43 protein-coding genes, 2 tRNA genes and 1 rRNA gene are annotated in these 41,711 nt (G+C 39.0%); 23 read left to right on the top strand and 23 right to left on the bottom strand.

The features are described from left to right. Positions 1 to 66 precede the first annotated feature (66 nt). The 5 genes from rrf to nrdG all read left to right on the top strand — a co-directional run bounded on the left by rrf (position 67) and on the right by nrdG (position 3,195). Positions 67 to 182: ribosomal RNA gene (rrf, locus tag ACT2CV_RS05145) — 5S ribosomal RNA — on the top strand. Between the two features lie 12 nt (positions 183 to 194). Next, a tRNA-Asp gene (locus ACT2CV_RS05140) sits at positions 195 to 271 on the top strand. A gap of 17 nt (positions 272 to 288) precedes the next feature. Further along, positions 289 to 364: transfer RNA gene (locus ACT2CV_RS05135), tRNA-Trp, on the top strand. Between the two features lie 221 nt (positions 365 to 585). Next, positions 586 to 2,706: an anaerobic ribonucleoside-triphosphate reductase gene (nrdD, locus tag ACT2CV_RS05130; RefSeq protein WP_464973031.1), complete on the top strand. Its 2,121-nt coding sequence runs from the start codon at positions 586 to 588 to the stop codon at positions 2,704 to 2,706. Between the two features lie 21 nt (positions 2,707 to 2,727). Then, positions 2,728 to 3,195: an anaerobic ribonucleoside-triphosphate reductase-activating protein gene (nrdG, locus tag ACT2CV_RS05125; protein WP_464973030.1), complete on the top strand. Its 468-nt coding sequence runs from the start codon at positions 2,728 to 2,730 to the stop codon at positions 3,193 to 3,195. A gap of 22 nt (positions 3,196 to 3,217) precedes the next feature. Here the strand turns inward: nrdG and ACT2CV_RS05120 are convergent, their stop codons facing one another. Then, positions 3,218 to 4,114, bottom strand: a complete 897-nt coding sequence (locus ACT2CV_RS05120) for an EexN family lipoprotein (protein ID WP_464973029.1) — start codon at positions 4,112 to 4,114, stop codon at positions 3,218 to 3,220. A gap of 25 nt (positions 4,115 to 4,139) precedes the next feature. Then, entirely contained in the window at positions 4,140 to 4,394 is a 255-nt protein-coding gene (locus ACT2CV_RS05115) for a hypothetical protein (protein ID WP_464973028.1), read from the bottom strand. A gap of 74 nt (positions 4,395 to 4,468) precedes the next feature. On the opposite strand from ACT2CV_RS05115, the gene ACT2CV_RS05110 reads away from it, so the two are divergent. After that, complete coding sequence (locus ACT2CV_RS05110) at positions 4,469 to 4,720, top strand: helix-turn-helix domain-containing protein (protein WP_464973027.1); 252 nt, start codon at positions 4,469 to 4,471, stop codon at positions 4,718 to 4,720. 58 nt (positions 4,721 to 4,778) lie between these two features. Here the strand turns inward: ACT2CV_RS05110 and purB are convergent, their stop codons facing one another. Together purB and hflD are read right to left on the bottom strand one after the other, a co-directional pair. After that, positions 4,779 to 6,146: an adenylosuccinate lyase gene (gene purB / locus ACT2CV_RS05105; RefSeq protein WP_464973026.1), complete on the bottom strand. Its 1,368-nt coding sequence runs from the start codon at positions 6,144 to 6,146 to the stop codon at positions 4,779 to 4,781. Between the two features lie 15 nt (positions 6,147 to 6,161). Then, on the bottom strand, positions 6,162 to 6,776 hold the full coding sequence (gene hflD / locus ACT2CV_RS05100; RefSeq protein ID WP_464973025.1) for a high frequency lysogenization protein HflD: 615 nt from the start codon (positions 6,774 to 6,776) through the stop codon (positions 6,162 to 6,164). Positions 6,777 to 7,047: 271 nt separating this feature from the next. On the opposite strand from hflD, the gene ACT2CV_RS05095 reads away from it, so the two are divergent. Genes ACT2CV_RS05095 through ACT2CV_RS05075 form a run of 5 tightly spaced genes read left to right on the top strand, consistent with a single transcriptional unit; the run spans position 7,048 to position 10,102 of the window. After that, a complete protein-coding gene (locus tag ACT2CV_RS05095) occupies positions 7,048 to 7,737 on the top strand; it encodes a DUF4198 domain-containing protein (RefSeq protein ID WP_464973024.1) in 690 nt (229 codons plus the stop codon). Continuing rightward, complete coding sequence (locus tag ACT2CV_RS05090) at positions 7,738 to 8,226, top strand: carboxypeptidase regulatory-like domain-containing protein (protein WP_464973023.1); 489 nt, start codon at positions 7,738 to 7,740, stop codon at positions 8,224 to 8,226. Between the two features lies 1 nt (position 8,227). Beyond that, the gene (gene cbiM, locus ACT2CV_RS05085; protein WP_464973022.1) at positions 8,228 to 8,839 is read left to right on the top strand and encodes a cobalt transporter CbiM; all 612 of its coding nucleotides are present in this window, start codon (positions 8,228 to 8,230) and stop codon (positions 8,837 to 8,839) included. Continuing rightward, the gene (locus tag ACT2CV_RS05080) at positions 8,836 to 9,471 is read left to right on the top strand and encodes an energy-coupling factor transporter transmembrane component T family protein (protein WP_464973021.1); all 636 of its coding nucleotides are present in this window, start codon (positions 8,836 to 8,838) and stop codon (positions 9,469 to 9,471) included. The genes cbiM and ACT2CV_RS05080 overlap by 4 nt, the downstream gene beginning before the upstream one ends. A 1-nt stretch (position 9,472) precedes the next feature. Then, positions 9,473 to 10,102: an energy-coupling factor ABC transporter ATP-binding protein gene (locus tag ACT2CV_RS05075; RefSeq protein ID WP_464974032.1), complete on the top strand. Its 630-nt coding sequence runs from the start codon at positions 9,473 to 9,475 to the stop codon at positions 10,100 to 10,102. A gap of 94 nt (positions 10,103 to 10,196) precedes the next feature. Here ACT2CV_RS05075 and mnmA read toward each other — a convergent pair whose 3' ends face one another. The 11 genes from mnmA to ACT2CV_RS05020 all read right to left on the bottom strand — a co-directional run bounded on the left by mnmA (position 10,197) and on the right by ACT2CV_RS05020 (position 20,153). Then, the gene (mnmA, locus tag ACT2CV_RS05070) at positions 10,197 to 11,348 is read right to left on the bottom strand and encodes a tRNA 2-thiouridine(34) synthase MnmA (protein WP_464973020.1); all 1,152 of its coding nucleotides are present in this window, start codon (positions 11,346 to 11,348) and stop codon (positions 10,197 to 10,199) included. Positions 11,349 to 11,350: 2 nt separating this feature from the next. Continuing rightward, the gene (locus ACT2CV_RS05065; protein WP_464973019.1) at positions 11,351 to 12,307 is read right to left on the bottom strand and encodes an ADP-ribosylglycohydrolase family protein; all 957 of its coding nucleotides are present in this window, start codon (positions 12,305 to 12,307) and stop codon (positions 11,351 to 11,353) included. Between the two features lie 20 nt (positions 12,308 to 12,327). Next, positions 12,328 to 12,582: a (Na+)-NQR maturation NqrM gene (nqrM, locus tag ACT2CV_RS05060; protein ID WP_464973018.1), complete on the bottom strand. Its 255-nt coding sequence runs from the start codon at positions 12,580 to 12,582 to the stop codon at positions 12,328 to 12,330. Between the two features lie 9 nt (positions 12,583 to 12,591). After that, on the bottom strand, positions 12,592 to 13,629 hold the full coding sequence (locus ACT2CV_RS05055; protein WP_464973017.1) for an FAD:protein FMN transferase: 1,038 nt from the start codon (positions 13,627 to 13,629) through the stop codon (positions 12,592 to 12,594). A 145-nt stretch (positions 13,630 to 13,774) separates the two neighbouring features. After that, positions 13,775 to 15,004: an NADH:ubiquinone reductase (Na(+)-transporting) subunit F gene (gene nqrF, locus ACT2CV_RS05050; protein WP_464973016.1), complete on the bottom strand. Its 1,230-nt coding sequence runs from the start codon at positions 15,002 to 15,004 to the stop codon at positions 13,775 to 13,777. A 10-nt stretch (positions 15,005 to 15,014) separates the two neighbouring features. Then, complete coding sequence (gene nqrE / locus ACT2CV_RS05045) at positions 15,015 to 15,611, bottom strand: NADH:ubiquinone reductase (Na(+)-transporting) subunit E (RefSeq protein WP_464973015.1); 597 nt, start codon at positions 15,609 to 15,611, stop codon at positions 15,015 to 15,017. Positions 15,612 to 15,614: 3 nt separating this feature from the next. Further along, the gene (locus tag ACT2CV_RS05040) at positions 15,615 to 16,238 is read right to left on the bottom strand and encodes an NADH:ubiquinone reductase (Na(+)-transporting) subunit D (protein WP_464973014.1); all 624 of its coding nucleotides are present in this window, start codon (positions 16,236 to 16,238) and stop codon (positions 15,615 to 15,617) included. Continuing rightward, positions 16,238 to 17,014, bottom strand: coding sequence for a Na(+)-translocating NADH-quinone reductase subunit C (locus ACT2CV_RS05035; RefSeq protein ID WP_464973013.1), 777 nt, complete (start codon positions 17,012 to 17,014; stop codon positions 16,238 to 16,240). The genes ACT2CV_RS05040 and ACT2CV_RS05035 overlap by 1 nt, the downstream gene beginning before the upstream one ends. Then, positions 17,007 to 18,242: an NADH:ubiquinone reductase (Na(+)-transporting) subunit B gene (locus tag ACT2CV_RS05030; protein ID WP_464973012.1), complete on the bottom strand. Its 1,236-nt coding sequence runs from the start codon at positions 18,240 to 18,242 to the stop codon at positions 17,007 to 17,009. The genes ACT2CV_RS05035 and ACT2CV_RS05030 overlap by 8 nt, the downstream gene beginning before the upstream one ends. Positions 18,243 to 18,244: 2 nt before the next feature. After that, the gene (locus tag ACT2CV_RS05025; RefSeq protein WP_464973011.1) at positions 18,245 to 19,588 is read right to left on the bottom strand and encodes a Na(+)-translocating NADH-quinone reductase subunit A; all 1,344 of its coding nucleotides are present in this window, start codon (positions 19,586 to 19,588) and stop codon (positions 18,245 to 18,247) included. Between the two features lie 253 nt (positions 19,589 to 19,841). Beyond that, the gene (locus tag ACT2CV_RS05020; RefSeq protein ID WP_464973010.1) at positions 19,842 to 20,153 is read right to left on the bottom strand and encodes a BolA family protein; all 312 of its coding nucleotides are present in this window, start codon (positions 20,151 to 20,153) and stop codon (positions 19,842 to 19,844) included. A gap of 98 nt (positions 20,154 to 20,251) precedes the next feature. Here ACT2CV_RS05020 and ACT2CV_RS05015 point away from each other — a divergent pair, with 98 nt between their 5' ends. Further along, on the top strand, positions 20,252 to 20,851 hold the full coding sequence (locus tag ACT2CV_RS05015) for a YajG family lipoprotein (RefSeq protein ID WP_464973009.1): 600 nt from the start codon (positions 20,252 to 20,254) through the stop codon (positions 20,849 to 20,851). 58 nt (positions 20,852 to 20,909) lie between these two features. Here the strand turns inward: ACT2CV_RS05015 and apaH are convergent, their stop codons facing one another. From apaH to pyrR, 4 genes are all read right to left on the bottom strand, one after another. After that, complete coding sequence (apaH, locus tag ACT2CV_RS05010; RefSeq protein WP_464973008.1) at positions 20,910 to 21,737, bottom strand: bis(5'-nucleosyl)-tetraphosphatase (symmetrical) ApaH; 828 nt, start codon at positions 21,735 to 21,737, stop codon at positions 20,910 to 20,912. 2 nt (positions 21,738 to 21,739) lie between these two features. Continuing rightward, positions 21,740 to 22,600 (bottom strand): 16S rRNA (adenine(1518)-N(6)/adenine(1519)-N(6))-dimethyltransferase RsmA, encoded by an 861-nt coding sequence (gene rsmA / locus ACT2CV_RS05005; protein WP_464973007.1) that lies wholly within the window; start codon positions 22,598 to 22,600, stop codon positions 21,740 to 21,742. A gap of 49 nt (positions 22,601 to 22,649) precedes the next feature. After that, positions 22,650 to 23,597, bottom strand: a complete 948-nt coding sequence (locus tag ACT2CV_RS05000) for a peptidylprolyl isomerase (protein WP_464973006.1) — start codon at positions 23,595 to 23,597, stop codon at positions 22,650 to 22,652. Between the two features lie 64 nt (positions 23,598 to 23,661). After that, complete coding sequence (pyrR, locus tag ACT2CV_RS04995) at positions 23,662 to 24,198, bottom strand: bifunctional pyr operon transcriptional regulator/uracil phosphoribosyltransferase PyrR (RefSeq protein ID WP_464973005.1); 537 nt, start codon at positions 24,196 to 24,198, stop codon at positions 23,662 to 23,664. 134 nt (positions 24,199 to 24,332) lie between these two features. Between pyrR and rdgB the strand changes: the two genes are divergently transcribed. The 5 genes from rdgB to serA all read left to right on the top strand — a co-directional run bounded on the left by rdgB (position 24,333) and on the right by serA (position 28,463). Next, complete coding sequence (gene rdgB, locus ACT2CV_RS04990) at positions 24,333 to 24,932, top strand: RdgB/HAM1 family non-canonical purine NTP pyrophosphatase (RefSeq protein WP_464973004.1); 600 nt, start codon at positions 24,333 to 24,335, stop codon at positions 24,930 to 24,932. A 39-nt stretch (positions 24,933 to 24,971) separates the two neighbouring features. Continuing rightward, positions 24,972 to 25,292: a YbjQ family protein gene (locus tag ACT2CV_RS04985; protein WP_464973003.1), complete on the top strand. Its 321-nt coding sequence runs from the start codon at positions 24,972 to 24,974 to the stop codon at positions 25,290 to 25,292. After that, positions 25,292 to 26,446, top strand: coding sequence for a radical SAM family heme chaperone HemW (gene hemW / locus ACT2CV_RS04980; RefSeq protein ID WP_464973002.1), 1,155 nt, complete (start codon positions 25,292 to 25,294; stop codon positions 26,444 to 26,446). The genes ACT2CV_RS04985 and hemW overlap by 1 nt, the downstream gene beginning before the upstream one ends. Before the next feature lie 79 nt (positions 26,447 to 26,525). Next, the gene (rpiA, locus tag ACT2CV_RS04975) at positions 26,526 to 27,185 is read left to right on the top strand and encodes a ribose-5-phosphate isomerase RpiA (RefSeq protein ID WP_464973001.1); all 660 of its coding nucleotides are present in this window, start codon (positions 26,526 to 26,528) and stop codon (positions 27,183 to 27,185) included. A gap of 48 nt (positions 27,186 to 27,233) precedes the next feature. Next, a complete protein-coding gene (serA, locus tag ACT2CV_RS04970; RefSeq protein WP_464973000.1) occupies positions 27,234 to 28,463 on the top strand; it encodes a phosphoglycerate dehydrogenase in 1,230 nt (409 codons plus the stop codon). Positions 28,464 to 28,507: 44 nt separating this feature from the next. Here serA and hda read toward each other — a convergent pair whose 3' ends face one another. The 3 genes from hda to upp form a co-directional block, all read right to left on the bottom strand. Further along, positions 28,508 to 29,200 (bottom strand): DnaA inactivator Hda, encoded by a 693-nt coding sequence (gene hda / locus ACT2CV_RS04965; protein WP_464972999.1) that lies wholly within the window; start codon positions 29,198 to 29,200, stop codon positions 28,508 to 28,510. Positions 29,201 to 29,280: 80 nt separating this feature from the next. Continuing rightward, positions 29,281 to 30,534 (bottom strand): nucleobase:cation symporter-2 family protein, encoded by a 1,254-nt coding sequence (locus ACT2CV_RS04960; protein WP_464972998.1) that lies wholly within the window; start codon positions 30,532 to 30,534, stop codon positions 29,281 to 29,283. Positions 30,535 to 30,643: 109 nt separating this feature from the next. Then, positions 30,644 to 31,270: a uracil phosphoribosyltransferase gene (upp, locus tag ACT2CV_RS04955; protein WP_464972997.1), complete on the bottom strand. Its 627-nt coding sequence runs from the start codon at positions 31,268 to 31,270 to the stop codon at positions 30,644 to 30,646. A gap of 159 nt (positions 31,271 to 31,429) precedes the next feature. Between upp and ACT2CV_RS04950 the strand changes: the two genes are divergently transcribed. Further along, the gene (locus tag ACT2CV_RS04950; RefSeq protein WP_464972996.1) at positions 31,430 to 32,164 is read left to right on the top strand and encodes a response regulator; all 735 of its coding nucleotides are present in this window, start codon (positions 31,430 to 31,432) and stop codon (positions 32,162 to 32,164) included. A gap of 19 nt (positions 32,165 to 32,183) precedes the next feature. After that, positions 32,184 to 33,569 carry an envelope stress sensor histidine kinase CpxA gene (gene cpxA, locus ACT2CV_RS04945; RefSeq protein ID WP_464972995.1) on the top strand — a complete coding sequence of 462 codons (1,386 nt, stop codon included), beginning with the start codon at positions 32,184 to 32,186 and terminating at the stop codon, positions 33,567 to 33,569. 61 nt (positions 33,570 to 33,630) lie between these two features. Here the strand turns inward: cpxA and plsB are convergent, their stop codons facing one another. After that, positions 33,631 to 36,084 carry a glycerol-3-phosphate 1-O-acyltransferase PlsB gene (gene plsB / locus ACT2CV_RS04940; protein WP_464972994.1) on the bottom strand — a complete coding sequence of 818 codons (2,454 nt, stop codon included), beginning with the start codon at positions 36,082 to 36,084 and terminating at the stop codon, positions 33,631 to 33,633. A gap of 161 nt (positions 36,085 to 36,245) precedes the next feature. On the opposite strand from plsB, the gene acnB reads away from it, so the two are divergent. The 4 genes from acnB to rbsK all read left to right on the top strand — a co-directional run bounded on the left by acnB (position 36,246) and on the right by rbsK (position 41,534). After that, positions 36,246 to 38,852 (top strand): bifunctional aconitate hydratase 2/2-methylisocitrate dehydratase, encoded by a 2,607-nt coding sequence (acnB, locus tag ACT2CV_RS04935; RefSeq protein WP_464972993.1) that lies wholly within the window; start codon positions 36,246 to 36,248, stop codon positions 38,850 to 38,852. Between the two features lie 55 nt (positions 38,853 to 38,907). Further along, entirely contained in the window at positions 38,908 to 39,996 is a 1,089-nt protein-coding gene (locus tag ACT2CV_RS04930; protein ID WP_464972992.1) for a metallophosphoesterase, read from the top strand. A 155-nt stretch (positions 39,997 to 40,151) separates the two neighbouring features. Then, positions 40,152 to 40,571 (top strand): D-ribose pyranase, encoded by a 420-nt coding sequence (gene rbsD, locus ACT2CV_RS04925; protein WP_464974031.1) that lies wholly within the window; start codon positions 40,152 to 40,154, stop codon positions 40,569 to 40,571. 39 nt (positions 40,572 to 40,610) lie between these two features. Next, positions 40,611 to 41,534, top strand: coding sequence for a ribokinase (gene rbsK / locus ACT2CV_RS04920; RefSeq protein WP_464972991.1), 924 nt, complete (start codon positions 40,611 to 40,613; stop codon positions 41,532 to 41,534). The last annotated feature ends 177 nt before the right edge of the window (positions 41,535 to 41,711 follow it).

Here is a 41,711-nt window from a genome sequence, read left to right as displayed (position 1 = left end):
TAGGACACCGCCAGGTTTTTATTTAGTTAGTTTATTCAATGAGTAAATTAACTAAATAAAAATTATTTTGGCAGCAACAGTGCAGTAGCACCACCTGATCCCATGCCGAACTCAGAAGTGAAATGCTGTAACGCCGATGGTAGTGTGGGGCTTCCCCATGTGAGAGTAGGACACTGCCAAATATCAAATTTAGCGGAGTGGTAGTTCAGCTGGTTAGAATACCTGCCTGTCACGCAGGGGGTCGCGGGTTCGAGTCCCGTCCATTCCGCCAATCTTTTCCATACCAATAGGGGCGTAGTTCAATTGGTAGAGCACCGGTCTCCAAAACCGGGTGTTGGGAGTTCGAGCCTCTCCGCCCCTGCCATTTAATTCTTTCTTTATCATTTCCCCAAATTTATTTTTTATAAAATTATTCAATTTTACACCGCACTTTTATTATTTTTCTCCTCTATAAATTAAGTAAAAATAACAACTTATTTTTTTACATTGATATATGTCAATTTTATGCCATTTTTTTGCCTTGAATTATTAAAATCATCTATATATAGTGCCTTATCTTTTTAATGATACTATATATGGTGTTTTATGTCCTTTAATGTGATTAAGCGTGATGGCTATAAAGTTTGTTTTGATTTGCAACGAATTATCAATGCGATGAAAAAAGCTGCTCAGGCAGTTGATATTGAAGATGAACGTTATTTTTATTCTCTTGGTCAGCAAATTTGTGAGGTAATTTTTTCTCAACACCAACAAGAGATTGATATTAACCAGATCCAACACATCGTTGAAAATCATTTGATGAAAAGCAAATACCCACAGGTTGCAAGGGCTTATATTGAATATCGTCATGATCGTGATTTAGCAAGGGAAAAACGTAGCCACTTAACTCAAGAAATTGAGGGACTGATAGAACAGAGCAATGTGGCATTACTGAATGAAAATGCAAATAAAGATGCCAAAGTTATACCTACTCAGCGTGACTTATTAGCAGGCATTGTGGCAAAACATTATGCTAAGCGCTATATTTTGCCTAAAGATGTTGTAGAAGCCCATGAAAAAGGCGAAATTCATTATCATGATTTGGATTATGCTCCTTTCTTCCCGATGTTTAATTGCATGTTAGTTGATCTAAAAGGCATGCTAACGCGAGGCTTCAAAATGGGGAATGCGGAGATTGAACCACCTAAATCCATTGGTACTGCAACAGCGGTTACTGCACAAATTATTGCCCAAGTCGCTAGCCATATTTATGGCGGAACAACGATTAATCGTATTGATGAAGTACTTGCTCCTTATGTTCAACTTAGCTATGAGAAACATCTCAAAACTGCACAACAATGGCATATTGCTGCAGTAGAAGATTATGCTCGCGCTTTAACAGAGAAAGATTGCTTTGATGCTTTTCAATCTTTAGAGTATGAAGTGAACACGCTACATACATCTAATGGGCAAACGCCTTTTGTTACTTTTGGTTTTGGTTTAGGGACTTCTTGGCAAGAGCGATTAATTCAACAATCTATTCTTAAAAATCGTATTCGTGGGCTGGGTAAAAACCACAAGACGCCTGTTTTTCCTAAATTAGTGTTTACTCTTAAAAGAGGCGTTAATCAGTCTAAAAGTGATCCAAATTACGATATTAAACAATTAGCGTTAGAATGCGCTTCTAAACGAATGTATCCAGATATTCTCAATTATGATCAAGTTATTCAAGTAACGGGATCCTTTAAAGCCCCAATGGGATGTCGTAGCTTCCTTGGTGCTTATGAAGAAAATGGCGAATTAATACATGATGGGCGCAATAATTTAGGCGTTATTAGCTTAAATCTGCCCCGTATCGCCTTAGAAGCTAAAGGATGTGAAGATAAATTCTATCAATTATTGGATGCCCGTTTAAACATCGCTAAAAAGGCCTTGATGACTCGCATTGCTCGCTTAGAAAATACAAAAGCACGTGTCGCCCCTATTTTATATATGGAAGGCGCTTGCGGTGCACGTCTAAAAGCAGAAGATAATGTCGCCCAAATTTTTAAAAATGGGCGGGCTTCAATTTCTCTTGGATATATTGGCATACATGAAACTATTAATGCGCTATATGGGCAACATATTTATGATAGTGATAACTTACGTCAAAAAGGCATTGATATTGTTCGATATTTAAGTGAAGCCGTACAACGATGGAAGCAAGAAACGGGCTATGCATTTAGCTTATATTCCACACCAAGCGAGAATCTTTGCGATCGTTTTTGTCGTTTAGATACCAAATTATTTGGTGTGATTGAAGGGGTAACTGACAAAGGTTATTACACTAATAGCTATCATTTAGATGTGGAAAAGAAAGTTAATCCTTACGATAAATTGGATTTTGAAATGCCATACCCGTCTTTAGCTAATGGTGGTTTTATTTGTTATGGCGAATATCCAAATATTCAGCACAATCTCAAAGCATTAGAAGATGTATGGGATTATAGCTATGATCGCGTACCTTACTATGGCACCAATACACCGATTGATGAGTGCTATGAATGTGGGTTTACTGGCGAATTTAAATGTACCAGCAAAGGTTTTGTTTGCCCTAAATGCGGTAACCATGATAGTGATAAAGTATCTGTTACAAGACGTGTCTGCGGCTATTTAGGCAGTCCAGACGCACGCCCGTTTAATGCAGGCAAACAAGAAGAAGTGAAACGTCGAGTAAAACATTTATAAAATTAACCGCACTTTAGATAAATGAACTATCTTCAATATTATCCAGTGGATGTTGTGAATGGCGAAGGAACGCGTTGCACCTTGTTTGTGAGTGGCTGCACACATGCTTGCAAAGGTTGCTATAACCAAAAAAGTTGGTCTTTTACAGCTGGTGTTCTTTTTGATCAAGTGATGGAACAACAGATTATTAATGATCTCAAGGATACGCGGATTAAGCGTCAAGGCTTAACCCTAACAGGAGGTGATCCGCTTCATCCACAGAATCTTGAAATGCTTTTACCTTTTGTTCAACGCGTTAAAGCTGAATGTCCAGATAAAGATATTTGGGTTTGGACAGGCTATAAATTATCGGAGTTAGATGATTTCCAACAAAAAATTCTACCTTACATTGATGTGCTTATTGATGGTAAATTTGAACAAGAAAAAGCCGATCCAAGCTTAATTTGGCGAGGATCGGCGAATCAGGTGATTTATCGACTAAAAGAGTAAAACTGTTAGTTCAAAGTGCGGTTTATTCCATTAATGTTTTGAAATTATCATAAGGTAACCCCAATTGACTGCGAGCATCTCTCGCTTGTGGACAAGGGTAATAATTTGAAACCGCCTCTCTTTCTTTATATTTCTTCCAGTTATCGCCGATTTCAGCTAAACGTTTTACGCATTGATTATAATCTTGCTTTAAGCCATCATAATTTTGTACATAAGCGTTAATAATCTCTTTTCCTTTTTGCTTTTTTACTTTTTCAAAAATATGACATGCGGCTAATCTTCGACCATCATAAACACAAAATTTATCGTTTATTTTCTCTAGCTCTTGGAAAGGAATTGCATCGAAATGTGATTTACCCACTTCTGTGATCGCTTCTTCCCACACTGAGCAAGCGGAGAATTTACGTTGATCTCGCCCACAGTATTGTTTTTCTTGCCCAAGCAAGTCTGCAAACGTCAATTTTGTTAATTCCGCTTTAGCTTTTGACGTTTTTTCATCGTAGATCGATTTTAATGCACGACAAGGATAGTCGTCCTCACGAATATAATTTGTCGCACATTGAGTATTAACAAATTGACGAGTAAATTCTTGCCAATCTAACTGCCCAAATTCTTGATCTAATTTTTGTCTTGCTTCCTCAATAGCGGCTTTTTCTTTCGCTTCTTTCTCTAAACGTTCTTGTTCTTCCTTTTGCTTACGCAATTCTATGATTGCTTCTCTGCTTGCTTTACATTCAGGATCCTTCTCCGTTTTTTCAAAAGAGGATTTATCATTGCTCATAAAAGCATTGTCCATTGCTTTTCTACATTGCTGCCATTTTTGTTCAGCTTTATCTGGATTAGCTAAATAGTATTCTTTGTTCTTTTCTGAACAAGCAACCACTCCAAAGCATAAAATAAAGAGTATGATTTTTTTCATTTTTTATTCCTTTTAAATTATTGTGCTAAGCCATACTACCTAAACCAATCGCTGCCAATAGAATTGGAGAAGTAAATAAACCGACGAGAATTAAAACCCATGCCAAAATATTGACACCAATGCCTGCTAAGTTTTTATTTTTAAAAGCAATGATAGATCCTATTAATGCAGTGATCGCAGCAAGTGGGACAAATACAATGCCTAGGAATAAGATACCAAGTACCGCGAGAACACAAGCAATGATGCCTGCGACCATACCTGATTTAGCGTTGTTTTCCATTTTATTTTCTCCTCTGTATATTGTTGGCAAACCTAAAACAGGTTCAATTATATCTTGCACCTAAAATAGGTGCAATGACAAATTTAAGACTATCCATTCATTCAGAGCAACATATTTGGTTAAGGCAGCGCTTAATTAACCGACGTGTCGAGCTTAATCTTTCTCAACGTGCATTGTGTGAAAAAATGGGCGTGGTATCTTCTTTTGTAGGAAAAGTTGAAACTGGCGATCGGCGTTTGGATTTATTTGAATTTGTGGCTTATTGCAAGGGATTGGAACTTGATCCGATAGCGATTTTACGCGAAATCGAGCAGAGATTTGGTTAAAACATGAAAAAAATCCACCGCACTTGTAGAAAAAAGTGCGGTGGATTTTTGTTGAGTTTTAGAGTTTTTCGACTAATTGAACCGCGGCACCAATGTAGGTTGCAGGGGTTAATTGTTGTAAACGTACTTTTTCCTCTGCAGGAATATCTAGTTTTTCGATAAACTCACGCATTGCTTGTTCATCTACACGTTTACCACGCGTTAACTCTTTTAATTTTTCGTATGGTTTTTCAATGCCATAGCGACGCATTACGGTTTGAATTGGTTCAGCCAACACTTCCCAGTTTTGATTTAATTCATCACGTAAATGTTGCTCATTGACTTCTAATTTGCTGATACCTTTACGGGTTGCTGCATAGGCGATTAAGCAATAACCTAAACCAACGCCGAGGTTACGTAATACGGTTGAGTCGGTTAAATCACGTTGCCAGCGAGAAATTGGTAATTTTTGACCTAAATGTGTCATCACTGCATTCGCAACGCCTAAGTTACCTTCTGAATTTTCGAAGTCGATTGGGTTAACTTTATGGGGCATTGTGCTTGAGCCAATTTCCCCTGCAATTGTGCGTTGTTTGAAATGGTTTAACGCAATGTAGCCCCATAAATCGCGGTCAAAATCAATAATGATTGTATTGAAACGTACTACGCAATCAAAGAACTCTGCAATATAGTCGTGTGGTTCAATTTGAGTGGTGTATGGGTTCCAGGTGACGCCTAATGAAGTCACGAATTCTTGGCTGAATTTGTGCCAGTCGAGATCGGGATAGGCTGATAAGTGTGCGTTATAGTTACCCACTGCACCATTGATTTTACCAAGAATATCAATCTGTTGTAATTGTTTGTATTGGCGACGTAAACGATAGACCACGTTCGCCATTTCTTTACCCATTGTGGTCGGCGAAGCGGGTTGACCATGAGTACGAGAAAGGAGCGGAATTTCTTTATATTCGTTTGCCAGGCGAGTAATTTCATCAATTAATTTTTGCCATTCAGGTAAAATCACTTCTTCGCGTGCTGTTTTGAGCATTAAAGCATGGGATAAATTGTTGATGTCTTCTGAAGTACAAGCAAAGTGAATAAATTCACTGACAGCTTCAAGCTCAGGAAGTGCGGTGCTTTTTTCCTTTAAAAAATATTCTACAGCTTTTACGTCGTGGTTTGTGGTGCGCTCAATTTCTTTAATACGCTCCGCATCTGCCAAGCTGAAATTGGCAACGATTTGGTCGAGGTAATCGTTTGCTTCTTTTGATAAAGCTTTGACTTCTTCAATTTGTGTAGTTGCTGCTAATTTTTGTAACCAACGAACTTCAACGGTTACGCGGAATTTTAATAAACCAAATTCGCTAAAAATGCTGCGTAATGCAGTCGTTTTATCTTGATAGCGACCATCAATAGGGGAAAGTGCTGTTAACGCATTGAGTTGCATATAAATTTTACTCCGTTAAAGTGAATCGTAAATTTGTTGTGCCGCATCAGCGATTTTGCGGCGAGAGAAAAGTAATTGCCATTTTGAGCCACCAAGTTGCTGCCATAAAATCGCAGAACGAATACCTGCTAACAAACAGGCTCGAATACGATTTTGTATACTTGATTGCTGTAAATAAAGGGACGATCCCATGATTTGTAATCGTTTACCTAGCGGACTAATTATATCGGTATACATCATTGCCAGCTTTTCTAACATTTCATCATCAAATAAATGGAAATGTTCAAGCTGAGTAGGTAAATATTGAATACGACGCGCTAGTTCTGCTTTATTTTGTGGCTGTTTCTCAAGTTTGGCAGCCAAGCCCAAAAGCCCCAGCCAATAGCGTGCTAGCTCAGGATTTTGCGCATTAAGTTGTTCTAATAGTGTGCTGAGACCTAATTTTAAGTTTTTTTCTGTCCCGCCATAGATAGACAATACATTTTCAGGTTGTGTTTGTAGCAAGCTGTAAAGGCTTGTTTCTAATGCCTCTGTATCAGCTTGTCCATTATGAGCAAATTGTTGAACTAATTTTGCACTTTGACATACGCCAGCCAGCGCTAAAGTAATATCGTAGTAATTCGTCGCCATTATTGGTATTAAATGCCTTTAAAATAGGCGCTTAATATAGCATTTATCTATTTTTTTTTAAAGTTAAACTCTAGTTATAATGTCGTCTAGTATTTAGCATGATAAAACAATGCGGTTATTGAGTGCTTAATGTTCATTAATGGCGCCTAATTTTTTATCTAATTATCTATTTCTTGATTTATCTCATATTTTTCTACTTATATCTGCATTGACCTTGAAGTTACTTCATATTTTATTATCACAATCACCAATAATTTGTTTAACAAGGAGAATGACAATGAAAAAAATGGCTGTTGTTTTAACCGCACTTTTTGCAAGTGCTATGGCGAGTGCACACAATGTATGGCTTGAACCAGTGAAAGGGGAAGCGGATCAATATGTTGTAAAATTTGGGCATGAGGAAACTGAAAGCTATCCAGAAAGCAAGTTAAAAGCAGTTAAATTGTTGGATGCGATGGGTAAAGTAACACCTGCTAGTGTACAATTTAAACAAGGTGAAGCTTATTTTGCTGCACCAAAAACATCAATTGTATTTGTGAAGTTTGACAATGGTGTTTGGTCGAAATTACCAAGTGGTAAGTACGTAGAAAAAACGAAAAAAGAAGAACCTACAGCGGTGCTTAGCATTAATCCTGTGAAATTTGGTAAAGCTATTTTAGCTTGGGATGATTTAGCTTATAAAGCACATCAAATGAAATATGAGTTAGTTCCTCAAGCAATGCCAAAAGCAGGTCAACCAATGGATATTTTGGTGTTAGTTGATGGTAAACCAGCGAAAGATATTAAAGTGGGTTTAGGTGAAGATCATCCTTATAATCTCACTAACGAAAAAGGTATTGCACAATTCACACCAACTGCGGGTTACAACAAAGTGTGGGCTGAATTCGAAGAAAAAGTGGCAGAGAATCCAGACTACAACGAACGTAGTATTGAATATATGTTAACTTTTGATGTGAAATAAATGAAAAAAGTTTTAATTATTTTAACCGCACTTTTGGCTGTTTTCAGCCAAAGTGCGTTATCACATAGTTTGTATGTGATCGCCCAATATGATGGCAAACAAATTACGGGTAAAGCCTATTATTCTGATATGACACCCGCTGCGGAAACCTATGTAGAAGCTTATCCTCAAGGTCAGCAAGATAACATAGTGAGTGGCAAAACAGATGAAACGGGTCGCTTTAGCTTACAGGCTTCGGGTGAACATCTGTTTAAAGTCGTGGTTGAAGGAGAAGAAGGCCATCGAGCTACTGTGATCGCTAACCGTATTCATCAGCAAGCGGCAAATAATGATAACGCTTTGATTTTATTACGCGAAGATATTGCTCAATTAAGAGATAAAATTTATTGGCGTGATGTGATCGGCGGTATCGGCTATATTGTTGGCATCATTGGTTTATGGGCGTTGTGGCAGTCACGCCGCACATTAACCTCAGGCAAGAGAGACTAATATGCATTTATCTGAAGGTGTATTACATACCCCAACATTGATCACTGGTGCTGTACTTGCAGCTGTTGGTGTATTTGTTGGTTTACGCCAAATTAAAGCAGAACAATTTTCCTTAACTGCGTTGTTTTCTGCCGCTTTTTTTGTTGCTAGTACAATACATATTCCAGTGGGGATTGGCAGTGTTCATTTAATTTTAAATGGCATGGCGGGATTATTTCTCGGTTGGGCTGTGTTTCCTGCATTTTTAATCGCCCTATTATTACAAGCATTATTTTTCTCATTCGGTGGTTTGGCTGTATTAGGTGTGAACTTGTGCATTATGGCTTTTCCTGCCGTCTTAGTGTTCTATTTATGTCGCCCTTTGGTAAAGATAGAAAGTTCTCGTCAGCAGAAAATGATAGCCGGCATTTTAGCGGGTATTCTTGGTGTGGGTGGTGCTGCACTTTTTGCTTCTCTTGTGCTGACCTTTGATGGTGGAAAAGCGTATTACGATTTAATTGTGCTGCTACTGGTTTCCCATTTACCTGTATTTATTGTGGATAGCATAATTAGTCTTGTAGTGATTTTATTATTAGCCAAAATGTCGCCTGCAATTTTCTGTACGAACCAATGAAATTTCCTTTTTTTCAACCGCACTTTCGCTTAATTTATGCTTTTTTGTTAAGCTTGCTCATAAGTGCGGTGCAACATATTCCACTTTTAGTGGCACTCAATGGAGTGGCACTAGTTCTGTTTATTTCATTGATTTTTTATTTCCGTAAATCATTAATGACTTATGTGAAATTGTGGTCAAAATTACATATTTTTACTCTCTTACTTTGGCTGACATTAAGTTGGAAAATTAGCCCACAAGGTATCATCCTCAATCCAAAAGGTATCAATCTCGCGTTATTAATGAGCTTGCGTATTAATTTAATTCTGATCTTATTGTGGACTTTGTTGCTCAACATCAATGACAGCATTTTACTGCAAGCTATTCAACGGCTTCCTCTACCAAGAAAATTGGTTTATTTATTCGTTTTAACCGTTCGTTATATTGCGGTATTTAAAGAATTACATCAAAATATGGATATGGCAATGCGAGCGAGAGGTTTCCAAGCGAAATTTAACGCTCGCACATTTTATGTCAGTGCGCAGCGAGTGGCGTTATTACTCATTCATGCCATGATGAGAGTGGAACGGACGGAAATGGCATTGAAAGCGCGTGGCTTCCAACTTCAGCAAATAACAAAAAAGAATGGCTAATATTTTACAAGTAAATCAACTTCATCTTCATCGCAATGGACGAGCGATAATTTCTGATTTAAGTTTTTCATTAACCTCACAACAATGCCTGTTTTTGCAAGGCGAAATTGGTTGTGGTAAATCCACTTTATTACATGCATTATTGGGATTTTTACCTATTTCTCAGGGCGAAATTCAGTGGTTTGGTAATCATTGCCAGAAAGAAGCTGATTTTGTACCGCTAAGAGGCAAAATTGGCATTTGTTTTCAAAATGCTAGTGAACAATTATTTGGACCAACCGTATTAGATGATGTGGCTTTTGGCCCTTTAAATCAGGGAATGGATAAGCAACAAGCCTATGATATTGCATTACAACAATTAGAACGACTTGATATTACTAGATTGAAAGATCGCTCAGTGAATACGCTATCGGGCGGTGAGCAGAATTTCACTGCTTTAGCTGGCGTATTGGCAATGCAACCGCAAGTATTGCTGTTGGATGAGCCGACAAATGGTTTGGATAGCAAAAATATCCAAAAATTGACCGCACTTTTGAAGCAATTACATCTTCCTATGATTATTGCTTCACATGATCTTAATTTTACCGATCAGCTGGCGGATAGCCGATTGTATTTCACAAGAGAAGATTAAATGATAAAAAAGCGACTTAAGTCGCTTTTCTTATGTGAGTTTCTCGAAAAAGTGCGGTGAAAAATCAGATCTTTTTGACCGCACTTGAAACAGATTATTTAATTTGTGATTCGATAATCCCACCGCCAAGACAAATCTCGCCTTGATAGAATACTGCTGATTGCCCTGGTGTAACCGCAATTTGAGGCTCATCAAAACGGACTTCAATGCAATCATCATCAATCGGCGTAATTTGGCAAGGAATATCTGTCTGACGATAGCGAGTTTTTACCGTACAACGTAAGGGCTCACGAATAGGTTGACGATTAACCCAATGTAATTGTTGTGCAATCAAACCTTGAGAAAGCAATGCCGAATTATCTTGCCCTTGGGCAACGATCAGTTCGTTATTGATCAAATCTTTTTCCACAACATACCATGCGTTCTCGCTCATTCCTTTAATTCCGCCGATACCAAGCCCTTTGCGCTGCCCTAATGTGTGATACATTAAGCCATCATGACGACCAATAATCTGTCCATCAATGGTACGAATATTGCCTGATTGTGCAGGTAAATAACGCGCTAAGAAGTCTTTAAATTTACGCTCGCCAATAAAGCAAATACCGGTTGAATCTTTTTTCTTTGCAGTTACTAAGCCGAGATCTTCCGCGATGGCGCGCACAACTGGTTTTTCTATTTCACCTACAGGGAATAAACTTTGCGCTATCTGTGTTTTACTTAACGTATAAAGAAAGTAGCTTTGATCTTTATTATTATCTAAACCGCGTAATAATTGACATTCGCCATTTTGTTCGCCACGACGCACATAATGACCCGTCGCAATATAATCTGCACCTAAATCTTCCGCTGCATATTCTAAGAAAGCTTTAAATTTAATTTCTTTATTACAGAGAATATCAGGATTTGGCGTGCGACCTGCTTTGTATTCAGCAAGAAAATGCTCAAACACATTGTCCCAATATTCCGCTGCAAAGTTGATTTTATGCAGTTTAATGCCTAATTTATCACATACAGCTTGAGCATCAGCTAAATCAGCTGCCGCAGTGCAATAATCCGTATCATCATCTTCTTCCCAATTCTTCATAAACAAGCCTTCCACTTGGTAGCCTTGTTGTTGAAGAATAAAAGCAGACACTGAAGAATCCACGCCGCCTGACATACCACAAATAACTTTCTTTTTGGCATTTTCTGCCAACTCAAGTGCGGTTAATTTTGGAAAATTTTTTTCGTAGGTTTTTGACTTCATTATTATTCTCGCAAATATCGTTTTGCTAATTGATTAGATAATTCTTCTATCTTATCTTTCTTAGCTAACTGCTCGATCCACTCTTTTGGGATTTCATTAAAACCATATAATAGAGCTGCTAATCCACCCGTTACTGCTGCGGTTGTATCTGTATCTTCACCCAAATTCACGGCTTTTAACACTGCTTCTTTATAGTTGTTTGTGGTCAGTAAACACCAAATACTTGCTTCTAAAGTGTGCATCACATAACCACTGCTGTAAATGTCGTCTGAAGAGAATTTCCAGATGTCATCGCTTAATAAACGAGAGAAATGTGTAAGTTCTTTTGTGGCTCCAATGTGATGGATAAACGCTTGAATTGGATTTTTTAACTGTTGGTAAATTTCAAATTTATCTTTTCCATCAAGCAGGAATCTAGCAAACTCAATGTAGTATAAACAAGCCAGGTGGCTACGAATATGCCCGTGAGTAAATCCCCCAACATCACAAACCTTGGTGAATGTGTCATCTAAAGATGTGTTTTTGACTTCAAACACCAATGGTAAAATTCGCATCAATGATCCGTTGCCATTATCTGTTTCTGCTTGACCACCCGAATCTCTAGGAGAAATGCCTTTATCTAATTTCATTAATGCTTGCAATGTGCCTCTACCAATATCGAAAACCTCTTCATATGGTGTCCAATAAGCTTCATTCATCCATTTAAATGAAGTTCGGGCAATATCATCTAAATCATATCCTTTAGAAAGGGACTCTGCTAAGCAAAAAGTCATTGAACTATCATCAGACCAAGTGCCTTTGGGCTGATGATAAGTGCCATATTCCAACATTTTCGTCACAGGGTTTGACTGTAAATACTCACGGCTTTCAAATTCAACAGGCACACCTAAAGCATCCGCCACAGCAACACCAAATAATACAGCTTTCGTTTGTTCGAAAAGAGAATGTTCTGAATTCATATCGATTCTTGCTCTGTCAGTTATTTCACTTCATAAAACTGCGGTTGTTTTTTAGCGAATTTTTCTTCGTATTCTGCTTTTGCTGCTTCATCGCCTGCGTCTAATTTGGCTTTAAGATTATCGCAAGGTTCATCGCAATCGCAGACTTTCTTCATACCTAATGCTGAGATACCGCCACAGCTACCTGCAATTTTTTTCTTCTGGAAAATATAGCCGATTGCCATACCAAGAATAACAAAGATAAAGATAGCAAATGTGATTAAAAAAAGTTTCATAATCTGACCTTATTGTTGATTAATTAATTGACTAAATGCGGATGACATTTTGTTTTCAAATCCTTTTTCTGTTTTGACGGTTAAGTAGATTGGGATTTTGTGCTGTTCTGCCACTTGCAATGCTTTTTCTGCGCCTAAGACATAAAGTCCTGTGGATAAGCCGTCTGCTGTCATAGAGCGGTTTGCCAATACGGTAATAGAGGCTAAATTATGTTGAATTGGCCGGCAAGTGTTTGGATCTATTTCATGTGAGAAACGTTGCCCGTTATCTTCAAAATAGTTACGATAATCGCCAGAGGTTGCCATGGCAAAATCTTTTAATCCAATCACTTGAGAAACGCTGCGTGAGCCATCAAAATTTGGTTTTTCGATCGCAATTTGCCAATCTTTTCCTTCCGTATTTTTGCCATGAGCACGAATTTCGCCACCAATTTCAACCAGATAGTTTTCGGCTCCCATGGACTGAATATAATCAGCAACGAGATCGACGCCAAAACCTTTGGCAATAGATGACAGATCAATATAAAGTTGTGGCACCGATTTTGTGAGGAAAAACTTGCCGTTCTGTTCGGTGAGCTTGACTTTATCAATACCTACCCAAGCCTTACGTTCTGCAATTTGCTCCGCTGTTGGTGCTTTTTCTACACGTTTTTCAGGACCAAATCCCCATAAATTCACGATAGGGCCCACAGTTACATCCAATGCGCCTTGTGTCACCGTATTTAATTCAATAGCTTCCGCGACAACTCGAGCTAAATCCGCGGATACCTCAATGGGTTGATTGGTTAAGGGATTTTTATTAAATAAGCTCAGCTCTGAGTCGGGAATATAGGTAGACATTTTGGCATTCACATCTTTCAAAATTGCTTCAATGCCTTGGTGCATTTGTTCTGCATTTTGTTTTAATTGGGGATTATCCATATATTTTATATGGTAAGTTGTGCCCATGGTTTTGCCTTCAAGGGCAATTTGTTGTGCTGGTTTTTCGCAAGCAATTAATAATAAGCTGAGAAGGCTTGCGTAAATCCAATGGGGTATCTTTCTCATGTTCACTGAGACTCCTTAAAAACTAAGAAAATAAATGAAAAGATAGGGAATACATTTTCATTTATTTTCTAACGTGGAATACAAGCGGTCAGATTCTGCAAAACTTTACAAAATCTGACCGCACTTTTTTAGATGTTATGAGGGATTAACCACCGAAATCATCTAATAAGATGTTTTCATCTTCAACGCCTAAATCTTTTAACATATTGATTACCGCGGCGTTCATCACTGGTGGTCCACACATATAGTATTCACAATCTTCTGGCGCTTCATGATTTTTCAGGTAGTTTTCATAAAGGACGTTGTGAATAAAGCCTGTGTAACCATCCCAATTATCTTCTGGAAGTGGATCAGAAAGCGCCACATGCCATACGAAGTTGTCATTTTCAGCTTGTAAGCCGTCAAAGTCTTCGACATAGAACATTTCACGTTTAGAACGTGCACCATACCAGAATGACATTTTACGTTTTGATTTCAAACGTTTTAACTGGTCAAATATATGTGAACGCATTGGCGCCATACCTGCACCACCACCGATAAATACCATTTCATTGTCTGTTTCTTTGGCGAAGAATTCACCGAATGGACCAGAAATAGTGACTTTATCGCCTGCTTTTAATGACCAAATATATGAAGACATTTGACCTGGCGGTACATCTGGATTACGTGGTGGTGGCGTTGCAATACGCACGTTTAGCATAATGATACCTTTCTCTTCTGGGTATGATGCCATTGAGTAAGCACGCACAATATGCTCGTCCACTTTTGATGTATAACGCCATAAATCAAATTTATCCCAGTCTTCATGATATTCTTGTGGAATATCGAAGTCTTTGTAATGCACTGTGTGTGGGTCAGCTTCAATTTGAATATAACCACCCGCGCGGAATGGTACTTCCTCGCCTTCAGGAATGGCCAATTTAAGCTCTTTGATGAAGGTTGCTTTGTTGTCGTTAGAAATAACAGTACATTGCCATTTTTTTACACCAAAGATTTCTTCTGGTAATTCAATATCCATGCTGCTTTTCACGTTTACTTGGCAAGCAAGGCGATAGCCTTCTTTCGCTTCACGTTTAGTAATGTGTGAAAGTTCTGTTGGTAGGATTTCACCGCCGCCAGATTTTACTTTAACGATACATTGACCACATGAGCCACCGCCACCACAAGCAGATGAAACAAAAATCCCTTTGCTTGCTAATGCGCCTAATAATTTGCCGCCAGCAGGTAAAGTAATAGCTTTTTCTGGATCTTCGTTGATCGAGATAGTGATATCGCCAGAGTCCACTAATTTAGATTTAGCGAATAAGATAACTACCGCAAGTACCAATACAAGGGCAGTAAATACGCCAATACCGAAAATAAAATTACTATCCACGATATGCTCCTTATAATTGAATACCTGAGAATGACATGAAACCTAATGCCATTAAGCCTACGGTGATAAAGGTAATACCTAAACCGCGTAAACCAGCTGGTACATCAGAATATTTCATTTTTTCTGTTAAACCAGCTAATGAAACGATAGCTAGCATCCAACCTGTACCGGCACCGATACCGTAAACAACAGATTCAACGAAATTGTATTCACGTTGCACCATGAAAGATACGCCACCGAAAATTGCACAGTTTACTGTAATCAATGGTAAGAAGATCCCTAATGCACTGTATAAAGCAGGGAAGAACTTATCCAAGATCATTTCAAGGATTTGTACTAATGCAGCAATAACACCGATGAATGTAATAAAGCGTAAGAAGGTTAAATCAATACCTTCAACAAGTGCGCCATCTTTTAAAATATGGGTATAAACAAGTTGGTTTACAGGCACAGCAATACCGAGAACAACAATTACTGCAATCCCTAAACCAAATGAGGTGGATACTTTCTTTGATACCGCTAGGAATGTACACATACCTAGGAAGAAAGAAAGAGCCATATTTTCAATAAAGATAGACTTTACAAAAATACTTAATAAATGTTCCATGGATTATTTCTCCACCTGTTCAGGTTTCCAAGTTCTTAGGCCCCAGATTAAAAAGCCGATAATAAAGAACGCACTTGGTGCTAATAAGAATAAGCCGTTTGCTTGATACCAACCACCATCTTGAACAGTTTGGAATACGGTAATACCGAAAATCTTACCTGAACCAATCAGTTCACGTAAGAATGCCACAATGACTAAGATCACACCGTAGCCGATACCATTACCTAAACCATCAACAAAGCTGGCTGCTGGTGGCTCTTTCATTGCAAAAGCTTCTGCACGTCCCATTACGATACAGTTAGTAATAATTAAGCCAACGAATACCGATAATTGCTTAGAAAGTTCGTAAGCAAAAGCCTGTAATACTTGGTCAACAAGTGTTACTAATGAAGCAATGATAGCCATTTGAACAATAATTCGAATGCTATTTGGAATATAGTTACGAATAATTGAGATAAAGCAGCTAGAAAATGCGGTTACTAAACTTACCGCAATTGCCATTACCACTGCGGTCTCAAGTTTGGTTGTTACTGCAAGTGCTGAACAAATACCCAAAATTTGTAACGCAATTGGGTTACTATCCGCGATAGGCGATAGTAATAATTTTTTCATATTTGAATTAGCCATTAGTTTGCCCCCGCTTTAATTTTGGCAAAATATGGACCAAAGCCGTTTGGACCAAACCAATAATCAAATGAACCTTGAACACCATTTGTGGTTAAAGTTGCACCTGAAAGACCATCAATACCGTGTTCTGCATCTGCTGAAGCATTTTTACCGATTTTGATCGCCACTTGGTTTTGTGCGTCGTAAAGTTTTTTACCCACAAAGTATTTTTGCCAGTTAGGGTTAGCAATTTCACCACCTAAACCCGCGGTTTCACCTTGTTCATAGTAGGTAATCCCTTTTACAGTGTTTAGATCTGGTTCAACTGCAACAAATCCGTACATCACAGACCATAAACCGTTGCCATACATTGGTAATACATATTGAGTTACTTCGCCTTGATCATTTTTCACTAAATACACTTCAGCAAAATTTGCACGTTTTTTAATACCTGCTTTATCATCAGCTGGTGCAATATCAATATGTTGTCCTGCAACTTTAACTGCATTTTTTGCGTCAAAGTTAGTTACATTGTCCAAATATTCACCTGTGGCTAAATCAACGATTTTAGGTTCAATATTTTTAGCATAGATTGCTTTAATATCTGTACTTTTTGCTTTAGCTGGTAATAGACCTGTAACACTTAAAATATTTTTTTGCTTATCTAGCAACTTTTGCTCATCTTGAGTCGATTTTAAACCTACTGCAGTAGCAGCTACGATAATAGAGCAAACTAAGCTGACAAGCACAACTACGAGAATTGTACCGCCAACACTATCTTTATTGAATTTAGCCATTGCGTGCTCTCCGACGTTTGATATTTGCTTGAACCACTAAGTAGTCGAAAATTGGAGCAAATAAGTTTGCGAATAAGATAGCTAACATCATCCCTTCTGGATATGCTGGGTTTACAACACGAATTAATACCGCCATAAAACCAATTAATAAGCCATACCACCATTTACCTGTATTGGTGAATGAAGCTGATACAGGGTCGGTTGCCATAAAGAACATACCGATTGCAAAACCACCTAATACAAGATGCCAATGCCATGGCATAGAGAATAATGGGTTTGTAGCTGAGCCAATTAAGTTAAATAGGGTAGAAGTTAATACCATACCTAAGAATACGCCAGCAATGATACGCCAAGAAGCAATGCGAGCAAAGACGATGATTGCACCACCAATGATTAATGCTAAAGTTGATACTTCACCCATAGAGCCAGGGATATTACCTAAGAACGCATCCATCCAAGTGATTGGTTGACCCGTTGCAACGTGTTTTAATGCTGCTTCGCCACCTTGTGCCCATTGTGAAAGTGCGGTTGCGCCAGAGAAACCATCTGCAGCCGTCCAAACAATATCACCAGAAATTTGACCTGGATAAGCAAAGAATAGGAATGCACGGCCTGCTAATGCTGGGTTCATGAAATTTTTGCCTACACCACCAAACACTTCTTTTGCTACAACTAAACCAAAGGTAATACCTAAAGCCGCCTGCCATAATGGTAATGTTGGCGGAACGATAAGAGCAAAAAGAATAGTAGTAACGAATAAACCTTCGTTTACTTCATGGCCACGAACAACGGCAAACACAACTTCAATTAATGAACCTAATGCAAAAACTGTGAGGTAAATCGGTAAAAAGAATACCGCACCTAATGCCATTTTGCTGCCAATGCCTGCTGTTGTCGAAACATCAATACCTAACAATTGCACAAGTGCATAGTGCCAGTCATTTGTTGCTAATGCCTCAACTGTTGTACCTAAATGTGCAATGGCATTAATAGATTGTTGACCTACGTTATACATACCATAGAAAACTGCTGGGAATAATGCTAACCAAACAGTAATCATCATACGTTTTGAGTCAATCGCATCACGCACGTGAGTGGTGTTTTTAGTGACTGTCCCTGGTGTATAAACTAATGTAAACATTGCCTCAAATAGAGGGTAAAGTTTCGCATATTTGCCACCAGGTAAAAACGCGGGTTCCATTTTTTCAAAAAGATGTTTTAAACCCATTTTTAACCTTCCTTCTCAATCTTATCTAATGCTTGACGTAAGAGTGAACCGTAGTCGGTTTTACCCGGACAAACAAAAGTACAGAGTGCTAAATCTTCTTCTTCTAACTCTAAACAACCGAGTGCTTGAGCTGAGTCTGTATCGCCCGCAGCAAGATCACGTAATAATAAAGTTGGTAAGATATCTAATGGCATAACACGCTCATAAGAGCCAATTGGTACCATTGCACGATCGCCACCATTAACTGCGGTGGTAAAATTGAATAATTTACGACCAAAGTGACCTAAAACGGTACGTGTAATTGAGTACTTACTTGCTTGTGGTGTAATCCAACCCATAAATTCTTTGTCGCTACCTTCTGCAATAACAGAAACTTGTAATGCATAACGACCTAAATAGTTATGTGGACCTTCCGCTTTCTTACCATGTAATACAGAACCAGAGATAATACGATTTTGTCCTTCATTTAATTCATTTTCTGTTAATTGAGAAAGATTCGCACCAAGGTGTGTATGAATTAAACGAGGCGATTTGACTTGTGGACCTGCTAATGAAATAACACGTGTTGTATAGATCTCACCAGTGGTGAACAATTTACCGAATGCGATGACATCTTGATAGTTTAAATGCCATACCTGTTTAGTTACGCTAACAGGATCGATAAAGTGAATGTGAGTACCCACTAAACCCGCTGGATGTGGACCGCCAAAATCATGAATTGCAAGGTTTTCAATATCTGCTGTTGGGATATTTGTGTCGCCAGCTTTACATAAATGGATTTTGCCATTTGGATGTAGGCGGCTTAACACAGTCAAACCATACACAAAATCTTGCCAATGTTCTTTTAGGACTACTTCTGGGTTTGCTGATAATGGATTGGTATCCATTGCATTTACGAAGATTGACGCAGGAACTGCATCAACTGCGGGTACTTTACCAAATGGGCGCGTACGTAATGCTGTCCATAAGCCAGAGGCTTGTAAATTTTGACGCACTTGTGTTTCGCTTAATTGGCTCAATGCAGCAACATCGTATTTATCGAAAGTAACTTGTTCATTACCTTCAACACGAATTACCACAGATTGTAATACTCGCTTAGCACCGCGATTAATCGCAGAAATAGTACCGCTAGCAGGGGCAGTAAATACAACGCCAGGATTCTTTTTATCTTCAAAAAGTACCTGACCTTTTTTCACTACATCACCTTCACGTACCTTCATTGAAGGACGCATACCTACATATTCTTCGCCAAGCAAGGCAACTTCAGTAACGGCATTGCCGCTACGGATTACTTGTTCTGGTTTCCCTGCAATAGGAAGATCCAAGCCTTTTTTAATCGTAATCATTGTTTGCACTACTTTTCGTTAGGTTTAAAAATTAAGCCACTATTTATAAAAAATTAAAAATAATGACCACACATTGAGTAATGGTTTTGTAAAACCATAAAAATAAAAACTCAAATTCTGTATTTGCCCCAAAATAAAGACAAAAATAACAACCTATTCTAACTAAAAATCGACATTTCTTCTACTTTAACACCGTATTTTTAGTGATATTTGGCTAAAAAATGAGAGTTTTTGCAAAAATACTTCTAAAGAGTTATACGCCAATTCCAGTACAATTTGGTGATTGTGGATATTGTTGGCCTAACGCTTGCCATTCTGCTAGCGTATAAGTATGTAAAGCAAGGGCGTGTATGCCATTTTCGAGATCTGCGGAAAGAAATTGATAAATTAAACGATGGCGCGCCACTTTGCTGATATGATCGAATTTATCGCTTACTAGGACAATTTTGAAATGTGAATCACCGCCGCGTCCTGAACGGTGCATGTGGCTTTCATTCTCTACATGAACAAAGTGCGGTGTAAATTCTTGCGTTAATCTATCGATCAGCTCTTGTTGTTTGGTCATTTGATTCTCCATGAATAAAAAATTTGCTAAGAAGGCTATACATTATAAAGTAAGTTTGCAAGAATAATGCGACGATTATTTTACATTGAGGACATATTATGAAATTACGCAAACCATTTTCGTTGGTAGCACTGGTGGCAAGTAGTGTTTTATTGGCTGCTTGTGCTGATAAACCGAGCAATACGCTTCATTTTTCGCCAGCATCGCCAACAGCAACCGTTGCATTTAACACAATGAATCAAAAAGCCATTGTTAATGTGGTCACAAAAGATGAGCGTGCGCAGCCGGAAATATCTAGTTACACATCTTCTGGTTCATTATTAAAATTATCTGCTTCGCCAGAAGTGGCTAAACTATTTCAACAGGTGGTACAACAAGATTTAAATGCGAAAGGCTTCCGCTTAGCTAGTGCAGAAGCGAATACGCAATTGTTAGTACGAGTAAAAGAGTTTTACGCTCAGGTTGATGAAGGCAATCTTCGTCATAAAATCTCTTCACGCGTACAATTAGAAATTCATGTGCAAGGCGTGAAAGGCAATTTCACCAAAAATATTGGTGCAAGTCGTGTCGATGAAGGTGTGCTAGGTGTGAATAATCTCGATATCCAAAAAAGTTTGACCTTAACCTTACAGGATGTGGTGAGAGGATTGCACAAAGACAGAGAAATTGCTGATGCGATTTATCGTTATAGTAATTAATGAAACCTAAAAAGAAAAATGGACGCTTAACGTCCATTTTTTTATTACAAAAACTGTTTTATTTTACACCGCGGTTTTGTAGGCTAGGTTGAACAAAATATTGCTTATCTTCCCAACGAAGTAACGTCATTCGATTGCCCCAAGCACAGCCTGTGTCTAACGCATAAATATTATTTGGAACAGGCGTATCCACTAAACTTGCCCAATGTCCAAAAATAATCTGCTCTTGTTTAAATAATGGATTATCTAAGTTGAACCAAGGGCTGAGATAGTCTGGGGCTTGTGAAACAGGCGATTTACATTCAAAATCCAAACGATGATCGCTATAGCAAAAACGCATACGCGTGAACACATTGATGATATAACGTAAACGAGAAATGCCTTGTAAATCCGTTTGCCAGCGATCTGGTTGGCTATCGTACATTTGAGCTAACAAATCAGGGTATTGCTCTGAACTGAGCACTTGTTCAACTTCTTTTGCGCAATCCATCGTAGTTTGCAAATCCCAATCAGGTGAAATACCCGCATGAGCAAGACAGAACCCTAATTGTTGTTGATGAATAAATAGTGACTGGCGGCGTAACCAATCCATTAATTCTTCGAAATCTTCCGCAGCGAAAATCGCATCGACTTTATCCCAAGGTTTGACTTTTTTTATACCAAGTGCGGTGGAAAGTAAGTGTAAATCATGGTTGCCAAGCACTGTTTGTGCTGCATTACCCAAGGATTTAACAAAGCGTAAACATTCCAAAGATTTATCGCCTCTTGCCACTAAATCACCAGTTAAGTAGAGATGATCTTTTAGAGGATCAAATTGGACTTTTTCTAATAAAAGTTGCAATTCGTCATAGCAACCATGTAAATCACCAACAATATAATTCGCCATAATTAGTCTTCGGAGTCAATTATTTCTGCATTGTCCATTTCGGGAGGATTATCATATAACCAATTTGCTAAGCGTGCATAATCTGCAATGCTGAGATTTTCTGCTCGTGCATTCAAATCAATATTAAGTGCGGTTAAATTTTCCGCAGAAATTAAACCAGATAACGCATTACGTAAGGTTTTTCGTCTTTGGTTAAAAGCTTGGCTGGTTACACGATTAAGCCAATATAAATCCTTAACAGGATGAGGTAAGGTTTCATGTGGAATTAAGCGCACAACCGCAGAATCCACTTTGGGTGCAGGTTTAAACGCTGTTGGTGGCACTTCTAATACAGGCATCACTTGGCAAAAATATTGCGCCATAATCGTTAAGCGGCCATATGCTTTGCTATTTGGCGCTGCACATAAGCGTTTTACCACTTCTTTCTGCAACATAAAGTGCATATCTTGAATTTTGTCGTGGAACTTAAATAAATGGAACATCAATGGTGTAGAAATATTATAGGGGAGGTTACCAAAGATTCTTAATTTCAGTCCTTTCCCTTGACATTCTTCTTTCTCGTAAAGTGAGCCAAAATCAAATTGCATCGCATCCGTTTCAATTACGGTTAATTTTTGATGTAAGAAAGGATGATGGCGTAATCGCTCAGCAAGATCGCGGTCCAATTCGACAACGGTTAAATGATCAATTTGATCCGCAACTGGTTCGGTTAAAGCACCTAAACCGGGACCGATTTCAACTAAAAATTGATTTTTTTGTGGATAAATGGCAGCAACAATGCCCTGTATGACATTGTCATCATGTAAGAAGTTTTGCCCAAATCGTTTACGGGCGGTATGACCTAAATGTTTTTTGGAATTCATAATAATGTATGTATAAAAATAAAAAGGGTGGGCATTGCCCACCGAAAAATTATCTTACTAGATATTTGATTTCAGCACCTTTACGTAAGGCTTTAACCCAATCTTTTGCTTCATCTTGAAGTTGCTGATTAACTAAGGTTTCATAGGCTTTTTGGCGGAATGCATTTTCGCTTACCTCGCCATCACGACTATCCATTACTTCTAAAATATGCCAACCAAACTCGGTTTTAAAAGGCGCAGAAATCTGTCCTTTTTTGGTTTTTCTAATGGTATTGGCAAATTCAGGTACATAGCTATCTGGTGCTGTAAAACCTAAGTCACCGCCATTTGCACCTGATAAGTAATCTTTTGAATAATCTTTCGCTGCTGCAGCAAAAGTTGTTTTACCCGCAAGGATATCAGAACGAATTTCAGTTAATTTTGCTTTAGCTTGTGCGTCATTTAACATTGGATTTAATTTTAACAAAATATGGCGCACTTGGTAATGCGTTGTTGTTAACGCTTTTGTATTACCACTATTTTTTGCATTTTCCCACATTTGTTTGCTGAGTGCTTCAACGTCTTCTCGGCTAACATCAATGTGTTTGCCAATGCTACGGTTACGCACTTCAGACATTAAAATTTGGTTACGAATGTTGCTACGGAATTTTTGTAATGAAATACCTTGGTAGTCTAAAACATCAAGGAATTGTCCATAGGTTAAGCCATTTTGTGCGGCAATATTACGCACAATTTGATCAATTTTTGCCGCGCTGACATTAACGCCAGATTCTTTAATAGCTTTTTGTAACAGCATATCATCAATAATGCTGTCCAATGCTTTCATTCGGTTTTCTTCTGTATTTGCACGTTTTCCTAAAGCACGTTTTAGTTGGCTTTCTAAGATTGGTGCGCCATCAACGGTGGCCACCACTTGTTCTACCGCTTGTGCAGAGGTTGAAATAGCAAAGGCACTGATCGCCACTACAAAAATTGATTTTAAAGACATAAGTTTCATATTTATCCGTTGGTACAGTTAATTAAAGACAATGGGTTAGATTATGTACTTCAAGAAAAGTTCCTTATTTTGACAATAAAGCCACTTCATAGCAACTGTCAAATTTCATGGTACGAACTTGAACTTTCTCACTGCGACTGGTGGGTACATTTTTACCCACATAGTCAGCTCGAATTGGCAATTCACGATGACCTCGGTCAACAAAAATCACTAATTCTACCTTTGCAGCACGCCCAAAATCCGCTAAAGCATCTAATGCTGCGCGAATGGTGCGACCGGTAAAAAGTACATCATCAATTAAGATTACCGTTTTATTTTGCACGCTAATATAGTCAGAAGAACCATGATAAATTGGTGCTTGGCTTGGTTCTGCATACTCTAAATCATCACGATAAAAGGTGATATCTAAATCAATAGAGGGCAATTCTTTCTGTGTTAAATCGGTAATTTTACGCTTGATCAATTCGGCAATTTCAGCACCGCGACGCTTAATGCCAACGATCACAATATCGTCTAAATTTTGATGTTTTTCGATGATTTCATGTGAAATTCGCGAAATAGTGCGAATAAATTGGTCTTCATCAATAATGATCTTTTCCATAAAACCCTTCTTTATTGGCGAGGAAAATTAAATTGGTGTTACTATAACAAAAATTAGTAAAAAATGACCGCACTTTCATTAAAAAACTTTATAATAATGCCAATTTAGCCAAGAAATAAGGAAAAATAAATCTTATGAAACAAAAAATTGTGCTTGCGACCGGCAATAAGGGGAAAGTCAAAGAGATGTCCGATGTGTTAGCAGAATTCGGCTGGGAAGTTATTGCACAAACAGATTTGAATATTGAAAGCCCAGAAGAGACAGGTTTAACTTTCGTGGAAAATGCCATTTTAAAAGCAAGATATGCTAGCAAAATGTCAGGTTTGCCAGCAATTGCTGACGACTCAGGTTTGGTTGTAGATGCATTGAATGGTGAGCCCGGCTTATATTCTGCGCGCTATGCGGGTGTTGATGGCGACGAGGCAGACGCCAAAAATCGTCAGAAGCTGCTGGAAAAATTACAAGGCGTAAGTGCGGAACAGCGTAAAGCAAAATTCGTGAGCTGCATTGTGTTATTGCAACATGAAAAGGATCCGTCCCCAATTATTGCTGAGGGGGAATGTTTTGGTGAAATTGGTTTTGCAGAAAAGGGCAGTAATGGCTTTGGTTATGATAGCTTATTTTTTAGTCCTGAAGTGAATTGCACCTTTGCTGAACTTGAATTAGCGGAAAAGAAAAAGATCTCTCATCGCGCCAGAGCATTGGCGATCTTAAAAGCCAAGTTAACCGCTTAAAACTTCGTAAAAACACACCGCACTTTTAGGAGAAAGTAGATGATTGTGACGACAACCCCCAATATTGAGGGAAAACAAATTATTGAATATAAACAAATGGTTTTTGGCGAAGTGGTCGCGGGCGCTAACTTTATTCGTGATTTCTTGGCAAGTGTAACGGATGTTTTCGGTGGGCGTGCTGGCGCTTATGAATCAAAAATTACACGTGGGCGCTTAGATGCTATTGAAGAAATGAAGCAGCACGCACAAAAATTAGGTGCGAATGCGATTGTTGGGGTGGAAGTGAATTATGCCTCTATTGATGGTGGCAAAAGTATGTTTATGATTGTTGCTAGTGGCACAGCGGTTGTGGTGCGTTAATGGCTCAACTTGTTTTACCACCACTTAGTTTGTATGTGCATATTCCTTGGTGTGTGCAGAAATGCCCTTATTGTGATTTTAATTCGCACGCACAAAAAGGCATGATTCCTGAACAAGATTATGTTGACCATCTACTAAAAGATTTAACGCAAGACTTGCAACGTTTTACGGACAGCGTAAAAGATCGTCCATTACATTCCATTTTTATTGGCGGTGGTACGCCGAGCTTATTTTCTGCTTCCAGCATTGAGCAGTTATTACAAGGCATCCAAGCACAAATTCCCTTTTCACAACATATTGAAATTACTTTGGAAGCCAATCCGGGAACAGTGGAAGCCTCACGTTTTAAAGGCTATGTTGAAGCGGGCGTAACCCGTATTTCTATGGGAATCCAAAGTTTTGATGATGATAAATTGCAGCGCTTAGGGCGAATTCATAATGCTGAGGAAGCCAAAAGTGCGGTGAATTTAGCGCAAGTTTCTGGTTTGAACAGTTTTAATTTGGATTTAATGCATGGTCTGCCAGAGCAGCGTTTAGAACAAGCTTTGAATGACTTACGCCAAGCCATAGCGCTTAATCCGCCTCATTTGTCTTGGTATCAATTAACTATTGAGCCAAACACTATGTTTGCTTATCGTCCACCTCAATTGCCTGATGATGACGAACTTTGGGATATTTTCGAACAAGGGCATTTGTTGCTTACTGAAGCAGGTTACCAACAATATGAAACTTCCGCCTATGCGAAACCGAACTTCCAATGTCAGCATAATTTAAATTATTGGCGCTTTGGCGATTATTTAGCCATTGGTTGTGGTGCACATGGTAAGCTGAGTTTTGAAAATGGCGATATTATTCGGTATAGCAAAACCAAACATCCTAAAGGCTATATGCGCGGAGAATACCTATACGAACAAAAAAATGTCGAAGCAATAGACCGCCCATTTGAATTTTTTATGAATCGTTTTCGTTTGTTGGAACCAGTGCCTAAAATTGAATTTGAGCAATTGACTGGTTTACCCCAAAGTGCGGTGCAAAAACCAATAAATTGGGCATTAGAAAAAGGTTATATTCAACAGACAGATCAGTATTGGCAAGTGACGGAACAAGGCAAGTTATTTTTAAATGAATTGTTAACGGAATTTTTAGCAAAATAACTTGATTTCTGCTCAGTATTGGGATTAAAGTAGTCGTTTATTGCGCAAACGTTTACCTAAATAAAACAAAGGGATAAAAATGAATCAACTCGAAATGAAAAAAATGGCAGCCCAAGCTGCATTAAAATATGTTAAACCAGATACGATTGTTGGCGTGGGTAGTGGTTCAACAGTCAATTGTTTTATTGAAGCATTAGGTACAATTAAAGATCAAATTCAAGGCGCAGTTGCTGCGTCCAAAGCATCGGAAGAATTGCTACGCCAACAAGGCATTGAAGTTTTTAGCGCTAACGATGTTTCTAGTTTAGATATTTATGTTGATGGTGCAGATGAAATCAATCCACAAAAAATGATGATTAAAGGTGGTGGCGCGGCGTTGACGCGTGAAAAAATTGTGGCTTCATTAACCAAAAAATTCATTTGTATTGTGGATAGCTCCAAACAAGTGGATGTATTAGGATCAACCTTTCCGTTGCCAGTTGAAGTGATCCCAATGGCGCGTTCGCAAGTGGCACGTAAATTAGTGGCATTAGGCGGATCACCTGAATGGCGTGAAGGCGTGGTAACGGATAATGGCAATGTAATTTTGGATGTACATAATTTTAAAATTATGAATCCAGTGGAAATGGAAAAAGAATTAAATAACGTTGCTGGTGTGGTGACGAATGGGATTTTTGCCTTAAATGCTGCCAATATTGTGATTGTTGGTACGCCGGAAGGGGCAAAAATTATTGAATAATCCACCGCACTTTTAGCCGAATTTATAATATACAAAAGGAAAGCAAATATGACTAAGGTATCTCTTGATAAATCAAAAATTAAATTTCTCTTGTTAGAAGGCGTTCACCAAAGTGCGCTTGAAGTATTACGTGCAGCGGGTTATACCAATATTGAATATCATAAAAAGGCGCTAGATGGCGAAGAATTAAAAAATGCCATTAAGGACGCGCACTTTGTAGGTATTCGTTCTCGTACCTTTTTAACGGAAGAAGTTTTAGCTTGTGCGCCAAAATTAATCGCCATTGGTTGTTTCTGTATTGGTACGAACCAAGTGGATTTAAAAGCGGCTGAAATGCGTGGTATCCCTGTGTTTAACGCGCCTTTCTCCAATACGCGTTCTGTGGCTGAATTAGTGCTAGGCGAAATTTTGTTATTAATGCGTAATGTGCCACAGGCGAATGCAGATGTGCATCGTGGCTTATGGAATAAATCAGCAGACGGTTCTCATGAAGTGCGTGGTAAAAAATTGGGGATTATTGGTTATGGTCATATCGGTTCGCAATTAAGCGTTATTGCCGAATCTTTAGGCATGAGAGTGTACTTTTATGACATCGAAAATAAATTACCACTAGGTAATGCACAGCAAATTCGTAGCTTAAATGATTTATTGTCATCATGTGATGTTGTTTCATTACACGTGCCAGAAAATTCCTCAACGAAAAATCTGATGAATGCGGAACGTATTGCTCAGTTAAAACAAGGTGCTATTTTAATTAACGCTGCTCGTGGTACGGTTGTGGATATTGATGCACTTGCAAGCGCATTAGAAAGCGGACGTGTTCGTGGCGCTGCATTAGACGTGTTCCCAGAAGAGCCAGCTTCGATACAAGAAGAATTTAAATCACCATTGCGTAAATTTGATAATGTGATTTTAACCCCGCATATTGGTGGCTCAACCTCTGAAGCACAAGAAAATATTGGTGCGGAAGTATCAGGTAAATTTGTGAAATATTCCGATAATGGTTCAACCTTATCTGCGGTGAATTTCCCAGAAGTTTCATTGCCTGAACACAGTGGTGCAAACCGTTTATTACATATTCACCATAACCGCCCAGGTATTTTGAACAAAATCAACAAAGTGTTTGTGGACGCTAACGTGAATATTGCTGCGCAATATTTACAAACCAACCCAAATATTGGTTATGTGGTCATTGATGTTGAATCGGATGACACCTTAGAGTTGTTGCATCAATTAAAAGAAATTGAAGGGACTATTCGCGCGCGCGTGTTGTTCTAAAAAACTAGTCGAAAAAAAACCGCACTTTTATCAGTGCGGTTTTTTTATAGTTGTAAAATTTCTTTCACAAAAGGGATCGTCAACTTGCGTTGTGCTTGTAATGAGGCTTTGTTGAGTTTTGCCAATGTCATAAAAAGTGTTCGCATATCGCGATCTAAGCGTTTAATCAGGAAATGCGCTGTTTCTTCGGGTAATTCCATTCCCAATTGATGTGCGTTTTGTTGTAAGGCGGCGATTTTTTGTTGATCATTGAGTGGATGTAATTGATAGATTTCACCCCAACGTAAGCGAGAGGCAAGATCTGGCAATTTAATTGGCAAAGCATTAGGTGATTGATTCGCACTGATCAATAATAAGCAGTCGCCTTTTTCTTTTACCCGATTAAATAAATCAAAAATCGCTAATTCCCATTCACGATCGCCAGCTACCGCTTGTAAATCGTCTAAACAAATCACTTCTTGTTGTTCTAAATCAGTTAAGACTTCCGTTGAAAAATGAGCTTGTTTGTTTAATGGTACATAAATACAACTACGGTATTGGTGAAACAAATGGTTCGCAACGGCTTTGAGTAAATGGCTTTTTCCACTTCCTTGTTCTCCCCAGATATAGAAAAATGGCTGTTGTAGTTGGTGGAAATTCTTGTGCAACGAATCCAATAGCAATAAATTATTATTACCATAGAAATTCTCAAAAGTATCATCATCAAGTTGATGGATGGGTAATGATAGTTGTTGCAAAGCAATCCCTTAGTTTGAAAAAGTGCGGTTAAGCATAGCGGAAAAAAAGTGGGTTAGGCAAGACCTAACCCATTTTATTTTTAATCTTCGAGGTTATTTACAGCTTTAGGTAGAACTAAATTGAGGATAATAGCAACGATAGCACAAAGGCTGATGCCTTTTACAGAAAGCTCGCCCACATTGACGAACATACCGCCGATACCGAAAGTCATTACCACAGAAATAATACATAGATTGCGAGCTTCTGTGACATCAACTTTCGCGCGGATTAAAGTGCTCATGCCCACCACTGCAATTGAGCCGAATACTAACATCATAATACCGCCCATTACGATAGTTGGAATGGTCGCTAAGAATGCACCGACTTTTCCACAAAATGAAATCGCAATTGCCCAAATTGCCGCCCAAGTCATAATGTTCGGATTGAAGTTGCGAGTTAGCATTACCGCACCAGTTACTTCTGCATATGTGGTATTTGGTGGCCCACCCAATAATGATGCAGTAGTTGTAGCAACACCATCACCAAGTAAAGTGCGGTGTAATCCAGGATTTTTTAAGAAATCTTTTCCTGTTACAGAACTGATTGCCATAATGCCGCCTAAATGTTCTACAGCAGGTGCAATGGCAATGGGTAATAAGTAGAGGATGGCTTCAAGTTTAAACTCTGGCGTAGTTAGTTTTGGTAAGCTAAACCAAGGTGCATCTATTACGGGTTGGAAATTGATTAATCCTAAGAATAAACATAAGACATAGCCCACTGCGATACCAAACATAATTGGGATCAATTTCATAATGCCTTTTGAGAATACCGCAACACAGAGCGTGGTTAATAAGGTAATCAATGACACTAAAATTGCTTGGCTATATTCATAAACTTGGGCGTCACCTTGTTTACCTACTGCCATGCTCACTGCAACTGGTGCTAGTCCCATACCAATGATAATTATTACTGGACCTACAACAACTGGCGGAAAAAGGCGTTCTAATATGCCGACACCACGTAATTTTACTAGGGTGCTTAATGCTAAATATACTAAGCCAGTACAGGCTAAGCCGCCCATAGTGGTGGAAATACCCCAAGTTTGGACGCCATATTGAATAGGTGCAATAAAAGCGAAAGAAGAAGCAAGGAAGATAGGGACTTGTTTACCAGTACAAAGTTGGAATAATAATGTACCTATACCCGCAGTAAGCAATGCAGTATTGGAATCTAAGCCAGTGATAAGTGGTACCAGCACCAATGCACCAAAGGCAACGAATAACATTTGTAAACCAACAAAAGCTTGTTTAAATGTGCTTTGGTTGGTGTCTGTTGGAAGCGATTGTTTCGTCATAAAAGTTTCATCTCTCAGTCTGAATTAACTTAAAAGTGCGGTGAAAAAACAACAAGTTTTTCCGCAGATTTCATAAAAATCCCTTTACTTTGTTGTAAAGGGATAAGGATTATTTTGTACCAAAGATTTTATCGCCAGCGTCACCTAAACCTGGAATGATATAACCATGCTCGTTTAAATGACTATCAATAGAGGCAGTATAAAGTTCGATATCAGGGTGTGCGGCTTCTAATGCTTTGATACCTTCAGGCGCTGCAACTAATACTAATACTTTAATATGTTTACAGCCTTTTTGTTTTAATAAATCGATAGTAGCAATCATTGAGCCACCTGTTGCTAACATAGGATCGACTACAATGGCGAGTCGTTCTTCTAAATCACTCGCTAATTTTTGGAAATAAGCAACAGGTTCAAGAGTAGTTTCATCTCTATACATCCCAACAACACTAATGCGTGCGCTTGGAATATGTTCAAGAACACCATCCATCATACCTAAGCCCGCACGTAAAATAGGCACGACAGTTACTTTCTTCCCTTTTATTCTATCGACCTGTACAGGCCCACACCAACCGTCAATGGTTACGTTTTCTACTTCTAAATCTGCTGTTGCTTCGTAAGTTAGTAGGCTGCCGACTTCGGTAGCTAATTCTCGGAAATGTTTAGTACTGATATCAGCCATACGCATTAAGCCGATTTTGTGTTTTACAAGTGGATGTTTAACTTCAATAATTTTCATAGAATCCTCACTTAAAGTTGGCAATATAGTAGGACAAAATCAATGTTGCGAATTTTAAAACAGATTGCGTTTGATTAACAGTATTAACTTTGAGTTTAATCATTCTTTTTTTTATAAAAAAGTATTAGAATTGACCGCAGTTTAGTTGAGAGAGGAAAAATGATGTCCTTATTACTTGTTGATGATGATAAAGAGATCCGTTCCCTACTGGTCGATTTACTTTCATTGGAAGGATTTGAAACAGATGAAGCTGAAAACGGCAAAGAAGCCTTATTCAAGTTGGCTAAGCAAAAATATAGTTTGATTCTGTTAGATGTGATGATGCCGGTAATGGATGGAATTGCTACATTGAAAGAAGTTCGTCGTCATTATGATACGCCTATTTTAATGTTAACAGCACGTGGCGATGATTTGGATCGTGTGCAAGGTTTGGAGTTAGGCGCAGATGATTATTTAGCCAAGCCTTTTAATGATCGTGAACTTATTGCGCGTATTCGTGCGATTTTGCGCCGTACGGAACAAAGTTCCCCATCCTCAAAAGGTAATAATGATCATAATCTTTTGCAATTTGAGGATTTTGTTTTAAATAAAGTGAGCAAGCAAGCTTACTATAAAGGTGAATCCTTGGGATTAACCATAACGGAATTCGGTTGTTTGGAATTGATTATTTCGCAAGTGAATAATGTGGTGACTAGGGATGAGCTAAGTATCAAGGTGCTAGGAAAACCGCTTTCGCCTTATGATCGCTCTGTTGATGTGCATATGTCTAACTTGCGTAAGAAATTGCCTGAACGAGGCAATGAACATTTATGGTTTAAAACCTTGCGTGGACGTGGCTATATTATGATTTCGACGGATTATTTAGATTCTAGTCTGCATGATATGCATATTTAAATGATAATTTGGATTGCTTATGTCTAAGTCAGTGATTAGCTCGCTTTCAGCTAAAATTTTCGTCTTATTTTGGCTTATTTTAGGCGGTCTATTATTAATTGCATTTTTTATTCCTCAGCTGGATTCGCGTACATACAGAGAATTGTCTTCCTCTGAAATTAAGTTCTATCACAATGAACTTATCACAGCGATGAAAGACCGAAAGTTTATCCGCGTGTTGTTGCTACCTCGTGATGTTTCTGCTGAATATATCAAGTTGCCTCATCCTATCTTGGTTGATCAACAAAACAACATTATTGGTGCAAGCAAGGAAGAACTGCCATTTGTACAAGAATTTATTAAATTCGCTAACGATCCGCTAAACCCTCAAACTAAACTGTTTAATCATTTTTCGTTGGCTGGGCCTTTTACCATCCATTTAAATGACGATAATGGACAAGCGGTTTTTTCAAGTTATTTTATCGATAATGCTGACCCACAAACACGCGTGATCAGTTATATATTCGATCATCCTCTGTTGTTGATGTTTGTTGTGTTATTCCTATCAACGCCTTTGCTTGCCTTTGTTGCTTATAGTTTAGCCAAGCCTATTCAACAACTAAATAATGCCGCAAATGCGGTTGCATTGGGTGATTTTACCGTTAATAAAGCATTAGAAACCAAAGGTATTGCGGAATTACGTCAAGTGGGCAAAAGTTTTAACCATATGTCGCAATCTTTGGGGGATTTGATTACACATCAACGCAAATGGCTATCCGCTATTTCTCACGAATTGCGCACGCCATTAACACGTTTACAATTATCGGCGGCGTTAATACGGCGTAAAATGGGCGATAGTGTTGAATTGGAACGCATTGATAATGAAATCCTTAAATTAAATAAAATGATTGAAGAGCTGCTGATTGTTTCGCGTAATCAAATGATGAATACGGTGTCCTATTCGGATATTTGTTTGCCAGCCATTTGGGACAGCATACTGGAAAGTGCTCGTTTTGAAGCAGAACAAATGAAGCTGGAGATGACAGTCAATAATCATATTCAGAAACCCGATACTTATCGGGTTAAAGGAAACCTAAATCAGCTTGAAAGTGCGGTGGAAAACATCATTAGAAATGCGATGAAATATACCCATTCCGCATTGGAAATTAATTTATCCCTGAAAGATAAAAAGGTAATGATTTCGGTGGATGATAATGGGGCCGGCTTGCCAGAAGCTGAATATAGCCGTATTTTTACGCCATTTTATCGTGTTGATGAAGACAGAACGCGAGAAAAAGGCGGCGTGGGGTTAGGTTTAGCTATCGTGCAAAGTACGATTCAGTCACATAAAGGACAAGTTTGGGCAGAAAAAAGTCATTTAGGTGGCTTAAGAGTGGTGATTCAATTGCCTTTATGGGAAACTTGATTAACATAAAAAAACAAAGCCTCTCATCGTTGAGAGGCTTTTTATTTTAATAATAACTTAATTAAGGTTTCGGTTCTTCATCCTTATTTTCATTAAAATCTTCGCTTTTTTCCACCGCACTTTGAATGGTCATATTAATTTCTGTGGAAATTAAACGGGCGAATAAGTCGGAAAGTTCTCTTAATTTATTGATGTCCGCATTGCCATCTTCAGCAAAGTAACCATTGTCTTTTAAGCTATTTACAAAGCCTGTAAATATGGCTTTATCAAAGAATTCTGGCGCGTTAATGCCATGTAATACGGATAAACGTTGCGCAATGGACTGACTTTCTTTTTCTAAATTTGCACGCGACATAGCTGGCTCATTGCGGAGTAGGCTGACAGAAATTTGATAGCGTTGCAAAATTTCTCTTATGCTAGCCGCCCAAATTTGTAAACCTCTGACTTTAGGGCGATTAATACTCACCAAATTGTCGTTGTATTTAATCAGTTGTTGTCGAGCAAGTTCTTGGATAATTTGTTCCACTTGATGTGGTAATTCTTCCTCGCTGAAATGTAAAAATAACTCATTGCGTAGGAACGGATAAATTTTTCTTACCCCTTCAAGCACTAAATCTTTTTGCGTTGCTTCATAATGCAGAGCAATGCTCGCGACTAATGATGGCAGCACGAATAAATGCTGAATGTTATTACGATAATAGGTCATTAATACCGCAGAATTACGTTCTAAACGGATGATTTCGCCAAAATTATCTTTTTCTACTAAAATGCCAACACGATCTAAACTCAGCACATGATTTAGCATGTTTTCTGCACTTTCAGCAGGAATAATGGCATCTTGTGAATAAGGCACATTTTGTAAGAATTGTTGATAGCTTTCCAACTGTTCTAACAATTGTTCTTTGGTTAATGCACGTTGGCGAGAAGACAGCAATGCCATACCTGTTAAGTTCATCGCGTTCACCGCGGCGGCGTTATTAATGTTCACCATCACTTGTTTTGCAACCTGATCTACAGCTTGGTTAAACCAAGTTGGGCGTTCTTCGTTGGTTTGCTTCCATTCAGGATAATGTTGGTTTAAGTAATTATTTAATGCGATAGGCTCACCAAAATTCACATAGCCTTTGCCAAGATTACGCAATTTCTTAATCACTCGTAACACTAGGCCTGCATTTTCTTTCTCTTTGGTTGCGCCGCGTAGTTCTTTGGCGTAGGTGTCCACTTCAAGAACGTGTTCATAACCCACATACACAGGCACAATAGAAATCGGGCGACTTAATCCTTGTTGTAAGGCTTGTAAGGTCATGGAAACCATGCCTGTTTTCGGTGCTAATAATCGACCTGTGCGAGAACGTCCCCCTTCAATGAAGAATTCAACTGAATAACCGCGGTGGAATAATTCGGCTAAATATTCGCGGAAAATGGTGGAATAAAGGCGATTACCTTTGAATGTACGGCGGATGAAAAAAGCACCGCCACGACGGAATAATCCACCCACAGGCCAAAAGTTGAGGTTAATCCCTGCGGCAATGTGTGGTGTCACTAAACCTTGATGATAGAGCACATAAGAGAGTAATAAATAGTCAATATGGCTACGGTGGCAAGGAATATAGACAATTTCATGTCCGTCCAATGCTAATTTGCGCACGCGATCAGCATTCTGCACATCAATCCCTTGATATAATTTATTCCATAACCAACGTAAGAAGCGATCGGCAACGCGCAAGCCTTCGTAGCTTACATTAGCTGCAATTTCTTCTAAAATTTTATGTGCTTCTTTGGTTGCTTTTTCGTGGCTGATATTTTTGCTTTTTACTTCATCTTCAATGGCTTGCAAAATAGCAGGGGATTGCAACAATTTGTTAAACATTGCTTGGCGATTCGGTAAACGCGGACCCGTTGCAGAAATACGTTGTTTAGCAAAATGCATTTTGGCAACACGCGCCAATTTTTGTGCAATTTTTTCATCTGAACCATGTTGGTTAACCATATAACGTAATGACACCGCTTGGGAAAAACGCACAAAGGTGTCTCGACCAAACCAAATCGCAGCAAAGGTTTTTTGAATACCATTGAGTAAACGTAATTTAGGCAAGCCATTTTTATCTTCTTTGCCCGGTGCGCGTCCCCAGAGGATAGAAACGGGGATTAATTGCACATTTAATTCAGGTAAAGTGCGGTGTAATTCTAGGTAGTTATAGAACACTTTTTCCGTTTCTTTTTTTGCCCCTTTCGATTTAAAAAAACTATGTCCTTCATCTAAAAAAACATAGCGAGGGAGCTTTGTACCATTGATTTCATTTGCTTCCAGCGGATCTGGCAAACCGACATGTAAACAATTACGCTGAAAGATGACTAAGTCCGTTTGTGATGTATAAGGTAAAACATACATCATCGGTTGTTCGGTATTTAAACCTAATTCTTCGATAGGGTTTTGTGGAATAGGATTATTTTTAACTAAAAAAGAGAGCGGAAAATGAAGAATTTTTCGATATAAATTAGCGAGACCTGACATAAATAAGTCCTAATTATTGATATTTTATAAATTTTGCTTAGTTTAGCATAGCAAGCGAAAACCTTCCAAAAATACTTATTGTTAACCCCAAGAAAGCATATTATTATGCATAAGACTATAATAAAAAATGAGCAAAACAATATAATAACAAGGACTTGAGTATGAGAGATTTCTTACAAAATTATCAAAAGCATGTGGATGAACGTGCAGCGTTAAATGTCGTACCAAAACCTTTGGATGCCGAGCAAACCGCACAATTAATTGAATTATTGAAAAATCCACCTGCTGGACAGGAAGACTACTTATTAGATTTATTTGAAAATCGTATTCCAGCTGGGGTGGATGAAGCGGCTTATGTTAAAGCCTCATTTTTAGCCGCTGTAGCCAAACAGGATGTCACTTCTCCGTTGATTTCCCCTCAGAAATCGGTGCAAATTTTAGGCACAATGCAAGGGGGCTACAATATTGAACCGTTGTTAAGTGCGTTGGATAATGATGCGCTGGCGCCTATTGCCGCGAATGCCCTTTCTCACACCTTATTAATGTTTGACAATTTCCATGATGTGGCAGAACGTGCCAAAGCAGGCAGTGCCTCTGCACAGCAAGTGTTGCAATCTTGGGCAGATGCGGAATGGTTTTTATCTCGTCCGAAACTGGCTGAAAAATTAACCGTTACCGTGTTTAAAGTCACGGGGGAAACCAACACGGATGACCTTTCGCCTGCACAAGATGCATGGTCTCGTCCCGATATTCCTTTGCACGCATTAGCAATGTTGAAAAATGCCCGTGATGGTATTGAACCTGATGACGTAGGCAATGTGGGACCGATTAAACAATTGGAAAAATTAAAAGAAAAAGGCTTTCCATTAGCCTATGTGGGCGATGTGGTGGGAACGGGGTCTTCTCGTAAATCCGCCACCAACTCAGTGCTTTGGTTTATGGGCGAAGATATTCCGCATATTCCGAATAAACGTGCAGGCGGCGTGGTGCTAGGGGGCAAAATTGCACCGATTTTCTTTAACACCATGGAAGATGCGGGCTCGCTTCCCATTGAAGTGGATGTCAGTGCATTAAATATGGGCGATGTCATTGATATTTACCCTTACCAAGGCAAAATTTGTCGCTATAATTCAGATGACGTGTTGGCAGAATTTAGCCTAAAAACCCATGTACTTTTAGATGAGGTGCGTGCTGGTGGACGTATTCCTTTAATTATTGGACGTGGATTAACCCACAAAGCCCGTTGCGAACTGGGCTTGCCAGAAAGTGATGTGTTTGCCAAACCGCAAAGTGCGGTGGAAAATCAAAAAGGTTTTACCCTTGCACAAAAAATGGTGGGACGTGCCTGTGGCGTGGATGGCATTCGTCCAGGGCAATATTGTGAGCCTCGAATGACCTCTGTGGGTTCGCAAGATACCACAGGACCAATGACCCGTGATGAGCTAAAAGATCTTGCTTGCCTTGGTTTCTCCGCCGATCTGGTGATGCAATCTTTCTGCCACACGGCGGCGTATCCAAAGTCTGTCGATGTGGTAACACACCACACCCTACCTGATTTTATTATGAATCGAGGCGGTGTATCCTTACGTCCGGGCGATGGCGTGATTCACTCTTGGCTTAACCGTATGTTACTGCCAGACACTGTGGGAACAGGGGGCGATTCTCATACCCGTTTCCCGATTGGGATTTCTTTCCCAGCAGGTTCTGGCTTAGTGGCGTTTGCTGCCGCCACAGGCGTTATGCCATTGGATATGCCCGAATCTGTGTTGGTGCGTTTTAAAGGGGAAATGCAACCTGGCATTACCTTGCGTGATTTAGTGCACGCCATTCCTTACTATGCCATTAAGCAAGGCTTGCTCACCGTTGAGAAAAAAGGCAAGAAAAACATTTTCTCTGGTCGCATTTTAGAAATTGAAGGTTTAGAACACTTAAAAGTGGAACAAGCCTTTGAGCTGTCCGATGCCTCAGCAGAACGTTCTGCAGCGGCTTGTACCATTAAACTTGCCAAAGAGCCGATCATTGAATATCTCAATTCCAATATTGTGTTATTGAAATATATGATCGCAGAGGGCTACGGTGACGCCAGAACCCTTGAGCGTCGAATTAAGGGCATGGAACAATGGCTAGCTGATCCGCAATTAATGGAAGCAGATCCTGATGCAGAATATGCCGCAGTGATTGACATTGATTTAGCGGAAATTAAAGAGCCGATTTTATGTGCACCGAACGATCCTGATGATGCCCGTTTATTGTCTGAAGTTCAGGGCGATAAAATTGATGAAGTCTTTATCGGATCTTGTATGACAAACATTGGGCATTTCCGTGCCGCAGGGAAATTACTCGCCAAATTCAAAGGCATGATCCCGACTCGTTTATGGATCGCCCCACCGACCAAAATGGATGCTGCCTTATTAAGCGAAGAAGGTTATTACAGCATTTACGGCAAAAGCGGTGCTCGCATTGAAGTGCCGGGTTGCTCATTGTGTATGGGTAACCAAGCACGTGTTGCCGATGGTGCTAGTGTGGTGTCCACCTCCACCCGTAACTTCCCGAACCGTTTAGGGCAAGGGGCAAACGTCTATTTAGCCTCCGCTGAATTAGCCGCTGTGTCTGCGATTCTCGGTAAGCTCCCGACACTGGAAGAATATCTTGCCTTTGCACAAGATCTGCAACAGGATAAAGACGATACCTACCGCTATATGAACTTTGACCAAATTAACAGCTACACCAAAAAAGCCGATAACGTGATTTTTCAAAGTGCGGTGTAATTTAAGATAAATTTTAGCCCTCTGTATTGAGGGCTTATTTTTGAGGATAATCAAGTTGGAATTTCGTTATTATGTGATTTTCACTGTGGTGGCATTGTCATTACAATTGTTATTATGGATTTTTCACCGCACTTTGCGTTGGTTATTCGCTGATAAATGGCAAAAAAATGGTGGTTGGATTCTTTCAGCCTTAATTGTTGTCGGAGCAAATACCATTGTGTTATTAACTGTTTTCCGAATTTATCCTCAATTCAGATTGAGTGCAGGATTATTAGTATTCCTTCTTTATGCAGCTTATAGCAGCGCGATTGTCTGGTTTATTCAATTCATTTTGAAAAAATATGGTAAAAACTCGGTGAAATTACACCGCAGTTTACGCATTTTTTATCCTTTCCTACTATCCACATTCTTTGGCTTGAGTTTATATAATGCTTATGTTCCTCAAGTTATTCATTATCAAATTCAATTGGATAAGCCGACAACGCCTTTCCGCATTGGTATGGCGAGCGATTTTCATTTGGGTAAATTCTTTGGGGCCTCGCAATTGGATCGCTTGGCTCACATTTTTGAGCAACAAAAAGTAGATGTGATTTTGCTGCCTGGCGATATTATGGATGATAACGTCAATGCTTATTTAGCCGAAAAAATGCAGCCACATTTGGCAAAATTAAAAGCACCACTAGGTGTTTATGCTACTTTGGGTAATCATGATTTATTTGGTGATGAAGTCCGCATTGAAAATGAAATTCGCCGAGCGGGCATTATTCCTTTGGATAATAAAGTACAGAATATTGCTAACCGTTTTATATTAATTGGACGTAATGATGATTTGGATCGTAATCGTCCAACAACGGAAGTCTTATTACAACAAGTGAATAGCGATTTGCCTGTTATCTTGCTAGATCATCGGCCAACAGATATTGAGCAACATGCAAAATTGCCTATTGATATTCAGGTGTCTGGTCATACCCATAAAGGACAAATTTTCCCTGCGAATTTGATAACCAAATTGACTTATTTTTTCGACTATGGCTATAAAAAAATAGGCAATGGGCATTTTTTCGTGACTTCAGGCTATGGCTTTTGGGGCGTACCTTTCCGTTTAGGTTCACAATCAGAAGTGGTTATCATTGATGTGAAATAAGGGAAATTTCTCTTTTATTCGAGAAAATACGCTGTCATTTTTTGATGCAGTTCACAAATTTGAAAAAAAATTGATTACATTGCGCCTTTCTTTGTCAATTACGCATAAAATTTTCTTAGTAGATTTTTATGGTAATTAAAATAAAAGGTAACAACATGAAGAAAAGTGCGGTGTTAAATGCACCATTATCTCAAGTTATCGCAACCTTGGGGCATACCGATAGCCTCACTATTTGTGATGCAGGTTTACCCATTCCTTCCTCTGTCAAACGCATTGATTTAGCCTTAACTGCAGGTGTGCCGACATTTTTGCAAACTTTAGAAACCGTTTTAACGGAAATGTTTGTGGAGCGTGTGATCATTGCTGAAGAAATCAAACAAAAAAATCCGCAAATTTTGACCGCACTTTTAGCTCAATTTTCCCGTTTGGAACAAGAGCAAGGAAATAAAATTCAAGTGGAATATGTGAGCCATCAAGTATTTAAGCAATACACACATTCAAGCAAAGCCATTGTGCGAACTGGAGAATGTTCGGCTTATGCTAATGTGATTTTATATTCTGGCGTACCTTTTTAATTATAGGTAATGGCTGTTGAATTTTATAATGAGGCTGATATGAAAAAATTAACTGTATTAGGAAGTGTAAATGCGGACCATGTGATTTCGGTTCCACATTTTGCTAAGCCCGGCGAAACTTTAATGGGCAACCATTATCATATTGCTTATGGTGGCAAAGGGGCAAATCAAGCGGTGGCTGCCGCCCGTTTAGGTGCCAATATTGATTTTATTGCCTGCATTGGCGATGATGATATTGGCCGGGCAATGAAAGCGACTTTTGCTAAAGAAGGAATAAATACCGAAGCTGTGGTTGAAATTGAGCAAACCATGACAGGAATTGCGATGATCCAAGTTGCACAGAGTGGTGAAAATAGCATTGTGATTTCAGCTGGCGCAAATGCCGCGTTAAATGAAGAAGTTGTTACAACTTTTGCGGATAAAATTACGCAGTCTGATGCCTTATTAATGCAACTTGAAACGCCTTTAAATGCGGTGATTTTGGCTGCGAAATTAGCGAAAAAGTCGGGAACAAAAGTGGTGTTAAATCCTGCGCCAGCTCAGGCATTGCCCGACGAGTTATTAAGCCAAGTTGATATGATTACCCCGAATGAAACCGAAACAGAAATCTTAACGGGAATAAAAGTAATTGATGAAAAAAGTGCGGTCAATGCAGCAACAGTTTTTCATAATAAGGGCATTGAAACAGTATTGATTACCTTGGGTTCAAAAGGTGTTTATGTCAGCCAACGAGGACAAAATGGGCAAATTGTGGCGGGTTTTCGTGTCGATGCGAAAGACACTACCGCAGCAGGCGATACCTTTAATGGTGCACTAATGACTGCGCTTTTAGAAGATAAATCTCTTGCGGACGCAATTCGTTTTGCACACGCAGCGGCGGCAATAAGTGTCACTCGTCAAGGTGCGCAACCTTCCATTCCAACTCGAGAGGAAACTCTTGCGTTTTTAGCAGAACAGAGATAAGTAAAAATCCACCTTCAAAGAAGGTGGCTTTGAATGACGCCCCATAGGGGCGTTTCTAAATTCCGATTCTGAGAATCCGAATTTTACATTAAAGATAGCTTTAACTGCTTATCTTCCAATTCATGTTTCTCTTGATATTTCACATATCTACGTATCATTTCTGCATTGACACCTACG

Source organism: Reella acinonychis, from assembly GCF_052384575.1.
GTDB lineage: Bacteria > Pseudomonadota > Gammaproteobacteria > Enterobacterales > Pasteurellaceae > JBQSUQ01.
Note: the sequence above shows the minus strand (reverse complement) of the source record. Positions and strands in the feature narration are given on the sequence as shown.

Coding starts and splice junctions, on each gene's coding strand:
- nrdD (WP_464973031.1), top strand. CDS start 586: ATGTCCTTTAATGTGATTAAGCGTGATGGCTATAAAGTTTGTTTTGAT.
- nrdG (WP_464973030.1), top strand. CDS start 2,728: ATGAACTATCTTCAATATTATCCAGTGGATGTTGTGAATGGCGAAGGA.
- ACT2CV_RS05120 (WP_464973029.1), bottom strand. CDS start 4,114: ATGAAAAAAATCATACTCTTTATTTTATGCTTTGGAGTGGTTGCTTGT.
- ACT2CV_RS05115 (WP_464973028.1), bottom strand. CDS start 4,394: ATGGAAAACAACGCTAAATCAGGTATGGTCGCAGGCATCATTGCTTGT.
- ACT2CV_RS05110 (WP_464973027.1), top strand. CDS start 4,469: ATGACAAATTTAAGACTATCCATTCATTCAGAGCAACATATTTGGTTA.
- purB (WP_464973026.1), bottom strand. CDS start 6,146: ATGCAACTCAATGCGTTAACAGCACTTTCCCCTATTGATGGTCGCTAT.
- hflD (WP_464973025.1), bottom strand. CDS start 6,776: ATGGCGACGAATTACTACGATATTACTTTAGCGCTGGCTGGCGTATGT.
- ACT2CV_RS05095 (WP_464973024.1), top strand. CDS start 7,048: ATGACAATGAAAAAAATGGCTGTTGTTTTAACCGCACTTTTTGCAAGT.
- ACT2CV_RS05090 (WP_464973023.1), top strand. CDS start 7,738: ATGAAAAAAGTTTTAATTATTTTAACCGCACTTTTGGCTGTTTTCAGC.
- cbiM (WP_464973022.1), top strand. CDS start 8,228: ATGCATTTATCTGAAGGTGTATTACATACCCCAACATTGATCACTGGT.
- ACT2CV_RS05080 (WP_464973021.1), top strand. CDS start 8,836: ATGAAATTTCCTTTTTTTCAACCGCACTTTCGCTTAATTTATGCTTTT.
- mnmA (WP_464973020.1), bottom strand. CDS start 11,348: ATGAAGTCAAAAACCTACGAAAAAAATTTTCCAAAATTAACCGCACTT.
- ACT2CV_RS05065 (WP_464973019.1), bottom strand. CDS start 12,307: ATGAATTCAGAACATTCTCTTTTCGAACAAACGAAAGCTGTATTATTT.
- nqrM (WP_464973018.1), bottom strand. CDS start 12,582: ATGAAACTTTTTTTAATCACATTTGCTATCTTTATCTTTGTTATTCTT.
- ACT2CV_RS05055 (WP_464973017.1), bottom strand. CDS start 13,629: ATGAGAAAGATACCCCATTGGATTTACGCAAGCCTTCTCAGCTTATTA.
- nqrE (WP_464973015.1), bottom strand. CDS start 15,611: ATGGAACATTTATTAAGTATTTTTGTAAAGTCTATCTTTATTGAAAAT.
- ACT2CV_RS05040 (WP_464973014.1), bottom strand. CDS start 16,238: ATGGCTAATTCAAATATGAAAAAATTATTACTATCGCCTATCGCGGAT.
- ACT2CV_RS05035 (WP_464973013.1), bottom strand. CDS start 17,014: ATGGCTAAATTCAATAAAGATAGTGTTGGCGGTACAATTCTCGTAGTT.
- ACT2CV_RS05030 (WP_464973012.1), bottom strand. CDS start 18,242: ATGGGTTTAAAACATCTTTTTGAAAAAATGGAACCCGCGTTTTTACCT.
- ACT2CV_RS05025 (WP_464973011.1), bottom strand. CDS start 19,588: ATGATTACGATTAAAAAAGGCTTGGATCTTCCTATTGCAGGGAAACCA.
- ACT2CV_RS05020 (WP_464973010.1), bottom strand. CDS start 20,153: ATGACCAAACAACAAGAGCTGATCGATAGATTAACGCAAGAATTTACA.
- ACT2CV_RS05015 (WP_464973009.1), top strand. CDS start 20,252: ATGAAATTACGCAAACCATTTTCGTTGGTAGCACTGGTGGCAAGTAGT.
- apaH (WP_464973008.1), bottom strand. CDS start 21,737: ATGGCGAATTATATTGTTGGTGATTTACATGGTTGCTATGACGAATTG.
- rsmA (WP_464973007.1), bottom strand. CDS start 22,600: ATGAATTCCAAAAAACATTTAGGTCATACCGCCCGTAAACGATTTGGG.
- ACT2CV_RS05000 (WP_464973006.1), bottom strand. CDS start 23,597: ATGAAACTTATGTCTTTAAAATCAATTTTTGTAGTGGCGATCAGTGCC.
- pyrR (WP_464973005.1), bottom strand. CDS start 24,198: ATGGAAAAGATCATTATTGATGAAGACCAATTTATTCGCACTATTTCG.
- rdgB (WP_464973004.1), top strand. CDS start 24,333: ATGAAACAAAAAATTGTGCTTGCGACCGGCAATAAGGGGAAAGTCAAA.
- ACT2CV_RS04985 (WP_464973003.1), top strand. CDS start 24,972: ATGATTGTGACGACAACCCCCAATATTGAGGGAAAACAAATTATTGAA.
- hemW (WP_464973002.1), top strand. CDS start 25,292: ATGGCTCAACTTGTTTTACCACCACTTAGTTTGTATGTGCATATTCCT.
- rpiA (WP_464973001.1), top strand. CDS start 26,526: ATGAATCAACTCGAAATGAAAAAAATGGCAGCCCAAGCTGCATTAAAA.
- serA (WP_464973000.1), top strand. CDS start 27,234: ATGACTAAGGTATCTCTTGATAAATCAAAAATTAAATTTCTCTTGTTA.
- ACT2CV_RS04960 (WP_464972998.1), bottom strand. CDS start 30,534: ATGACGAAACAATCGCTTCCAACAGACACCAACCAAAGCACATTTAAA.
- upp (WP_464972997.1), bottom strand. CDS start 31,270: ATGAAAATTATTGAAGTTAAACATCCACTTGTAAAACACAAAATCGGC.
- ACT2CV_RS04950 (WP_464972996.1), top strand. CDS start 31,430: ATGATGTCCTTATTACTTGTTGATGATGATAAAGAGATCCGTTCCCTA.
- cpxA (WP_464972995.1), top strand. CDS start 32,184: ATGTCTAAGTCAGTGATTAGCTCGCTTTCAGCTAAAATTTTCGTCTTA.
- plsB (WP_464972994.1), bottom strand. CDS start 36,084: ATGTCAGGTCTCGCTAATTTATATCGAAAAATTCTTCATTTTCCGCTC.
- acnB (WP_464972993.1), top strand. CDS start 36,246: ATGAGAGATTTCTTACAAAATTATCAAAAGCATGTGGATGAACGTGCA.
- rbsD (WP_464974031.1), top strand. CDS start 40,152: ATGAAGAAAAGTGCGGTGTTAAATGCACCATTATCTCAAGTTATCGCA.
- rbsK (WP_464972991.1), top strand. CDS start 40,611: ATGAAAAAATTAACTGTATTAGGAAGTGTAAATGCGGACCATGTGATT.